This is a genomic window from Thiopseudomonas acetoxidans (assembly GCF_030362935.1).
GTDB classification, from domain to species: Bacteria; Pseudomonadota; Gammaproteobacteria; order Pseudomonadales; family Pseudomonadaceae; genus Thiopseudomonas; species Thiopseudomonas acetoxidans.
Window position 1 is genome coordinate 1 of record NZ_JAUCDY010000017.1, and the last position, 56,109, is coordinate 56,109.

The window sequence follows — 56,109 nt, forward strand, 5'->3', positions numbered from 1 at the left end:
TTTGTAGCATATTTGACGCTATGTTTTTATTTTTATATTTCTGATGGGTTTTGTTTTATTTTACGAACAAGAGATTTTTTTTCATGGGTGTATTCTATCGTTGGCTTTGAGTGGTCGGGAATTGGTTCTTATTATTTTTCTTTAAGTGTTGTTTTTGGTGTTATGTTTAACGGTATTTCTCGCCTTTTTAAAATTTTTAAGCTTGGGTGGCCTATATATAAAGAGCATAACTCTAGCAGTCTAATAGATTCTTTTTTTATGTTTGTTTTTTACAGCTTGATTGTTTTTTTTGCTGTAGGTTTTGCTGGTCAAAAATATTCAATAGAAGATACAAGGCTTACATTGATCTTGGGGGTTTTTATATCGGGATATGTTTTTGGTTTAATTGTAAATGTTTGGGATGAATTTCTTTCAGCTGTATATGTCGTGATTTTAAGGGGTAGGAGATGAATGATTTTTTCCTTGTTATTGGAGTTTTACTTCTGGTTTTTTGCTTTATTTCTGTTTATGTATGGCTTGAAATATTCAGAGACCCTAAGAAGGAGCTGGAGGTTTTTTATATTGAAAATCCTAGCATGAAAAAAATAGTTTTTTTTCTTAGAGAGAAATGGATGATTTTTTTTCTGGCTGGAATATTTTTCGTTTTAGTTAGCTTGCTTTAGAGGGAGAGTTATAATGAGTGTAATACAAAATACAGCAGCAGGAACAGCAGCAGCTAGTTTTGTCGCTGCTCAAGTAGGAAATAGAATAGCCGGGACTTTTGGCATGGGATACGCTAAATTGGTTTTTGGCCAAGCTGCATGGGCTGCATCTGTTGGTGCTCTGGGTGAGAAAATAGCTGACGGAACAGCAACTGGTGGTGATTATGCAACTGTAATCCAAAAAACAGGAGATTTACTTCTGGGATTCGGGTTGACAATCCTTCAAGTAAATCCTTGGGTTCGTACTACTTTTGCTGTGGTTAGTGCAGGACTTTTTGTTTATAACAATAGGGGAGTGATAGCTGATTACTTTGGAAAAGCCAAAAGCTGGCAACCACCCCGCGACCCCATCATCCTCGACCTTGACGGCAACGGCCTGCAAACGGTCGGTTTGTCCTCTCATATCTACTTCGACCACAACGGCGACGGCATTCTTTCTAAAACCGGTTGGGTGGGTGAAGGCGATGCCTTGCTGGTTTGGGACAGGAACAGTAATGGTCTGATTGATGACGGCGCGGAATTGTTTGGCGATTTTACCCCAATGCCCGATGGCAGCTTGGCACCCAATGGCTTTGCCGCCTTGGCTGCTTTGGATGCTAACGGCGACGGCATTCTCGATGCTTCTGATCCCGCTTTTGCCGAGTTGAAGCTCTGGATTGACAGTGACCAAAACGGCGTTACCAGTGAGGGCGAGCTGATATATCTGGCCGATGCCGGTATTGCCTCGCTCAATCTGGGCAGCACTCTGAAAAATCAGAAACAAAGCAACGGCAATACCCTGGCCCGTGAAGGCAGCTTCACCCGCACCGACGGCACAGAAAGCGCCATGGGCGAGTTTCATCTGGCCATTGATACCTTTGACACCCAGTTTGCCGAACAGATTGAAGTGCCCGAATCCCTGCGTGGCCTGCCAATGATAAGTGGCTCCGGAAATGTGCGGGGTTTGCAGCAGGTTGCGTGATGGGGTGTTTATGAAAAGAAAGCAAACAGATCCAAAAGATTCGATTTTTTATCGGGAAGAGCGCCGTCTTGGCAGGCCACTATATTTTTATGAAAAAGTTAAAGTTATTTTATTTTGGCTTTTGGTTATTTGTCTGCTGTGGTGGGGTGGGATGATTTTAGACAGCCTTGTGCTTGCCCGATACCATGATGAGATATTCGAAAAAGAGTATACGAACATATACTCATATAAAGCGCTATCAGCCGGCAGGTCTTTGCCAGCACTTGTGTTTACTGATGGCTCTAAAGATTTATTTTCAGCGAAGTGCAGAAGCATGACGGAGTCGCTTTGTAGAGGGTTGGTTTCGTTTTCCAAAAAAAAAACAAACTGAAATTTTTAGGGTTGTTGTCTCTGGTCTTAAGTCTAAAAAAGAAAATCTTGCATCTGGTCATTTATATAAGGCAGTAATAAAAGAAATAGAGCTGCTTGATTCAAGTGGGAAAAGGGTGGTTTTGTTAAATAGAGAGTTTGGGCATGAGCTTTCTGATGCGGTGAAACCACCTTATGAAAGATATTTTTATTTCGTATGGTCTTATATTGTTTGTCTGTTTGTTTATATTGTTTTAAAAATTGTTCAAGTTTATAAATCAAGAGGGAATCAAAATGAGTAAATCAGCAACAGTTTCTCTGGTATTGGGTCATGCTGGAGGCAAAATTGGAGCCTATGATGGAATGATCAATGCTACCGTTGAAGCACGTCGTCCCGCCAGGCTAATACCTTTCGCAGCAAATACGCCGCGTTTGCACGCAACACAATACGGGAGCCTACATGGATGTACTAGCGGCGTCTTTGCAGCAACCCATCAACCAGCACAAAGCTCAAAAAACCGTCACTAAGCAACCGGAAAAGAAAAATACCACAGCACTATGAGTAAAACTAATATTGAAGCTGAATATATTTAGTTTGTTTCAGGTGATAGCCCAAACCACAATGGTCGCCTCAAAATTTAAGGAGGTGCCCCAATGGCATTAGCACATAACTTAGGTTTCCCCCGCATTGGTGGTGACCGCGAATTAAAAAAAGCAGTAGAAGCCTACTGGAAAGGTGATATTAGCGAAGATTGCTTACGTCAGGTGGGTCGCGAGTTGCGTGCCCAGCACTGGCAGTTGCAGAAAGAGGCGGGGCTAGATTTAGTACCTGTCGGTGATTTTGCTTGGTATGACCAAGTGTTGACCCACTCACTGACCTTTGGTGTAGTGCCGGAGCGTTTTGCTAAAGCCGGTGAGAAGCCCACATTAGAAACTTTATTTGCCATGGCGCGCGGTGTGGTGGAAAGCAGCTGCTGTGGCGGTGCTCATGCGCAGGAGATGACTAAATGGTTCGACACCAACTACCACTACTTGGTCCCCGAGCTCACCGCTGATTTAGAGTTCTCATTGAGCTGGGAGCAGTTATTTGAAGAGGTCGATGAAGCGCTGGCGCTGGGGCATAAGGTAAAACCGGTAGTCATCGGCCCTTTGACCTGGTTGTGGCTGGGTAAGGTTAAAGGTGAAGAGTTCGACAAGCTCGACCTGTTAGAGAGGTTGCTACCTGTTTATGGTCAGATTTTCCAACGTCTCGCCGCGCAGGGTGTGGAGTGGGTGCAGATTGATGAGCCTATTTTGGGTCTGGATTTACCCCAAGACTGGAAAAACGCCTTTGAGCGTGCCTATAACCTGCTGCAACGTGAGCCGTTGAAAAAGCTGGTAGCGACTTATTTTTCAGGCCTAGAAGACAATCTAGGACTGGCCGCGGGTTTACCGGTAGATGGTTTACACCTCGACTTGGTGCGTGCGCCAGAGCAATACCCCACCATTCTCGACCGTCTGCCTGCGTACAAAATCTTATCGCTGGGTGTGGTTAATGGCCGTAATGTCTGGCGTTGTGATTTAGAAAAAGTATTAGCAACTCTCCAGCATGCACAAGAGCGTTTGGGTGACCGTTTATGGGTCGCGCCATCCTGCTCACTGCTGCACAGTCCAGTGGATTTGGAGCGTGAAGATCAACTGGATGAAGAACTCAAAAGCTGGCTTGCCTTTGCCGTCCAAAAAACCGAAGAAGTGGCCATTTTAGCGCAAGCGCTAAACAATCCAGACAGCGCTAAAGTGCAGGCCGCGCTGGAGCAAAGCCGTCAGGTGCAAGAGAGTCGTGCTAACTCGCCACGCATTCACAAACCCGAAGTGCAAGCCCGCTTGGCTGCGGTAACTCCGAAAGACAGTCAGCGCACATCTCCTTTTGCTGAGCGCATTAAGCTGCAGCGTGAGCGCTTGGATTTACCGCTGTTCCCAACCACAACCATTGGTTCGTTCCCGCAGACGCAAGCGATTCGCGCCGCCCGTTTAGCCTTCCGTCAGGGCAAGCTGAACGAAGCTGAATACAAACACGCCATGCAGACCGAGATTCAGCACGCGGTGCGCGTGCAAGAAGCGTTGGACCTGGATGTGTTGGTGCATGGTGAAGCCGAGCGCAACGACATGGTTGAATACTTTGCCGAGCAGCTGGACGGTTACCTGTTCACCCGCTTTGGCTGGGTGCAAAGCTATGGCTCACGCTGTGTGAAACCAGCGGTCATTTACGGTGATATTTCCCGCCCACAGGCTATGACCGTGGAATGGATTGCTTACGCCCAGCAACAAACCGGCAAGATCATGAAGGGCATGCTGACCGGCCCGGTGACCATGCTGATGTGGTCCTTCCCTCGCGAAGACCTGAGCCGCAAGCAGCAGGCGCAACAGCTGGCGCTGGCGATTCGTGATGAAGTGGTGGATCTGGAAACAGCAGGCATCAAGATTATTCAGATTGACGAAGCTGCGTTCCGCGAAGGTTTGCCGCTGCGCCGTGCAGACTGGCAGGTGTATCTGGACTGGGCCACCGAAGCGTTTCGTCTGACCGCCAGTGGTGTACAGGATGCCACCCAGATACATACCCATATGTGCTACAGCGAGTTCAACGACGTGATCGCCTCGATTGCCGCGATGGATGCGGATGTGATCACCATCGAAACCTCGCGTTCGCAAATGGAACTGCTGGATGCGTTCGAGAGCTTTCATTATCCGAACGACATCGGCCCAGGTGTCTATGACATTCACTCGCCGCGAGTGCCGGACAGTGAGGAAATGGCTAATTTGTTGCGCAAAGCTGCTCAACGTCTGCCGGTGGAACAACTTTGGGTCAACCCCGATTGCGGCCTGAAAACCCGCGGCTGGCCAGAAACCAAAGCAGCGCTGGAGCACATGGTCAAAGCAGCCAAACAGCTGCGCAAAGAATACGCATAAAGCTGAGTTAGCTAGACTCAGGATGGCTAAAAATAGAAGACGCGTAGTTCCGCAAGGGCTGCGCGTTTTTTATTGTTCACTAATAAACAAAAAGCAGCGAGGGTCACGTGCCATACAGCAGCGCAAAAATAACTTAGTTGCGAGTATCCATGGCCAGCAAAATGCGTTGCACTTCATTGGCAGAGATAACAGAGGGTAGCCGTCTAGGCTTGCTTGCAGGGATATAATCAATATCGCCCAACGGCTGTTGTAAAAACCTGTTGTACAAAAAAGCCAGGGCATTTAAAGCGATTTTCTGCGTGTTTATGGCTACATGTCTGCTGTTTGCTAAGTTGGATAAAAACAGCCTGACGTTTTTTGTGGAACAGAATAAAACGCTTAATCCAGTGCAGGTAAGTTTTTTCAGTTTTCAGCGCATAACCTTTTTGCCGCATATCCGTGCGTATAGAATTTAAAAATGGACTGTTAGACATAAAACGCTCCTTGTCTTGCAACTGTCTGCCTATACAGCCACAACCGCAATCCGCAGAGCGCAGCGGGGAGTATCCGGCTTGATGCCTAACAATTCATTCAAGCTGAAGCGCTACGCGACACGGCTTAATTCAGGCGTTAGCTGTGATTGTCCTACCTGAATAGTGATACTATAGTGTCACTATTAGTCTGATTTAGGGTGAGCCCATGAAAGTTGAGCTTGTTACGAACCTCAAGCGCCAAGCCACAAAGATTCTGGCAGATCTGCGCTTGTCTAAAGAGCCGATACTGATCACGGAACATGGCCAGCCATCGGCATATCTTGTCGATGTGCAGGATTACGAGTTTATGCAGCGCCGACTTGAGCTGCTTGAGGGGCTCTCACGGGGAGAGCGTGCTGTACTTGAGGGAAGAACGTACAGCCAAAGTGAGGCCAGGGAGAAAATGAGTAAATGGCTGAAGTAATCTGGACGGAGCCTGCCCTTCAAGAACTGGATGCCATAGCTGAGTACATTGCTCTGGATAATCCTGTTGCCGCAAGTCATCTGATCCAAGAAGTTTTCGATAAGACCGAGCGCTTGGAAGATTTTCCCCAATCCGGACGGATTCCTCCAGAGCTCCCTAATTCGGTATACAGGGAGGTAGTGGTTCCACCGTGCCGCATTTTTTATCGTGAGGATAAGAAGCGGGTTCTCGTCCTCTATGTCATGCGAGAGGAGCGGCAGTTTCGTGCGTACATGCTTGGGAACAGTTAACCAGGCGCGTCACTCGGATGCCTTTGTCTCCACTTCGCTGCGTCATGGTCGCCGGTGCGCTCTGCGTTATGAGCTGAAGCACCGCACTGTTCTAGCAATATGGAAGAAGTATTGCGCTCGGCTTCTATCTGCAATAGGAGTTTCTGCAAAAGCTACTGTGGAGCTTCGCTGATGAAGCTTGGCGGTTCAACCGTAAAGTCTCCCATCACTTTTTTGCTCGTGCCAGCGCTCATATTCTGTAAAATAGCTGTGAACCTCTGAACAGGAACATAAAAATGAATGCATTAAATATCAGAAGCGCTTTGGTTTTAGGCTTAACCTTGGCGCTGGGCTTGGCCGTGCTGGGCTATCAGTTAGCGGGTGCGGCGATTGAGGTTAAGCAGTACGATAGAAGCGTTACGGTCAAGGGCTTGGCGGAAAGGGATGTTATCTCTGACATTGTTTTGTGGCCGGTTGAGTTTGCCGCTGCAGGAAATCAGCTTGAAGAGCTGTACGATCTCATGGAGCAACATACTGGGAAAATTAAAGCCTTTCTAATCAAGAGCGGTGTGGCTGCAGAGGATATTACGTTTTTGTCACCCTCGATAACGGACAAGTCTGCTCAGCAATGGGGCGGTAATGAGAGGGCTGAGTTTCGTTACACCGCCACGCAAACGGTGACTGTGTATTCGAAGAATATAGAGGCTGTGCGCGCGGTCATGAGCCAGCTGTCGGAGCTGGGTAAGCAAGGCATAGTGTTTACGGGTGATAATCATCAGTCGCAAACAGAATATATCTACACCAGCTTAAATCAGATCAAGCCAGAGATGATTGAGGAGGCAACCCGTAATGCCCGGGAAGTGGGGGAGAAGTTCGCTAAAGACTCTGCCAGTAAGCTGGGTAAGATTAAAAAAGCCTCGCAGGGACAGTTTAGCGTCAGCTCAAGAGACAGAAGCAATCCGCATATTAAAAAAGTTCGCGTGGTATCGACGGTGGAATACTACCTGTCTGATTAAATCAGCGTGACGCCAGTATTATGGGTGAGCAAGACATTTCACTTGGAGGTGCGCAACTCTTGCGCGATTGTGATTCTTCATGTAGGTCTGCCTTCAGGCTGACATGTCGCCCTAAAGGGGCGGCCCACAGGAGCAAGTCTTGTGGATTGGCACAGCTTTTGGGGTTGACACGGCTGTTGTGGGAGCGCAACTCTTGCGCGAAACAAACCATCCAGCCACACCAAGCCTTAATCGCGCATAAGATGCGCTCCCACAATCCCACAATCCCACAATCCCACAGTTCCACTGTAAAGCGGTTTACACACAGCCGAACGCTTGGCACAGCTCTTGTAGGAACATATGTTTACCAAGTCCCCCGACACCTTTTCCAGCCGGTCAAATTTTTTTCTACACCCTTAAATGCGAAGAGTCGCTTTGGCTGATTTCAAAGTAACCCGCGAGCAAGTGACTGCCTGGCTGAAAAGAGAAGAGGATGATGGTTTTCTAGAGCTTGGCGACAAAGAGTTAGCGGTGTTTCTTAATGGTCTTATCAACCTTAAGCGTGGTAAGCGCGAGGGGGAACAGCCGAAGCCAGAAGAGCATCTGAATAATAATATGGTGTTCCAGAAACTGCGAATCGCTCTAAACCTAAAGGCGGAAGACATTCTAGCTATTTTTCAGCTGGTAGATTTGCGGGTTAGCAGCCATGAGCTCAGTGCTTTTTTCCGTAAACCCGGGCATAAAAATTATCGTGAGTGCCAGGCCCAAATTTTACGTAATTTTTTACTGGGTGTGCAGCGCCAACTGCGACCGCACGCAGAAGATGTGGACTGACGCAAGTGGCCATGCTGGCAGAGCGCGCTAATCATCACCCTGAATGGTTTAATGTATACAACAAAGTGGCTATCAGTTTAACCACCCATGACGCTGGCGGGATTTCTGAAAGAGATTTTAAGCTGGCTCAGGAAATAGCAAAACTAGTTTAGGTTGCAGTTGAAAATAGGTGCCTCGGCAGGGCAGCATACAGGGGTTAATTTTCCAGCGTAGCGTTCAGTGTTATCTCTGTATTGAGCAGCTTGGAGAGGACAACCCACTTTAGGAAGCCTCTGAATAACTACCTGCGTAGCTACCACTGCGTTAAAAACGTACTCAAAATGCTCATTTACTCGGTGTAAACTGCGCTTTTTCGCACGTTTTTGCCTTGTGTTAGCGTCCTCGGTAACGTTATTCAGAGGTTCCTTAGCTTTGCCGGCAATCTCATCAAACTTATCCTGATTAATGCCAAGAATGCGCGCCAGTCCGGTTCGCGCAAAAGTTGCGCTCCCACAAGAGCTTTGCCAAGCGACCGGCTGCGTGCAAACCGCCTTGCTTTACTGTGGGATTGCGGGCTATGGGGCTGTCGAATTGTGGAATTGTGGAATTGTGGGAGCGCATCTTATGCGCGATGAAAACCCCGCCGAGCTGAGCTGCTCCTGCAGGGCGCGCCTTTAGGCCGACAAACCAGGTTCGATATTGAATTGATGTCGCGATAAAAAAAGCGAGGCCATGAAAGCCTCGCTGGAGAACTTACGTGCGCCAATAATTATTAGCAGCCGCCACGGTTTGGAAATTAACCGCAATCACATGCGAAGCCGCCGTCAACGAATCCGCCGAATTAGCGTAATCAGGACGTAACCTATGCAACACCTCCGGATCTGGCTGAGTGTATTTAACCCCACGACGGCTTAGAGTAATTGCCAACTCAAAGCCCTCTTGCGGGGTGGCGGTAATCAAGCTGGTTAACCAAGAATCTGTCATGTTGCGCTCCTTCATTAGTAGTAGGCCAACAAAATAACAAGCTTTATACTCTGCCACCACTTGACCTCAATCAAGAAACAAAATTTCTAACCCCGCAAAACCCGCGGGCAGAGCAAGCCCCGCCACTTACAAGACCACACTAACCCATTGTAAAACAAGCAATTTCTCAAAACCAAAGCAAACGCAACTGTAAAACTGCCCAAACAAAGTTGTTTTTTTTAACTGCTGCGCTTTACAAAAACGCAAACACAACACCTGAAAGATACTTAGCACGCTAACGTTAAGAATTCTAAAGTCGAATAGAAAACAATTTGTTACGGTCTAGTATAAATCACCAAGGAAAACCACTAATAACCAGTGGCTATCAAGGAATCGGCGTTAAATTATTTTAACAATTTCATAAACTAAAACCCATGAAAATGGAGGCTGGAGAGGAATTACACACACAAAAACAACAACCTTAAGCAATCCTAGCTAACAAATACAATGAATACGTGGAGCGCATAATCATGCCAAAAGAAATTTCCGAAAGAGATAAGGCGTATTGGGCAACCAACCTACGCTTAATCATCATCACCATTTGCATATGGGCAACAGTCTCATATGGTTTTGGTATTTTACTACGTCCTCTTTTAATGGGTATCCACATTGGTGGAGCTGACATGGGCTTCTGGTTTGCACAACAGGGCGCAATCTTTACTTTCCTAGCATTAATCTTCTTCTACTCTTGGAGAATGAACGCGCTAGATAAAGAATACGGCCTGGAGGAGTAACCATGAGTCAATTTGTGATCAATATGATCTTTGTACTGGGCTCCTTTGTAATCTATACTTGGATTGCAGTTTGGGCACGTGCAAAGTCAACACGAGAGTTCTACATCGCCGGTGGTGAAGTTCACCCAGTAATGAACGGAATGGCAACAGCGGCTGACTGGCTGTCTGCTGCATCCTTCCTTTCGGTTGCTGGTTTAATTTCCGTTGGTTACGTTAACTCTTCCTTCGTTATGGGTTGGACCGGTGGCTACGTTCTACTTGCTACCCTACTAGCTCCTTACTTACGTCGTTTCGGTACCTATACAGTGCCAGACTTCGTTGGTAAGCGTTACGACAGTAAAGCAGCACGCGTGGTTGCGGTTGTGTGCTTGATCATTGTCTCGCTAACCTACGTAATCGGTCAGATGACTGGTGCTGGTGTTGCCTTCGCCCGCTTCTTGGAAGTGAGCGCTGACTGGGGTCTAATCATCTCAGCCATCGTAGTATTCTTCTACGCAGTATTAGGCGGCATGAAAGGTGTAACTTACACCCAGGTAGCTCAGTACGTTGTATTGATTCTTGCCTTCACCATCCCTGCCATCTATTTGTCGATGATGATGACTGGCCACTTCTTCCCACAAGCTGCTTTCGTGGGTGAGCACACCGCATCTGGTATGCCTTTACTGCACAAGCTAAACCAAGTAGTAAGTGACCTAGGCTTCCAGGACTACACTGCGGACGTGTCCAACAAGTGGAACATGTTCCTGTTTACCCTGACCTTGATGGTGGGTACTGCAGGTCTACCACACGTTATTATTCGCTTCTTCACCGTTCCGAATATTCAGGATGCACGCTGGTCGGCTGGTTGGGCACTAGTATTTATTGCTCTGTTCTACACCACAGTACCTGCACTAGCTGCAATGTCGCGCCTGAACCTACTGGAAACAGTGTTCCCTAACGGCACTGATCAACCTTCACTGGTTTACGAAGAGCGTCCAGAGTGGTTCAAAAACTGGGAAGTCACCGGTCTCCTCACCTTCGAGGACAAGAACAACGACGGCCGTATCCAGTTCTACAACGACGGCACCCTGCCCACCCCGGACAAGACCTTCGACAAGGCCGAAGAGCGTGGCTGGATGGGTAACGAGCTGAAGGTGAACAACGACATCATGGTATTGGCTGTGCCAGAAATTGCCAACATGCCACCATGGTTGATCGGCTTGATGGCAGCGGGTGCAATTGCAGCGTCACTGTCCACAGCTTCTGGTTTGCTGCTGGCCATTTCGTCTGCACTAAGTCATGACCTGTTGAAGAACACCCTAACGCCCAACATCACAGACAAACAAGAAATGTTCTATGCGCGTGTCTCTATGACTGTGGCTATTATCGTGGCTACTTGGCTAGGTCTTAACCCGCCCGGCTTTGCGGCACAAACAGTAGCATTGGCGTTTGGTATTGCAGCATCCTCAATCTTCCCTGTACTAATGATGGGTATCTTCTTTGCCCGCATTAACAGCAGAGGCGCGGTTGCAGGCATGCTAGCTGGTTCAATCTTCACCATTGGCTATATCTTTACCTATCTAGGCATCTTCTTTATCCCAGGAACAAACTTCCTGCAGAACACGCCTAGCGAGTGGATATTCGGTATCTCGCCACTGTCTGTTGGTTGTATCGGTGCTGCAATTAACTTCACCACTGCAATCACTGTTTCTCTACTAACAGAGAAGCCATCAGAAGAAATTCAAGCAATGGTACGTCGCGTACGCTACCCATAGAGCTTGAATCGTGTAAAATAAAGTTTCAAACCTTTAAGTGGGCTTTCTAAGAAAGCCCACTTTTTTATCCGGAGTAACAAATAATGATATGGCACCTTTTCGCTGTATTGATAGTAGGTCTTTGCGGAGGCGCCTTCCTTCACCTGCTAAGAAAACTAAGCGGTGGCAGACTACCCAAATGGATTGTTTCAGCCGGTGCTGGCTTATGTATGTTTGGCTACCACGCTTATTACGACTACAGCTGGTACGAGTTTAAAGTCAGCCAGCTACCAGCAGATAGCGTCGTTATTTACGAGAAACACACCACCAGTTTCTTTAAACCCTGGAGCTACATCTCTCCAGTGGTCAATGCCTTTACCGTCTTTGACGGCAGCTCAAAACAAAGCGAACAGAACCACCAAATTATCGTGGAGTATTACACCTACCATTTCCTGAAAGACCCATCCGAGCGACAAATTATTTTTGAAGTGATCTTAAACTGCACCACACAAGAACGTGCCACCCTAGAAAAGGGCAAGCCCGTCAGCAACACTAAATTTGATAAAGTTGATACCACAGACAAGGTCTATCAACTGGTCTGCAACTAACATCCCACCACCAACACCCCGCACAACCGTCGCGGGGTTTGCGCTACAACCCCACACAAAGCGTCACTACATGACAAAATTTGTCACAACCTAGCAATAACCGCTCTATCTCAAGGGTTATACGCCTACAGCGCAAACACAGCTAAACGATATTTAATTAAAACAGATAAAGTCCGCATTAGCGCACACCCCATACACAGCAAGGCTTACAGCCAATAATCGCCATTCACAAATAAAAAATCTTTGCCTAACCCATCACAGAACGCAATGCTGTAGACTAGCCAATGGCACAGCACTTGCTAAAATACACACAGGTTATCTCAGAAGCTGGCAACGCCAAGCAACTGGACCTACTTTTAATAACAAGGAGATACATATGAAAAACGTACAAAAGGGTTTTACTCTTATTGAATTAATGATCGTAGTTGCGATCATCGGTATTTTGGCTGCAGTAGCATTGCCTGCTTATCAGGATTACACTACACGTGCAAAAGTGACTGAAGCCATCGGCTTTGCAGCAGCAGCAAAAACTGCAGTATCTGAGCATGTATTGACTCGAGATGCGTGGCCTGCAAACAACTCAGCGGCTGGTTTAGCTAATACTATCAGCAGTCCAGTGGTATCAGATGTACAAGTAGGCAATGCTAATGGAGTAATTACAGTAACACTTTCCTCTGGTGGTTTAGGCGAGGCTAACGGTGGAACATTTACTCTGACAGGTAGCACAGCAGGAGCTGGCGTTAGCTGGACCTGTGCGCCAGTTTCAGTTCCTTCCAAGTTTATGCCTTCAAGCTGCCGTCCATAATTAAACGCACGCTTAACCCAAAAAGGCCGCCTATAGGCGGCCTTTTTGTTAATAATGGATGAAGAAATATGAAGCTATGGGTGCATCAACCTAAGGTGCTGTTATTTATTGTGTGCATCATGGTGGTTACTTGCTATTGGGCAGGTACATCAGGTGGGTTTGTGCTTGATGATATGGCCTCTTTGCCACAGCTGGGCTATCACAACACAATTGACAGCCTAGAAAAGTTAAAAGCATTTGTGTTTGGTGGCATTACTGGCCCCGGAGGACGCCCTGTCGCATTGTTAACTTTTGCTGCAAATGCACAAACGTGGCCTGCCCATGCTTATTATTTTATTGTTACCAATATAGCTATTCATGTTGTTAATACTATTTTATTGTTTTGGTTTTTAAATATTTTATTTGCCAAAGCACTACCACAATTAAGACATAAAAAAGTAATCATTATAACTGCCTGTGCTTTATGGGCGCTGCATCCTTTTCATATTTCTACAGTGCTTTATATTGTGCAGCGTATGACGCTGCTAGCAGCAACCTTTTCGCTACTCACTTTTATTGCCTATCTATATGCACGCCGCGACTTATTGGCTGGACGCTATGTTGCGGGCATGATAATGCTAGGCGGTGCTGCATTGTCTGCAGCGTTAGGTTTTTTTAGTAAAGAAATAGTTATATTACTGCCACTACAATTACTTCTAATCGAGTTTTTATGCAGAGTTAACAATAGCGCTAAGCGCAATCGCGCATTAACTTGGCTTTTCTGGGGAAGTTTAGTGCCCGCCGCCATTATTGTAGTAGGCTACCCAGTAAAAATGATAGTTGCAAATACGTGGCATCTAATAACAACTGGATCAGAGTTAGACTCTACTCGTTCTTTTACTATGTTCGAGCGCTTGTTGACAGAGCAGCGTGTTGTAGGCGACTACATTGCTGATTTATTAGTGCCTAAAATGCAGTCATCGGGAGTTTTTTATGATGGCTACAGCATATCAACCAACTTATTAACCCCATTTTCAACACTGGTTTGGATGTTACTACATGTGACATTATTGTTAGGCTCGTTCTTTTTTCGAAAAAAAATACCGATACTTTTCTTTTGTGTCTGGTGGTTTTATGTGGGGCATTTAATCGAATCAACCGCTCCAATGCTCGAAATAAAGTTTGACCACCGTAATTACTTACCCAGCATAGGACTACTGTTGCTAATGGCCTACGCTATAAGTAGTCTAAAAAAAGACATTCTGAAGAAAAGTATATCGATTGGGCTTGTGCTGGTGTATGCAGCATTATTGTTTATGGGTGCCAGCTTATGGGGCAAGCCATTAACTGCTGCTATGGTATGGATAGAAAAGAACCCTAACTCTCCCAGAGCTTTAGAGCATGCAGCATCGCTGTACTTAAATCACCACGGAGCAAGCAAGGAAGCCGAAGCCCTGCTTATGCGAAGCATCAAAATCGCACCGAAAGTTGATGCTGAGCTCAAGTTTATGGGTGTTTTTTGTAAAACATACAATAGTGAGCCCTTAAACTGGGCAGAACTTGCGACACGTGTACAGAAAAGTAGCCGTGATTGGAGTTTATACCCTACGCTAGAGCTTATTATAGACAATTATATTAATAATAAATGCCCTGATTTAGATTTAATGGGATACTTGTCAGTGTTACAGGCTTATCAAAATAACCCTGCATACTCAAAAACAACGTCTTACTATTTAATGGATGACTTAGCTATAAAGGCATCATTAGCTTTCGACAACCCAAAGCTAGCTAAAGAATATGTAAATAAGGCTAATGCAAATTTTGTTCCTCTTGCTTTTCAAATGAATAGAGCTTTGTTTTTTGCAAATAAAGGCGACGTGGTATTTGCAGCTGACTTATTAAAACGAGCCATTACTATTGCAGAGCAGTTGAAAAATGAGTCTGACTTTACAATAACTAATGCAAAAGAAATTCTGCAACTAATGCAGGCTGACCTTAATGAGGCTCAAAGTGAATAGTCTTTTAACAGCGCTTTCTATCATTCTCCCCGCCAAAAACGAATCCGCTGCGATTGGCGCTACAGTCGCTGGCATTATTGCGCTGCTGCCTGACGCTGAAGTGATTGTCGTCAACGACGGCTCTACTGATAACACTTTAGAAGTCGCCACAGCGGCTGGGGCGCGAGTGGTGTCGCATCCCTATTCCAAAGGTAACGGTGCGGCGATTAAAACTGGCGCACGTGCGGCTACCGGCGAAATCATTGTTTTTATGGATGCCGATGGCCAGCATGATCCAGCCGACATTCCGCGCCTACTCGCACGCCTAGAAGAAGGCCACGACATGGTCGTTGGCGCGCGACAAAAAGGCTCACAAGCCAGCGTGGGCCGTGGCATTGCTAATAAGTTTTACAATCGCTTAGCCACCTATATGACCGGCCACACAATCGAAGACTTAACCTCAGGTTTTCGTGCAGTACGCGCTAGTAAATTTCGTGAGTTTTTATATTTACTACCCAATGGCTTTTCCTACCCAACCACCAGCACCATGGCGTTTTTCCGTGCCGGCTACTCGGTCAGTTATGTGCCCATTCACGCGGCCCAGCGCATCGGCAAAAGTCACATCAAACTTGTTAAAGATGGCATGCGTTTTCTATTGATCATCTTTAAAATCGGCACCCTGTATTCACCACTCAAGCTGTTTGCCCCGCTGGCAGGGCTACTATTTGGTATGGCCACCCTCTGGTACGGTTACACCTTTGTTGATGCCGGCCGCTTCACCAACATGAGCGCCTTACTCTACACCGGCAGCGTGATGATATTTTTAATGGGGTTGATCTCGGAGCAGATTACGGCGTTGATGTACAAGGATGAAGGCTAATTTTGTAATTGTTTGCTTGCAGAGTTGTAAATAACGCTTATTTCACTGTTTGTAAAATGCCCGTAAAATATAGCGCCTAGTCGATTTTATTGTAGATAATAAAAATAAAGGATGTAGATAATATGCCTACATTTACACATTACGACCTAGCGTTACTCAATCCTAGTTTTGACTCACCTCTGGTGGATGTCATCACCGAGCTTGAGCATTTACGACGACTTCAACTGTCTGGCACTGCCGCGCCTGCGGTATTTATGCAGATTAAGCAAATTTTCCATCTCTTAGAAAGCCTAGGCTCAGCCCGTATTGAAGGAAACCACACCACGCTGGCTGACTATATTGAGCAGGTGGTTGCAGATGAAGCCAGAGGGCAAGACCATTTGCACGAAATCATGAATATTGAAAAAGCCATGACTTTTATCGAGCAAACACTAAAGCCAGGTGAGGCGCTAACAGAGTATTTTATTCGTGAGCTGCACGCTTTGACAGTGAGCGACTTACAGCGCGAAGGTGATAAAACCCCAGGTGCCTATCGCACATATCCGGTGAAGATTGCCCAAGCAAACCACCTGCCACCTGATGCGTTGCAAGTAGCGGCTTATATGCAGGAGCTCGTTGCTTTTATTAACCAGCCTCATCCAGATAAATACGATTTGATGAAAGTGGCCATTGCTCATCATCGCTTTGGTTGGATTCATCCATTTGGCAATGGAAATGGCCGTGTGGTGCGCTTACTCACCTATGCACAACTAATCCAGTACGGCTTTAACATGACCTCTGTGGGGAGAGTGATCAATCCTACGGCCGTATTCTGCAATGACCGCGACAAGTACTATGAAATGCTCTCTGCAGCAGATGCTGGTACGCCTGAAGGGTTGGAAAGCTGGTGCTTGTATGTACTTGGCGGAATTTTAGAGGAACTAAAAAAGCTAGAAAAGCTAACCCAGCATGAATACCTTGCTAAGCAGATTTTCTTACCTGCATTGAAGCATGCTCGTGAGCGAGCGCTAATTACACCTCTTGAGCATGATTTGTTAGAAATTACAGTTCATCAACAAGTGGTTAAGTCTGCCGACTTTGCTAATGTAATCCCAGCCACTCGCGCACGAACGTACCAAATCAGCAAGCTGGTAGACGCTAAAATGCTCATACCTACAGAGCCAAACGCTAGGCAGTACACAGTGGGTTTTGCTAACAGCTACTTACTTCGCGGCGTTATCGCAGCCTTACGGGCTGAAGGCTTTATTTCTGATGCATTGGCGGGGGCTTGAGCATGACAGTTACGGCACACCTTTTAACAACTACAGGCTCGCCCTTAATACGCTACCCATTAGTAGTGCATAGCGATAAAAACGACTTTATCTTGCCATTTAGTTCTAAGCACTCAGGTTGGAATGCTTTGAGTTTAAGTTGCTCTGAAATCATCAAGGTTAACAGCCGTTACTCATTTTTATTGACTCTTAACATAGTGGTTAATACTATCCATCGCAACACACCCGCCATGCCTCTCCCTGAAGCACACTTTGGCGGGTTTTTTATTTCTGGTGTTTATCAATGAACGGATTCAGCAAACCTTCCTTTACGATAGAGCAACAAATCAGCCTATTGCGTGAGCGCGGACTACATATCCCTGACGAAAACCGAACCAAACGTTACTTATCAAACATCGGCTATTTCCGTTTATCTGACTTACGCAATATGTGTGCTCATCATTCACGCGTATGGAATCGTGAGTTTGGCAGCCGTCCCGAGATAGCAAAAGAAGTGCAAGCTCAGTGGCCGATAATTGCACATACTCTTCCATCACCTTTTCAAAACAGTCCTGAGCAAACAATATCCCCACAGCGCAGGTTGTATATGTTCGTAGTTGTTATGCAATCTTTACTCAATGTTGTCTCACCCAAAAGCCGCTGGGCAGAGCGCTTCATCGACTTACTTGATCGCTATCCACACGACTCACGTTGGCACATGGGCTTTCCAGAGGATTGGCAAAGCGATCCGTTTTGGTCGCGATTCGCGACTAGCCCTAGTAAGCACAAACAATACAGAGAATAGTGATGCTTAAAAAATTTAGAGTAAAAACATCTACTACTAACAGTATTTTATATCTTTGGAAAAGCAATGAAGTCTGATTTAAAAAAAATCTGGGCAGTCTTAGCCGCGCGGGAAAAACGTCAAGCTATAGGTATGATTATTCTAGTTATCCTAATGGCATTTGCAGAAACCATCGGAGTGGTGTCCATCATGCCGTTTTTGTCGGTGCTGGCCCGGCCCGATATCGTGCAAGACAATGCCGTACTGACTTGGCTCTACAACAGGTTTGCTTTTAACAGTAATCAGGAGTTCATCACCGCGTTGGGTATTGCTTCCATTGTGCTGGTGGTGGGTTCATCCGCTTTTAAAACCATTACCCTGCATCTGGTTAACCGTTTTACATTTTTGCTGCGTCACAGCATCAGCGCACGTTTGCTGTCGGGCTACTTGCACCAGCCTTACGAGTTTTTCCTACGCTATAACCCGTCCGAGCTTAGCCGTAATGTGCTGTCGGAGATTGATCAGCTGCACAACGGGCTTATCAAGCCCATCTCCCAATTAATTGCGCAAGGTGCCGTGGCTTTGGCCATGATGTTGCTTTTGCTTTTTTACAATCCATGGATTGCTATTAGTGCAGCATTGATGATTGGCTTGCTGTATGGAGCGATCTATGTCTTAGTGCGCAAGCGCCTTGGTAACACTGGACAAGCAAGACAGAATGCCAATGGTGAACGCTTTCAGGCATGTAATGAAGCACTGGGCGGCATCAAGGATGTAAAAATTACCCATGCCGTCGAAGCCTACCAGCAAAAATTTAACCAATCTTCCCGTGACTTCTCACGCCATCAGGCCAATGCCGAAACCCTGAGCCAGTCACCACTGTATATGGTGGAAACTGCCGGCTATACCGGGCTAATTATCCTCGCGCTAATTTTAATGAAACAAAGTAACGATATCGGCCAAGTGCTACCAGTACTGGGCCTCTATGGCTTTGCCGCCTATCGGCTGCTGCCTTCGGCGCAAATCATGTATCGGGGCTTTGCCCAGCTAAAATTTTCATCCGCTGCACTGGACACCATTCACCAGCATCTGAGCTTGCCACGCCAGGAAAACCACCCTGCTTCCACAGCGCTTATTCCTCAACAAGAAATTCGTCTGCAAGGCATTCGCTTTGCCTACCCGTCTGCTCCAGACAAAGCCGTTTTGCAGGATTTTGAATTGGTTATTCCAGCCAACACCAGCGTCGGCATCATCGGCAAAAGTGGTGCCGGCAAAAGCACCGTCATGGATTTGTTGCTGGGCCTGCTTGAGCCACAGGCGGGCACGCTCTCTGTCGATGGACAGGTGATCGACAGCAGCAACATTCAAAACTGGCAGGCCGCTATTGGCTATGTACCCCAACACATCTATTTGGCCGATACCAGCATCGCCGAGAATATCGCCTTTGGCGTGCCAGCCGGGCAGATCGATATGCAAGCCGTCGAACGCGCTGCCCGCGCTGCACAAATTCATGAATTTATTGTTAACGAGTTACCGGACGGATATCAAAGCAAGGTTGGCGATCGGGGTATACGCATGTCAGGTGGGCAAAGGCAGCGGATTGGTATTGCTCGCGCTCTCTATCGTGATCCGCCGGTGTTGTTGATGGATGAGGCAACCAGTGCATTGGATAACGATACCGAGGCCGCGCTGAATCAAGCCGTGAATGCCTTGGCAGGGCAAAAAACGATCGTTATTATTGCGCATCGAGAAAAAACCTTAAGTCAGTTAGAAAGTATAATAACCATATTTAATAAATGCATTTAAATGAGCCAATATATGTTTAGTCAAATTTGCTTGCTAGATGACTTATTTAGAGATGGCTTTTTGGAGTCGCGAAAATTCATATATAGTATTATTAAGGAACCCATATATCAGGCCACAGGATTGGTCATACCAGATTTGAGTGAGTTTCCTGTTTGTCGCGGATTGAAAAAAGAATTTAGCCTAGGCTTGTTTTATAGCTTATGTGGAAATAAAAGTTGGCATGAGGTTTATAATGGTGTTTCTGAAAAAGCAGCAGAATATCTTTCTGAAAGTATTCCTGAAAATACGCTTATCATTGGATATGAAATGCCGCCATGGTTATTGAAGCTATTATCAGATAATGATCTGCCATATGTCTCTATACGAATAAACCCTATAAAATTTTGCCGTGATCTTTATTTGGTGCTTGATGGGAATATAGAGACATTAAAAAATGCTAAATATTTTAATGTTGACGAAAAAGAAGTAAGACTGGAGGCTGGGTTTTTTTTGCTGCTGTTCAGCAAAGGAAGTTACCTAGAAAAAAATCAGAATATATTAAGAACTCAGTAGTGTTTATTGGCCAAACAGAAAACGATGCTTCCTTGATTGATGAGGCTGGAAGAATTTTGAAAGTTGATTGTTTTTTAGAGGATATTGAGAGAATTGTTGGATCCAGAAACCTGATATACAAACCGCATCCATACGATATGAGGTTTGCAAAAAAAGAGTACAGGGCATTAAAAAGGCATACAAGGCTTTCAACTCAGATTATTAAGGGTGACACTTATAGCTTGTTGGCTAGCGACCTATCATTTGAAACGCTAACAATTTCATCAGGGACTTGTCAGGAGGCCTTGTTTTTTAACAAAAAACCTTTTTATTTATTTAAGCCAATATGCAATCCATGGGATCATCTACATGTTAGACTTTTGGAATTTTGCTCACCGGCTTTTTGGGCAGAATGTTTAGGCTATAAAAGCTCAAAAAATCTTATCACAATGAGCTATCATCCGGATAATGTCATGAGACGTTTTCATGATGTTTGGTGGGGTTACTCTGATTTCATGATAAATAATGATCAATTTTGGCTGCATGCGTATAAGACCAGTAGAAAAAATGAGATATTAAGGTATATTGATAGTTTAAAAAATAATTTAATTAAATTATTGAGGCCTTAAGCATGGTTACACTGGAAAATAAAATAACTAAATGGATATTTTCCTGCAAAATAGTCAAATATATTTTGTATCGAGTAATAATAATTTTTTGTCCGGCAAAAAAAATGAAATTAAAAGATTATATAATTCGCACTATTGAAATATATAACGGAAAACAAGCCAGTGAATCATTGTTTTCAAAAATAATATGGAGTTACTGGGAGGGTGATGAGTCACTATGCGGGTCTGTTTGTCAAAAATCTTGGCGAGAGAATACTAAAGGATTTAATTTAAACTTAGTTACACCGGAGAATATTAAATATTATTTGCCTGACTTTCCTGATACTCCAGAAGACGTACCAGTACAACTTAAAAGTGACTTGGTTAGACTGATGTTGTTAGAAAGATTTGGTGGCGTATGGATGGATTATTCTATATTTTTAACAAGTGATATATCCGATCTGCTGTCAATCATGAAGGAACGCTTGGGTGATGTGATGCTGTTTTATAACGAGTTCCCAGGAGAATATAAAAAAGATCCTCTAAGACCAGTTGTGGAGAATGGATTTATTGCAGCAAAAAAAAATCAAGACTTTATTATAAAGTGGCGAAAACAACATCAGGATGTAATTATGAGTGGTAATTGGAAGGGGTTTTATAGGGATTCACCTGAGTATGGGGATCTCGTGAAAAACTTCATGTCTAAAGATGAGGACTTGATAGACTACCTAGTTTGTTATATATCGGCACAAAAGGTTATGCTAGATGGTCATAGTAGCAATCTTCTTCTATTAAACTCAGAAGATGATTACTACTCGCTAAGGTATCAGATTGAACCGCCACTTCGTTCGTTTAAAATAGCTAATAGTCTTTTGCTAAGAAAAAAGAAATCTATTGATAATCTACCTGTGTTAATCAAACTAACCAAGGGGAATAGACGTCTTGTTGATGAGTACTTAAAATACTCATGTGTTAAAAAACAGTCTTTGTTTGGTCAGTATCTGGAAATCTAAAACTAAAACTTAAACGTAAGAGATATATATCATGCTGCTAGTTGTTGGTGCAGGATTTGCGGGAGCCACACTTTCTCGTAAGCTAGCTGATAGTGGATATAAAATTCACCAAATCGACCGTCGCAACCATATTGGCGGTAATGCTTTTGATGGAGTTGATGATAAAGGTGTCTTGGTGCATCGCTATGGCCCTCATATCTTTCATACAAACAGTGAGCATGTCTGGGATTTTTTGTCCCGTTTTACCGAATGGCGCTCCTATGAGCATCGTGTGCTGGGAGCGGTGGATGGTAAGCATTATCCCTTCCCGATCAACCGCGACACGCTCAATTTGCTATACGGGTTAAACCTTGACGAAGCCGGGGCTGAAAATTTTTTTGAGCAGGTTCGCGAGCCACGCGAACCTGTGCGCACCAGTGAAGATGTAGTCTTAAATTCGGTCGGGCGTGATCTCTATGAGAAGTTTTTTTTAAACTACACGCGTAAACAATGGGGGATGGAACCTTCGGAGCTAAAGGCAGGGGTGGCGGCACGGATCCCCGTCCGCACCAATACAGATGATCGATATTTCACCGACACCTACCAAGCCATGCCTTTGCATGGGTATACAAAAATGTTCGAGCGCATGCTTGATCATCCAAATATAACAGTTGAGCTCGGCGTTGACTTCGCTGATATCAAGGAAAAAGAACAATGGGAGCACGTTGTTTATACCGGACCTATTGATGCCTATTTTAATTACTGTTTTGGTCGCCTGCCTTATCGTTCTCTGAGTTTTGAGCATGAACATATACCCGATACCCAGCAGTATCAAGAAGTAGGTACGGTTAACTTTCCTAATGATCATGCTTATACGCGAATTACCGAATTCAAGCACTTGACAGGGCAGAAACATCCTGGCACTTCGATTGTGCGCGAGTATCCACAGGCACAAGGTGATCCTTATTACCCTATACCCAGTGATGCAAATGAAGCCTTGTACAAACGCTATGCTACTTTAGCTGAAACTGAACAGGGCGTAACCTTTGTCGGTCGGCTGGCACAATATCGTTATTACAATATGGATCAGGTGGTAGCGGCTGCACTAGTCGCTGCTAAAAAAATTATAGGGTAATTAAAATATGCGCATCGCTTTTCTGTGTAAACGGCGCTACATGAGCAAAGATGTAATTCTTGACCGTTATGCGCGGCTTTATGAAATACCTTATCAGCTAGCACGACTGGGCCATGAAGTACGCGGGTACTGTTTGAGCTACCAAGAATCGGAGCAAGGTACTTGGCAGCACAAAACCGAGCCGGGCAGCCTACGCTGGTATTCACGCGGTCTTGGTAAGCTGAAATTTCCTGAATTGCTGGGATATCCGTTAGCGATGCTGCACGCACTGAAGGAGTTTCAGCCGGATATCATTATTGCTGCTTCGGATATTCCGCATGTCGTTTTGGGAGGTTGGTTATCCAATCGACTTGATATTCCGTTTGTAGCCGATCTTTATGACAATTTTGAAGGCTTTGGCCAAGCCCGTATTCCGGGTTTTGTGCCCGCTTTACGTCGTGCTGTGCGGCATGCAGGTCTTGTTTTAACGACCAGCGAGCCATTACGTATGAAGGTAATAACTGACTATCAGGCAACGGGCTCCGTGATTACAATGCCAAGCACAGTTGATACCAATATTTTTCGGACACAAGACAAGCTTGAGTGCCGCTCTATACTGGGGTTACCCGAGGATGCAATTTTAATCGGGACCGCAGGCGGGCTGATGGCAGACCGTGGTGTTGGTGATATTTACCAGGCATGGGATGTGCTTCAGCACACTCATCCACATATACATTTAGTATTGGCTGGCCCTGCTGACACTTCTTTGGCCCCTCCCCAGCATGAGCGCGTACATTATCTAGGTATGTTGAGTCATAGCGATACAGCCAAGTTATTTGCCGCACTAGATGTAGGAATTATTTATTTGCGCGACACACCATTTGGACGTTACTGCTTTCCGCAAAAAGCTTATGAAATGCAGGCGTGTGGTTTACCAGTGATAGCTGCTAATGTTGGTGTGATGCCCCATGTGCTGCATGAGCTTTCATCAGCCATATATGAGGAAAAAAATCCAAACGATTTAATACGAGCACTAGAGTTTCAGCTTGCAAATCGTTTATTGCCAAGTGAGTCAATCAAAGATTGGGCGGAGATCATTGTGCAACTTGAAAGTCAGCTGATTAATCTATAGATCTATTCAGTCAAAACTTTTATAGCGTGTTTAATAACAAGAACCACCAGAGGCATCACGATTGGTGTTAAAGCGTTTATCGATAAAAAGAATATTCATTTTTTTCATGCCTGAATACCCAAGCCCCACCAATACGGCTCAAACCCTTCCACTACGCACCGCCCGACCAGCTCAATAAAATCCTGATGGTCGCCCGTGGTGTGAGCTTTATCCAGCGCACTGTAGTACTCCAGCCGCTGCTCGACTTTGATTACCGCTGCCGGCAGCCCGGCCTGTAGCAGAATCAGGTTCATTAACAAGCGCGAAGTGCGGCCATTACCGTCAGTAAAAGGATGGATTTTGACCAGATCGGCATGGGCGCGGGCGGCAAGTTCGACGGGGTGCAGGCTGTGGGCTTGTTGCTGCAAGCCGGTAATGAATTGCTCCATCAGCTGTGGCACTTGCAGGGCAGTTGGCGGGCGGTGTGTGGCCCCTGCAATCAGCACGTTGGTGCTGCGATAGCGACCAGCGTTGTCTGCATCAATATTTTTCAGCACCCGCTGGTGCAGGGACTTGATCAGCCACTCTGTCACCGGGCTTTGCTGCTGAACCTGCTCTTCCAATAGCAAAATGGCATCGCGGTGGTTGATGGCTTCAAAGTGTTCGCGCAGGGTTTTGCCGCCGACGGTAATGCCTTCCAGGGCGACTCTGGTTTCTTTCAGGGTCAGGGTGTTTCCCTCGATGGCGTTGCTGTGGAACGTCCAGTTGAGGATGAGGTTCTCGCGCAGATTGCTAACCAGGGCAGGCGGCAATGGCCGGTGCTGGTCAAGCCGGGCTTTGAGGTTGTCAATCTGGTTGAGCATGGTGTGATCCTTTATCGTCTGGACAATGAATTGGAGGCAAGATTGTCTTCCTGCATTTGTAGCAAGTCCCGTTCGATTTCTTCGACGGTTGGCAGTGCCCCTTTTAGATTGTCGGGCAAGCTTTCTACCAGGTTATATTCACTCACGCCCATGGGCTTGTTCATGTCACGCAAGGCAAATTCAACTTCGATATTGCTTTTGTCGCGACACAGTAACAGTCCGATGCTGGGTTGATCGTCGTCTTTTTTAAGTAGGCTATCAACAGCGGATAGATAAAAATTTAGTTTACCTGCGTACTCTGGAATAAATTTTTTATTTTTTAGTTCTATAACCACATAGCATTTCAAGGTGATGTGATAGAAGAGCAAGTCCAGATAGTAATCGTTATCTGCAATTTCCAGATGGTATTGACGACCAACAAATGCAAAGCCTTTGCCCAGCTCTAGTAAAAACTGAGTCAAATGCCGGGTAAGCTGCTGCTCGACATCCCGCTCGTTGAAGGAGGTAGTGAGCTGCATAAAATCAAAAATGTAGGGGTCTTTCAGGGTTTGCTGCGCCAGGTCCGATTGAGGCGCAGGCAATGTCCGGGAAAAATTACTGATGGTTTTTCCGGCTCGCTCGTGTAGGCGAGACTTGAGCTGTAAAGCCAGTACATCACGGCTCCAGCCTTGCTCCAGGGTTTGGCTGATATAAAAACTGGCTTCTTCCAGGCTGGTACATTTGGTGAAAATCTGGATGTTGTGGCCCCAGGGGATTTGGTCAACAGGCTGTTGACCAAATGGGCTGGGTTGTAACTCAGCAAAAAACTGATAGAAGCGTAAGCAGTACTTGAGATTGGTCGTTGAGAACCCCTTGATTTCAGGAAACTCTTTTTGTAAGTCGGCCGACAACTGCTGAATAATCTTGTCGCCCCACTGGCTATACTGTTGCTTTTCGTCAATCTGACTACCTAGCTCCCAATAGAAGCGAATCAACTCGCTATTGGCAGCCAGCGCCACACGCATGCGCGCAGCAACAACACGCTGTTTGATATTGTTCAGCCAGTCCAGGTAATCACTTGAATGTTGTAACACAGCGTAATCCTTTTGTTGTGAGTTAGGTACGACCTTGCATTAACTGTGGGCTACCGACAAGTTTCGGCGATTTTGATGCCAAACTTATCCCAGGCAAAATTTTGTGCAAACTCGGTTGCGCCCTCACTAGCCAATGGGCTGTTTAGCGCATGGACAGTTTGTTCCGCCAGCGCGGGGTAATCGTCCTTTTCAACCAGATAGCCAGACTGCCCATGCGCCACGGCATCGACAATGCCACCGGTAGCAAAAGCAACAGTCGGCAGGCCGTGGGCGGCGGCTTCGATGGCGACCATGCCAAAGCCTTCGGGGTCATCGGGGATATGCCGAACGGGAAACACATGTACGTCTGCGGCTTCATACGCTGTAGCCAGTTGGGTTTTATCCGTAATCACACCCAGAAACTTGATGTGCTCGCTAACACCTTGCTGTGCGGCAGCCTGTTCGATTTCTTCCCGGTTTTGAATCCCCGCACCCAGCGAGTTTTTCGGCGCTTCGCCGACGATTACCAAAACCGCTTCCGGCACCTGCTGCACGATGGCTGGCAGTGCCTGTTCGACAAACTCTTTCAATCCTTTGCGAGTGGTCAGTCGCCCGACCGAAAGCATGATTTTTTTGCCCACTAGCCCATGCTGTTGCCTGAATGCTGCAATGGCCGCATCAGGCTGTGCGTGCTCTGGCAAGCTCACTCCCGGATACACAATACTGATTTTCGTTTCTGGCACACCGGCTGCAAATGCCAGTTGTTTGGTGGGCGTGCTGTTGACGATGATGCGGTCGAGCTTTTTAAAGGTGGGTGTCCACAGGCGTTGGTAAATTTTGTCTTGAACCGTGATATCAAAGCCATGTAAGTAAGCTGCAGATTTAGCCCCACAAAGCTTACTTGCTAACCAAGCGATAGGCGCAGTCAAACCACTGCCGGCAAGAATCACATCCGGTTTCCAGCGCAAAGCAAACCACACCGCTTTACAGGCCGCAATAAATAGAAACAGCGGCAACGGCTTGAGAGGCGCTTCACTTAAGCTAACCGACTGGGGTTTCAGCTCAGCTGAACCTTGAGGGCCAATAACCTTAACCTCAGCATACTTACTTAGCTCATCAGCCATGTGCCAATTTAAACGCTCCATACCGCCCACTAATGGCGGCAGGTTGCGGGTGATGATGAGGATTCGTTGCTTATTCATGGTGCGCTGCCAGTGTTTGCTTGCCCTGTTCCGTGAGCCGGTATTTTTGTAAACGGCTGTTGGGTTTGTCGGGAAGTGTCATTTCGATCAGGCCCAGTGCAAGGGCGGGACTCAGATACAACTTAACGAAGTTTCCACGGCCTGAAAGGGTGAGTTTTTCCATAATTTCAGCTCGTTTCATTTCGCCATGAATCACTTGCAACAGCGCCAAGACCTCTGCGCTTACTTGTCCTGCCACTTGTCCTGCCACTTGTCCTGCCACTTGTCCCGCGACTGGGTCGGTGACTTGTCCTGCCGGCTGTGTTTTTTTGTAAAAAGTCGTCCTCACCGCGCCCCAGGTGTAGGCAAACTCAGGCTTGGGCAAGCCTGCTTCCAGGCAATAGTCGATAATGTTTAGCGTGCCGCGCCCCCAGTTTTCAATAAAACCGCACTTGTAAAACACGGCGGCCATGGTTGGGTTAAAGGGCTTGGACTGGTGAGGCTGGTCGAATAGCTCAATGGGTACTTCACGGCTGAGTGTCGCGCCGTTGTACATCACCAGTTTGTCGTCGTATACACGAATTTGCAGGTTGCAGGTGTCGGTGTAATCGCGATGAATCAGTGCGTTGATAATGGCTTCACGCAGCGCATCGTAAGGGTATTCCAGTGTTTCGCGGCGGTGCATGCCTTCGTAGGAGATGTAGGCTCTTAAATACTTTAAGCGCAGCACATCCATAATCAGGTCAACCTGGTTGATCAGGTTGCCTTCTATGATGTCGCTGCTTTGCACATCGGTTTCGGACAAAAACCGGCCTATTTTGGAGTGCGACTGGATATAGAACTGCTGTGGGTTTTTCCCGAACAGTAAAATGGCGGCGCGTTTAAGCTCGTTGCCTTCGTACAGGTTGAGCTTGCGCAGCAGGCTTTCCAGGTTTTGCTCTTCCAGAATGCCTGGCACCCGGTCCTGGGCCAGGCGTTTGAACCGCTCTACGGTGGGCAGGTCGATGTCTTCTATGGAAAAACGCTCTTCGGCAATATCGTCCCAGGTTTTACCGTATTTTTTCAGCAAAAACTGGTTCAGATTGCCGCTGGCAAGTTCGATGGTGTTGCTGCCGCTGCGCTTATAAAACTTTCCGGCGTAGGAAACGGGGGCCAGTGTGCTTTGTACATCTATTTCCAAATAAATTTTTTGGCCTTTTTCGTGCGGGATTACGTCAACCAGCAAACCGAGCTTGCTGTTGATTTTGTTGGGCAGGGTTTCCAGCAGCTGTTTGCTGTTGTCTATGCCAATGATTTCACCTTCGTCATTCACGCCAATTAAAAGCTGACCGCCTTCACCATTGGCAAAAGCGCAAATGGTTTTGAGGTAGTCATCTTTCCAGATACGTTTAAATTCAAGTGTTTGGCTTTCTGTAAACATGGCCTGTTCCCTAGCAATTTCCTATAGCCCCAATGGCTTCCGCTCCCGCCAAAATTTGCCTTAAATAGCTCTCAGGCACTAACCACATTCTCAGCTGGTTGCAGCCTGCCCCGTGTATCGACAATGAGGCGAGCGTGCTGCACGAGCTGGCCGTAATCAAAAGCATCATGGTCAGTGGCAATTAGAATACAGTCATAGCTGGCGATATGGGCGGCGCTGAGTTCAACCGAGTCCAGATCAAAGCTGTAATCCCGTTTACTGGGAAACACCGGCACATGTGGATCAGAATACGCAATTTGCGCGCCTTTTTCTTCAAGCAGCGCCATGATCTCTACCGCAGGCGATTCGCGGGTGTCGTCGATGTTTTTCTTATAACTCAAGCCCAGAATAAGAATCTTGCTGCCTTTGATGGCTTTTTCTTTCTCATTCAATGCATCAGCAACTTTTTGCACAACCCAGCGTGGCATGTAGTGGTTGATCTCGCCGGCCAGTTCGATAAAGCGGGTGTTGATGCCGTACTCACGAGCTTTCCACGTCAGGTAGAAGGGGTCGATGGGGATACAGTGCCCGCCCAGGCCCGGCCCTGGTGTGTAGGGTACAAAACCAAAGGGCTTGGTGGCGGCGGCCTGGATCACTTCGTGGATGTTGATGCCCATTTTATCGGCGACGATTTTCATTTCGTTGACCAGACCGATGTTGACGGCACGGTGGATGTTTTCCAATAGTTTGGTCATTTCCGCAGCGCGCGGCGTGCTGACCGGAACCATTTGCTTAATTGCATGCTGGTAGAGCTGAGTGCCGAGTTCAAGGCAATTGGGTGTCATGCCGCCAATGACTTTGGGAATATCCTTGGTGCTGTATGTTGTGTTGCCTGGGTCTTCTCGCTCAGGTGAAAAGACTAGCGCGCAGTTTTCACCGGGTATAAAACCTTGGCTTTTTAGAGCTGGTGCAAGAATTTCTTCAGTGGTGCCCGGCCAAGTTGTGCTCTCTAGGCTTAATAACTGACCTGCTTTGAAATACGGCAAGATAGATGCAAGGGTATTTTCGACATAACTTAAATCAGGTTCACGATAGACATTTAAAGGAGTCGGTACGCAAATGATCAGGGCATCCACTTCTTGCGTGCGTGAAAAATCACTGGTCGCTTCAAAGCCATTCTGTTGCGCGGCAATAATCTCTTGCGCCTGTAAGCGCTCGATGTAGCTTTTGCCATTATTTAAGCGGGTGACTTTAGACTCATCAATATCAAAACCAACAACCTTGATACCCACTTCGCTAAAGCGCAGCGCCAGTGGCAAGCCGACGTAGCCCAACCCATAGACGCCAACCACCGCTGTTTTGCTGGCTATGCGTTGCTTTAAGCCATCCAAAGCATTCATCGAACACGTGCCTTATCGTTAAAGAAAGTTAATTTGGCAATAATGCCACATTTAACGCCGAGAGTTTGTTACACAGCGCTAAGTTGTGACTCGATTTAAGTGATACTGGGCGAAGCTGGCTATAAGCTAATACAGGCGTTGCCGGATAATCTAATCGCGCAAAAGTTGCGCTCCCACAATTCCACAATTCCACAATTCCACAGGCCCACAATCCCGCAATCCCACAGTAAAGCAAGGCGGTTTGCACGCAGCCGGTCGCTTGGCAAAGCTCTTGTAGAAGCTTACATTTTCCAAGTTCCTCGACAATTTTTCCAGCTGCCCAGATTTTTCTACACCCTTAAATGCGAAGAGCCAGTTTAGTTAAGTATGGAGCTGCTCGACACAATTACGAAATAACCTCACAAAAACACATCGGATGAAGCTGCATTTTATGCTGATACTTGCAGGAACCTTAGTTTTTCTAAAGTTAAGGCTTAAACCGCTCTAAAGTAGGCCTTACAGGCTGAATAGAGTGCATCGTTATACCGCCACCTTTGAGCGGGGTTTTTAACGCTTAATATCAAGGCTAATGCTCTTTATATAATAGAGTTATTCATTGTTGAAAAGCTGATTTAAAAAATATTCTAAGTGGATAAAAACAACCTAAGTCAGCGCTGTTTTGTTCTATCAGTAACAGTCAATTGTACAGCGTTGGGGCGCTCTTATTTATAGGGATTATCTCTGTAAGCGCACAGTTATTTTACAGTTTTTGTTGTGGCCTGACTTCGTGGTATTGGCGCTCTAGAGCCTTTAGATGCTTGTAAAACATTTAAGCTTTAATTTAATTATATTTGCATCAAGTCTGATTTTGTACGGTTTGGATAGCGAACTGTAGGTGCTGAATGGGTTTTCTGTAACTGGGTAAAGGAGTTATTTGCGGGGTGTTATTTAGGCGTGCTTGGGTCTTTGCAAAGCGTAGAAATCATAGATTAACTGGGCGTAAAGGCGCATTTAAAATAGGGCTTTTGGCAGGCTTTATTGGGCTTATTTCCTATCATAAAAAAGTGAGTGATGGCTAATGCTTGCACAAAAAGTTCTTGATTTAAGTCATGTGTTTTAGGTTTGTATGCTGGCTACTATGCAAGCGCATTTTACAGATAAAACGATTAAAACCTCTGTCTAGGGAGCTATCCAAAATGCCAAATAACCATCCTTCTAATACTCTGAAGAAGCCAAGAATGCTTCCAAGGAAAGATCGTATGACTATCGCTGGTAAGATCTCAAAAGCAGGCTTTATCGCTGCTTTCTCACTGCTTGGGTTAGCAGTATCTCAAGCTAATGCTTCCACTGCACCAGCAATGACTGATGCAGAAAAAGAGGCTGCAAAACTGATTTATTTCGAGCGTTGCGCCGGTTGTCACGGTGTTTTGCGTAAAGGTGCTACAGGTAAAAACCTAGAGCCGAACTGGTCAATAACCCAGCCAGATGGCAGTAAACTCGAAGGCGGAACACTGCGTTTGGGTACTAAGCGTCTAGAAAATATCATTGCCTACGGTACTGAAGGCGGGATGGTTAACTATGACGACATCCTGACTCCAGAAGAAATCAACATGATGGCCCGCTATCTTCAACATGAGCCACCGATTCCGCCGGAGTTCTCCCTGCAAGACATGAAAGACAGCTGGAACCTCATTGTTCCGTTGTCTGAGCGTGTTACGAAACAGATGAATAAAATCAACTTGAAAAACGTATTCGCAGTTACTTTACGTGATGCGGGTAAGTTGGCGTTGATTGACGGTGACACACACAAAGTCTGGAAGATCTTGGAAAGTGGTTATGCCGTACACATTTCACGTTTTTCCGCATCAGGTCGCTACGTGTATACCACCGGTCGTGACGGTTTGACTACCATTATTGACCTGTGGCCTGAAGAGCCGATGACTGTTGCGACTGTACGCTTTGGTTCTGACATGCGTTCGGTTGACGTGTCCAAGTACAAGGGGTACGAAGACAAGTATCTGATAGGTGGTACCTACTGGCCACCACAGTACAGTATCGTGGATGGCTTGACCTTGGAGCCGATTAAAGTTGTCTCCACACGTGGCCAGACCGTTGATGGTGAGTATCACCCAGAGCCACGTGTTGCCTCTATCGTTGCTAACCCGCTCAAGCCTGAGTGGGTAGTGAGTGTTAAGGAAACTGGGCAGATTTTGTTGGTTGACTACACCGACTTAGACAACTTGAAGTCTACCGCGATTGCATCGTCCAAGTTCCTGCATGATGGTGGTTGGGATGCATCGCACCGTTACTTCTTAGTGGCAGCTAACGCTTCTAACCAAGTTGCTGCGGTTGATACTAAGACGGGTAAGCTGGCGGCTATTGTTGATACAGCGAAAATTCCTCACCCGGGCCGTGGTGCGAACTTCACTCACCCAGAGTTTGGACCGGTATGGTCTACGGGTCACCTTGGTGATGACGTAGTTTCTTTAATCTCAACCCCATCGGAAGAGAAAAAGAACGCTAAATACAAAAAACATAACTGGAAAGTTGTTCAAGAGTTGAAGATGCCAGGCGCGGGTAACTTGTTTGTTAAAACCCACCCTAAATCTAAAAACTTCTGGGCTGATGCTCCTATGAACCCAGAGCGTGAAATCGCTGAGTCTGTTTATGTGTTTGACTTAAACGACTTGAGCAAAGAGCCACGGGTGCTGAACGTTGGTAAAGATTCTGGTTTACCAGAAGGCAAAGCAATTCGCCGCGCTGTACAGCCAGAATACAACCAAGCGGGTGACGAGGTTTGGATCTCACTATGGGGTGGTAAAGCGGATCAGTCAGCAATCGTTATTTATGACGATAAGACGCTGAAAGTGAAGTCTGTTATCACGAGTCCAGAAATCATTACTCCGACTGGTAAGTTTAACCTTTACAACACCATGTTTGACGTTTACTAACTGGTTCAGTTGAACTGCTAAATATCCCCCCCCCACTTCGCAGATTCATGCGGGGTGGGGGTGGAACAGGAAAGGAAAAAGCAAATGGCAGATCAAGACAGCAGAAACACGCAGGAGTCGCAGCAGCGGACTGGGTTTTTTGCATACCTATGTCGCCCAAACGTGCATTACTCTTTAGCCAGCATACTAGTGGTAGGTATTATTGCCGGGGTACTTTTCTGGGGTGGCTTTAACACCGCATTGGAAATGACCAATACCGAGGAGTTCTGTCTCTCTTGTCATGAAATGCGCGATAACGTTTATCCAGAATACAAAGAAACAATTCACTACACTAACCGTACCGGTGTACGAGCTACTTGCCCCGATTGTCACGTACCTAAGGAATGGGGCTACAAAATGGTGCGCAAGATAGAGGCATCAAGAGAACTCTGGGGTAAGTTAGTAGGCACGATTGATACACCTGAGAAATTCGAAGCCAAGCGTTTAACCCTGGCCCGCAGCGAGTGGAAGCGCATGAAAGCTTCAGATTCTCGTGAATGTAGAAACTGCCATAGTCTTGAAAGTATGAATATCGAAACGCAGAAGCAGCGTGCACGCAAGCAACATGAAATGGCGCTGGCTGAAAATATGACTTGCATCGACTGTCATAAAGGCATTGCTCACCATTTGCCTGAAGGAATGACTGATGAAGATTATGATTAAAAAGCAAGACAGGTAATCAATTGGGGAGTAAGCGATTATGAAAAAAATTATGATGACCAGCCTAGCAGGCGCTATCTTTACACTTACTGCAGGCAGTGCTCTAGCAGCAGCTCCTGCTGATTGGAGTAAGGTTCCTGCAACTAGCATTTCTTTGCTCTATCCGGGCGTCTCACCGATTGAGTGGATTACCAAAGGAACTGAACACGGTGGTGCGCGCGTATTACGTAAGGGTGAAACCTGCGCTGGGTGTCACTCAGAAGAAGTGGGTGATATGGGACAGCTGATTGCCAGCGGTGGCAAAATTGAGCCTAGCCCAATTCCAGGTAAAGCGCCTTTCATCGACGCCAAAGTACAGGCAGCTAACGATGGCGAAAACTTGTATTTGCGCTTTGTGTGGAAGCAGCCAGCAGCATCGGGTGCACCACAAATGGATGAAAACAACCCAGTAAAAATTGCTTATATGCTTGAAGCCGGCGATAAAGTCGAGCTAGCTGGGCAGAGCGGTTGCTGGGGCAGCTGTCACGGTGATGCGCGCACCATGCCGGGTGCCGCGGACACTAAAACAAAGTATGTAAAAGGCGGCTCATTGGCTGATGGTGTGTTCTACGATTTAAACCAGTGGCGCAGTGGTGAAAATAAAGCCTATGACGGCTATGTGGCCACTGAGCGAGTAATGGAAGGTGGACAAGCGCTGGTTAGCGCAGATGGGAAACTTACCGACGGTGTTTGGACTGTAGAGTTCACACGTAAACTAAGAGGTGGCGAGGGCGATGTAGCACTTGAGTCGGGTAAAACCTATAACTTTGGTTTCGCCATCCATGACGACAGCTCTATAGGCCGTTTTCACCATGTATCGCTTGGCTATAAGCTAGGTATCGATACCGAGGCTGATATCACTGCGCTTAAGCAGTAAATGGAGTTTTTGGTTAACGGCGCTGTAACGCTTGCCTAAGTTACAGCGCCTTTTTTTGTCAGCTTTATTTATCCAGAAACGAAAAAACCCGTTAAGCGTTAACTTAACGGGTTTTCGTAATATGGCGCAGTGGACGGGACTCGAACCCGCGACCCCCGGCGTGACAGGCCGGTATTCTAACCAACTGAACTACCACTGCGCTACTTCTCAAGAGTGGTGGGTGATGACGGGATCGAACCGCCGACCCTCTGCTTGTAAGGCAGATGCTCTCCCAGCTGAGCTAATCACCCTTGTCTCTCGAAGTGGTGCGTATATTAGTGATCCAATTTTGGTTTGGCAAGCCCTAAACACGAAAAGATTTTTAAAGGATGTGGGAAAAGGAGGTTTTTTGTTCCGTTTAGCGGTTTAAAAACGTTTTGCGTACATGTAAGTATTTGAATTTGTTGGTTATTGTGTTTTGCTGTTGGTTTTTTTGATTTTCTTGCCGATAAAGCATGCTGAAGGCTTTGTTGTTGCAAAACAGCAACATGCACGTGTCAGTGACAAAACAAAAGCTGTGCTAGGAATATCGAAAGTATGACGCTGTAAAAAATGACAACAGCTAAAAAGAGTGGTTAATTATGTGACCTAGATCACCATAGCTGAGTTTCTTTTATGGATAAGCAGCACGGGCAATCATTTTAATAGACGTAAGGACTTGTTATGAGTAATCAAGTTACTGTTAGCAAAGTTAGTGTTTTTCTCGTAGCAGCAATTAGCGCAGGCTATTTGTTGTTGGTGGGTTACCTTAACTGGCCTTTTGTTTATGGCGTGTTGGTAGCGTTGCCAATTATGGCTTTGTTGTTTTTTAGCACCTCTGCAGCAGATAAGGCTGAGCAGAGTGCGCAAAAAACCAATGATGAAACAGAGCTGACACGTTTAGCGCAGGAGTTGTCTGAATCGACCACCACGAATGCGCTCACCGCCGCAGGTGTGAGTCACTCGGCAGTACAGTTAAGGCAGAAGCTGGAATCCTTGGTGCAGACATCCGCCAGCATTGAAGCCGGTGCGCAGCAGATGATTGTCACTGAACAGCAGACCGCGCAGTTAAGTGAAAGCGGTTTGGAAGCTGCTAGTGAAGTGCGTGAGCATAGTGAGTCGGGGCAGGCGGGATTGCATAAAAGCATTGCCGGCATGCAGCAGTTGAGTCAGCAGGCTATTGAAAACAGCGCGTTGGTTGATAGCCTGAGTCAACGCAGTAAGGAAATTCAACAAGTCACCTCGGTGATTCAAGAAATTGCCAGTCAAACCAACCTGTTAGCACTGAATGCGGCGATTGAAGCCGCGCGTGCGGGAGAGTACGGTCGCGGCTTTGCTGTAGTGGCTGATGAAGTACGCAGTTTAGCCGGTCGCACTGCAGCAGCCACTGAAGAAGTGGACACCATGGTGACCGACATTCAACGCCACACGACTCAGGTAGCAGAGCAATTACAACGATTGATGGCTGAGCTAAATGATAGCGTCGGCTTGGTCGAAACAGCGGGCGAGCAGCTGGATACTATTACGCGATTAGCGACTAACGTTGAGGCGCAGATGTCAGAAATTGCTGGCGGCACACAAAATAACCGTTTGCGTTTGGATGAGTTATTTGGCTCGGTGGCCACTATGCGTCAGGATTTATCAGTCAGCGACGTGCAAACGGAGCAGCTGAGCCAAGCTGCCTTGTCGTTAGAAGAGCAAACTGAACGTATTAGCGAGCGTTTATCAGAAATTAGCCTGTCGCAGTACCACCAAGATGTGTATCAGCTAGCACGTGATGCAGCAGAAGCCATAGGTAAAAGATTTGAGCAAGATATAGACAAGGGTGTGATCACCCAAGGCGCGCTTTTTGACCGTAATTATCAGCCTATTCCTAATACGCACCCACAGAAGTACCGCACAAGCTTCGACAGCTATACCGATTCGGTATTACCGGAAATCCAAGAGCCTGTTTTGCAAAAGCACCCGGGCGCAGTATTTGCTATCTCGGCCACTCAGGAAGGCTATATTGGTACGCACAACACCCAGTACAGCCAGCCATTAACGGGCGATAAAGAGCGCGATTACTTAAATAACCGCACTAAGCGTATTTTCAATGACAAGGTCGGCAGCCGCAGCGGCAATCACCAAAAACCATTACTCTTGCAAACCTACATTCGCGAAACCGGCGAGCACATGCACGACCTCTCCGTGCCTATCTATGTACACGGCAAGCATTGGGGTGGGTTTAGGATTGGCTATCACCCAGAGCGGGGCTAGGGCGGACTAGTCTTATTATGTGCCGCTTCTGCGGCTCGTTTAAACTCTAGCGATATTGTCTGAGTTGGCTGTACAGTTTTCTAGCATTACACTTATTGATAAGCATTTTCCACAGCCCTCAAGGTTGAGCGCCCAGTTTCACTTGAAATAAAGTTGTTTGCCGAGTGTAAAATTAATCAGCGTCGACTAGAATGTATTGTTTGTGGTATACCAATCGCAGGCACAGGCAGTTGGCCATTATCAAGAAGAACAACAAGCAGGCCAAGCTTCATACTAACTGGATGCTTGAGGGCTAACACCTAAAGCTAGTGTTCGGCTTGGTTAGGGCGGCAAATACATGCAACACAAAGCAGAAAAAAGAACTTTGTTTTATCTGTAAAAAAAATATTAAAGTTTTTTTAACCCAGACCGATAAACTAATCAAGCAAGTATGATTTCAAGCTTAAGGCACGGTACTTAAGCTTTTTAATGTAAAACGTCCAGTGGAGGACAACATCATGGCACTATCCGTTAATACTAACGTTTCCGCGTTAAACACTCAGCGTAACCTAAACGCATCTACCAATCAGTTGTCTGTCTCTTTGCAGCGTCTTTCTACGGGTTCGCGTATTAACAGCGCTAAGGACGATGCCGCGGGCTTGCAAATTGCTAACCGCTTGACCAGCCAGATTAATGGCCTAAACGTAGCCGTTAAAAACTCTAACGACGGTATCTCCATGGCGCAAACCGCTGAGGGTGCGCTGGAGCAGTCCACCAGTATTTTGCAGCGTATGCGTGACTTGGCGCTGCAATCAGCTAACGGCTCTAACAGTGCCGATGAGCGTAAAGCGCTTAATGGTGAAGTGAACGAGCTGAAAAAAGAGCTAGATCGTATTGCCAACACCACCAGCTTTGGTGGTAAAAAGCTACTGGATGGTGGTTTTGGTACCACGACGTTCCAAGTGGGTTCGGCGGCTAACGAAAGCATCAGCGTGAAGATTGATGAGATGAGTACTAGTTCGCTAAAATCCACTTACAGTTCAGGAACACTAAGCGGTGCAGCTTCGGGTGCAGCTAGTACTGACAAGTTTCTAAACTTAGCGGTAAAAACATCAGGTACAACCGAAGCTCAGGTGATTTCAGTAGCTATTAATGGTGGTGAGTCAAAAGAAGAGCTAAATCAGTTAATAGCAACAACTATCAACGATGCTAACATCGGTATTGGGGTGCATGAAAACGCAGCTGGTGGCTTTGATGTTCTATCGAAAGATACAATAGGTGCAGCAGCGGGTGATATTGAATCCATAAGCTACATAACTTCTGGAGCTGTAGCAGCCAGTGGTGCTATCAATAAGGCTGTAGTGAGTAGTGGAAATGTAGGTGTTGTAAAAGATGCAGCTATTAAAGATTTGTCACTTGAAACTGTTACAGGTGCGCAGAAGGCCATCCTAACGATTGATCAGGCAATTCAAAGCATCGATGCCCAGCGTGCAGATCTCGGTGCAGTACAAAATCGCTTTGAAAACACCATATCCAACCTGCAAAATATCGCAGAAAACGTCTCGGGTGCTCGTGGTCGCATCAAAGACACTGACTTCGCCTCAGAAACTGCCAACCTAAGTAAGCAGCAGATTCTGCAGCAAGCCGGTACCGCGATTCTGGCTCAGGCCAACCAACTGCCACAAGCAGTCCTCAGTCTGCTGCGCTAAACCGCAAACCCAGACCGCCCCGCAAGGGGCGGGAATCAAAAAAGGCCCGCACAAGTTGTGGGCCTTTTTTATATGAAAGTTAACATGTTGAACTGGCCAATTAGCTAAAACCATCCGCCGCGGCGAACTGGAAACCACCAGCATCAACCAGGCTTATTTGCAACGCGGCAATTTGCATGTAGAGTTACTGGGTCGCGGTTTTGCCTGGCTTGATAGCGGAACCCACGAAAGCCTGCTTGAAGCCAGCCTCTTTGTCGAAACAATTGAGAAGTGCCAAGGCTACAAAATTGCCTGCCTGGAAGAAATCGCCTATAACAACGGCTGGCTAAGCAAAGAACAGCTACGAGAACAAGGGCAAGCCTTAAGCAAAAATAGTTATGGGTAGTATTTGTTGGATTTGGTTGAAAGAAAATGAAGATTCTTCATGTCGGAATTTATGACAAATTGCTGCCACCATTTATTGAACTGATTAAAAAAAGTTTTGATTTTAATCAGCATGTGTTTTTATTACATTTAGGTATGGGTAACATCCCTCACGACCAAAATGTAAAAGTTTATGAGCGTAAAATAATAGAAAGACTGAAATTTTATTTCGTTGCGCTACTCAAAATGCACAGGTCAGATAAATTAATACTGCATGGTTTATTTGATATAAAGCTTATCTTTGTTCTCTTCTTCACCCCTTGGCTTTTGAGAAAATGCTATTGGGCTATATGGGGCGGCGATCTTTATGTGTATAAGTCGTATGAAGTCCCAGCCAAGCAAGGTGAAACCAAAAATATTTTGGTAGGTAACTCTGCTGATCCAAGCAATAACCACCTTAAAGCTCTTGAAAAGCTTTTGCCTTTTAAAGAACAAGATATCGCTATCTATTGCCCGCTTTCATATGGAAATCATGAGCATGCCCAAAAAGTTATTAAGCAGGGTAAAGAATGGTTTGGTGATAAATTTAAGCCGCTGACTAAATTCATGCCGTTTGATGAATATTTAAAGCTGCTGGGTACCATCGATATAGCGATCTTTAACCATAAGCGACAGCAAGCGATGGGTAACACCATAACTTTATTGGGGCTGGGTAAAACAGTTTATATGCGCAGTGATACCACGCAGTGGCAGTTTTTTCAAAATAAGCAAATAACAGTTGGTGATGCGGAAGAAATAAAAGACTTAAGTGTTTTAGATGTGAGCGGTAATAGAGACAAGATTAAACAGCATTTTTCGAAAGAGAACTTTATTAGTCAGTTGGAAAGTATTTTTGAGAGTGGTAATTAAATGAAAGTTGCTTTTTATTTGATGAATTCTAAAGGTTTGTACGTGCTGCAGAATTTTTTAAATAAGTTTGGTGGGTGTGCAGTTGAGTATGTTGTTGGCGCAAGAGATTTAAATGTTCAAAATGATTATTTTTATGAAATAAAAAGCCTAGCTTCACAAGCTCAAATAGGCTTTTATGAAAGAACAGAGTTTCCAGTAGAAAAAGAGCGACGGTTCAATGGCTATAAGTTTTCAGTTGGTTGGCGTTGGTTGATTAAGAATGAAGAAAACCTGATCGTGTTTCATGATTCTTTGTTGCCAAAATATCGAGGATTTGCTCCATTGGTTAACTCGTTAATTAATAATGAGCAGGCTTGCGGGGTAACTGCTTTATTAGCAGATGCCAAGTACGATTGCGGTGATATAATAGAGCAGAAATCAATTTGTTTTGACTATCCGCTAAAGATCCAAGACGCAATAGAGAAAATTGAGCCACTTTATTTTGATTTGATTGATAGGATTTATCAGAAATTATTAAATGGAAAGCATCTTGACAGGCAAGAGCAAGATGATAGCCAAGCTACTTATAGCCCTTGGCTAGATGAGGAAGATTATTTTATAAACTGGCAGTGGTCGGCTGAGAAAATAGTTAATTTTGTAAATGCCGTTGGCTATCCATATAATGGCGCAAAAGCAAGAGTTAATAACAGTGTAGTTATTTTTTCGGATGTTGAGTCAGTTAATGATTTAGTCGTTGAACACAGAGAAAGGCATATAGGGAAAGTGCTTTTGGTGGAGGATGGTTGTCCTGTAATTATATGTAAAACTGGGATGCTTAAGTTGATTGAAATTAAAACCCCAACAAATGAGCAAGTAAAAATAAACTTTAGAAGTAGGTTTTGTTAGTGATTACATTCAATCTTCCCCCTTACACCAGCAACGAAGACCAATATGTTCTTGAAGCCATGCGCAGCCCCAAGATGTCAGGCGATGGTCCTTTTACGCAGAAGTGTCAGACTTGGTTTGAACAAAAACTGCCATGCAAGCGAGCGTTGTTAACGCCTTCCTGCACAGCAGCTTTGGAAATGGCAGCTATTTTGATTGATACCCAAGCTGGGGACGAAATCATTATGCCCAGTTATACATTTGTTAGTACTGCTAATGCTTTTGTATTGCGTGGGGCAAAAATCGTTTTTGTCGATATTCGCCCGGATACGATGAATATTGACGAAACCAAAATCGAAGCAGCTATTACGAATAAAACCAAAGCCATCGTGCCAGTTCACTATGCCGGCGTTGCTTGTGAAATGGACAGCATTATGGATATTGCCCAACGCCATAATCTGTATGTGATCGAAGATGCCGCTCAAGGCATGATGAGCAGCTATAAAGGTAAAGCGCTAGGCACAATAGGCCATTTAGGTGCATTTAGCTTTCATGAAACCAAAAACTACACCAGCGGTGGTGAGGGTGGTTTGCTGATTATTAACGATGAAAAATTCAAAGAACGCGCTGAAATCATCCGTGAAAAAGGCACGAACCGCAGCCAATTTTTCCGTGGCATGGTGGATAAATATAGTTGGGTCGATATTGGTAGCAGCTATTTGTTGAACGACATCAGCGCTGCTTATCTATACGGTAATATTGAAAAAGCTGATGAAATCAACCAAAACCGCCTAAACACCTGGCAAGCCTACTACACAGGTTTGCAACCCCTTGCAAAAGCAGGACACATTGAACTGCCCACAGTGCCATGTCACTGCCAACACAACGCCCACATGTTCTACATCAAACTGGCAGATATTGAAACACGCAGAGATCTGATAGAGTACCTAAAAGCACAAGGCGTCATGGCCGTCTTCCACTACATTCCCTTGCATTCTTCTGTTGCGGGTAAAGAACTAGGCGTGCTGAGTGGCGAGGATGCTTACAGCACGAAAGAAAGTGCAAGGCTGCTGAGGCTGCCGATATTTTATGGAGTGAGCTGTGAGCAAATTGAGCGAGTTGTGGAGGCGGTTTATGGCTTTACAGATAAGGCGGGCTCAAAATTTGAGTGCTGTTAGGAGTAGCTTTGCAATGTTAGTTAAAGATGACACTTAACTTTAAGTGCTAGCTCGAAATAGTGGCTGAAGCTGTGCGCATAGAGATGGTGCCGTGTAATAGTAAGCCTGTATTGATTTACTATTTTATTTCATACTATTTTGGAGTTCCTTGAGCATTTTTAGACGCCAAAGCATAGCTTATCGTAGATGTTTCAAAATGCTATAACAAGACCTGGCACAACACTTTTGGTTTATAAATAATTAAATTTTAATATTAAATGGTATTTAAAGTGCATAATAAAATTCTTCATGTAATGGTTTTAGATAAGTTTCTCGTTCCTTTTATTGACTTTATTGATGAGCACTTTGGGCGAGAAAATCATCACTATGTTTTTATTGATATTGAAGAGTATAGTTACGGTTTAACCGTTGGGCACAAAGTTGAATTCTTGTATACAGATGAAGATGTTTTTATTACCTTGCTTTCATACATGCAAGATGCACAAAAAATAATCTTACATGGATTGTGGCGCAATGAAATTGATTTGTTGCTGTTGCAGAACCCAGAATTATTTAAGAAAAGTTATTGGGCTATGTGGGGTGGGGATTTTTACTTTCCAGAAAGGCAGTCAAAAAACAGACACAAAACAATACAGAAAATAGAGAATTTTATCACTTATATTGATGGTGACGTTGAATATGTAAGCGAAAATTATTTCGCTACTGGTAAGATCCATGAAAGCTTTTTTTATCCAAGTAATTTATATAAAGAATACGATGTGCCTGCTAAAAAAAATAATACACTCAATGTGCAGGTGGGTAATTCAGCAGATCCGACTAATAATCATCTCGAGGTGTTAGAGAAGCTTTTGCCTTTTAAAAGAGAAGATATAGCTATTTATGTACCGCTTTCTTATGGAAACCAAGAGTACGCGCTAAAAATTATAAATATAGGAAAAGAATGGTTTGGTGATAAATTTAAACCGATCACTGAGTTTATGTCTTTTGACGCATACTTGAATCATCTAGGTACTATTGATATAGCTATATTTAATCACAATCGTCAACAGGCCATGGGTACTATAATAACATTGTTAGGGTTGGGTAAAACAGTATATATTCGTAGCGATACAACACCATGGAGTTTTTTTAAAGAAAAAAATATAGTTGTAGGTGATGTGAAAATAATAAAAAAATTAAATTTATTAGATGTGTATGGTAATCAAGAAAAGATAAAACAATATTTTTCGGTAGATAATTACGTTGGTCAATTGAAAAGTATATTCAACGATACACCATCTTCATGTGATTACTTTAATGTTAATATGCTTGAGCTTGAAAATAAAAAATTAAAAAATAAATCTGAGCGTCAAACTGTCTGTAATTCTGCTAGTGTAGATAAGTTGTTGCAGCGCAGTCTTGAGGAAAGCGCATCTATAATAGAAATAAACAGGCCATTTTTTAGTGTTGTGATGCCCGTTTATAATAGAGTTGATTATGTTGCTGACTCAATTAGGTCTTTGTTGAGTCAAGCTTTTACTAATTTTGAGTTGATTGTAGTAGATGATGGTTCTGCTGATGGTTCGGTGGATATAATTAGGTCTTTTAATGATTCGAGAATTGTTCTTGTAGAAAGCTCACATATTGGGGCAGCAGCTTCGCGTAACTTGGGTTTGGCTAAATCAAGCGGTGACTTTGTTATTGCTCTTGATAGTGATGATGTTTTTCTTCCAGGAGCTTTAGAGCGTATTGCTGGGACTATAAAAGAGTTTCCAACCTATGATGTCTATTACGGTGATTTAGAGATATTTTACGAAAATGATGGTTCTTCATCTTTTACTAAATATCCAGATTATGCATCTGTTGATATTTTACCTATTTTAATAAAAGGCAACTGTTTGCCGCACGCAAGTACGGCTATCCGGTGGGAACTTTTTAAGACCTATGGTGGATATAATACAGCGTTCGTTCGTTGCCATGATTACCAGCTATGGACAAGGCTGGCTGCCAGTGCAAAATTTAAAAAAGTTGATTCGGTTAATTATCAATGGCGTATACACGGCAATAATCTTTCCAGTACAAAAAGTAGGTTTTTTGAGGGTAAGGTAGTCCTTGATGCTTTTTTACGTTATCCGGTCAGTAGATTGTTTCCTGATCTTAAAGATGATAGTGCTGGAGAGCTTGAATCAAGCCTGAGAGTTATTTCAATTCTTGAGGGCTTGGGTGAATATACACTTGCAATTAGACAGGCTTATAAACTTTATAGTAACGGATTTGATGTGTCTAGCAGGCTGGAAGGTCTACTTGAAGTTGCAGGTAGCAAGTATTCACCAATGTTTTCGGTTATTTTGACCACGTTTAACAGACCTGAACTCCTTGAGTTTGCACTTGATAGTCTTTCCAAACAAACACTAAAAGATTTTGAGGTTGTTTTGGTCAATGACTTTGGTGTTCCATTGGAGGGGCTTTTGTCGTCTTATGATATCCCCATCACTTATATTCGACAAAAGAAAAATCTTGGGGTTGCCGCAGCTAGAAATATTGGTATAAAGACTAGCAGTGGCGAAAATATCGTGTTTTTGGATGACGATGATTTTTTTAGGCCTGACCATTTACAAACTTTAGCCGATTGTCTTGATGATAATCCAGGAGCTGTTGTTTATTCTGATGCGTGTTTTATAGTCGAAGAGGTTGAGGGAGGTAATCGAAAGGTTCTTTCTGAAGAAGTGCGTTACGCACATGACAATTATTCTAAATATAGGCTTATGGTCGATAACTACATCCCTGTCAATACGTTTAGTTTCCCCAAGAGGCTTTTTGAAAGCATAGGTGAATTTGATGTTAGTTTGAAGGGGCTTGAGGACTGGGACTTTCTAATTAGGTTGGCTAATGTTTCTAACTTTTACCATGTATCTAAACAAACTGTAGAGGTAAGGATGCGGACTGCCTCAGCAGATCCGGAAAGACGAAGTATTCAAGCTCACTCTTTTTACCCGGAAATTTACCAAGAAATATATCGCAGATATCCATCACCTAATCAGTTTGTAAAAAATGAAAGAAATAAGCTGCTTAAAAGAATGGGGATCGATGCTAGTGGCTCTCATACTGCTGATATTAATATTTGGTTAAACTCCAGGCATGTTGAAAATCATCGTGACCACATTAAAGATTTACCTGCCAGCGATATTAACGTTTATGTTTTATGTTGTGGTAATGATATTTCATTCGTTGATACTGAAAAGTTTTCTAGCGAAACTATAGAAGTTTCGTATTTGGTTTCTCCTGAACAATATATAGAAAATCTTGTTCCTGCTGAAAAAGCTGTAGTTAAAGAAACGACTACTATCGCTGAATGCTTGGTTCAGCAGCTCGAACATTCTGCTGCTGAATGGTTTGTGTTATTGAGTCCAGATGATGTGCTAACCTCTAGCGGCCTGCTCATGGCTCAAATAGAACTCTCCAAAAATCCCAACCTTAGCGCCATCAGTTTTGACGAAATCTACCGTATGGAAGGCGGCGGTCTGGGCGCTGCGTTCCGCCCGGCTGGAAACCTTGATTATTTGCTCAGCTTTCCTGCTGGTATGTCACGCCATTGGCTATTTAATCGCAAGGCGCTGCTGGAAATTGGCGGTTTCAACCCTGACTTGCCGGATGCTTTTGAGCTTGACGCCATTTTACGCTTGGTTAACAAGGGCGGGCTGGAGTGCATCGGGCATGTGTCCGAGCCGCTGGTCATTACACCGCCGCCGGCACTGGCCAACGTGGACGATGAGCGCAAGGCAATTGAGCAGCATCTGCGCGAGCGTGGTTACGAACACGCAGAGCTGCATGCGCCGAATCCGGGCCGTTACCAGATTCGCTACAACCATCCGGGCCAACCGATTGTGTCGGTGGTGCTGGCTGCGGGCAATAATTTGTCTGCCTTGCAGCGCTGTGTCGAGGGTTTGCTCGGCAATACCCACTACCAGAATTTCGAAATTCTGTTTATTCAACAGCCGGATTCAGGTACTGAGGTAAAAGAATGGCTGGATGGCCTGGCTGCCATGCAGGAGCCTAAGCTGCGGGTGTTTGCCAGCCGGTATAAAACACTGGCAGAGCAGCGTAACCAGGTGCAGGAACATGCCATTGGTGACTACCTGCTGTTTCTGTCGCCGGATACGGCCATTGTGGCGCAGCACTGGCTGGATGAAATGCTCAACCATGCCCAGCGCGGTGAGGTGGGGGTTGTTGGAGCCAAGCTGTTGACGCCGGGTGGTGAAATTGCCCATGCCGGTTATATTCTGGGGCTGGAAGGGCCGGTAGGTGCTCCTTTTGTTGGCGACCCCATGGATGCGGCCGGATATATGCAACGCCTGCAGGTTGATCAGAATCTCAGCGCCGTTGGTGGCGATTGCATGATGGTGCTTCGCGAGCTGTTTGTGCAGGTAGATGGTTTTGCAGATGGCGAGCTGGTTGACGAATATTTGTCTACGGATCTCTGCCTGCGTGCTCGTGAGGCCGGGTTTTTGGTGGTTTGGACTCCACATGCACAGCTCATGCTGGATAAGGAGCAAACTGCGCTACCAACGGCTGAGCAGCAGGATGTAATGTATGAAAAATGGTTGCCGCAATTAGCGCGTGACCCTGCCTATAACCCGAACTTTTCCCTTTCCATGCCGGGTGGTTTCAAGCTGGCAGACAGCCAAATTTCCTGGCGTCCACTGGATAGTATTCGTCCGGCACCTGTGGCTTTGGTGCATCCTGCAGATTTGATGGGCTGTGGTCATTATCGGGTTATGCAGCCATTTTTGGCGATGAAAGGTGAGGGGTTGCTGGACGGTGCTATTTCGACCGGCTTGATGCATGTGACCGACCTAGAGCGTTACAACCCAGACTGCATTGTGTTGCAGCGCCAGATTGGTGATGCTCGGCTGGAAGCGATGCAGCGTATGCAAAAGTTTTCTCGTGCGGTCAAGGTTTATGAGCTTGACGACTATCTGCCTAATCTGCCGCTGAAAAGCGTACACCGCAAGGATATGCCGAAGGATATTCTCAGGTCATTGCGCAGAGGCTTGAGTTTTGTTGACCGTTTTGTTGTTTCTACGCATGCACTCGCAGAAGCCTTTTCCGGGCTGCATGGCGAGATTGTGGTGCGGGAAAACCGTTTGCCACTGAGCTGGTGGGGCGGTTTGCAAACAGAGCGCCGTCAGGGCAAGAAACCACGTGTTGGCTGGGCGGGCGGCTCAAGCCATACCGGCGACCTTGAGTTGATTGCAGACGTGGTGCGTGATCTGGCGGATGAAGTGGAGTGGGTGTTTTTTGGCATGTGTCCGGAAGCTCTTAAGCCTTACGTGCATGAGTTTCATGGCGGAGTACCTATCGAGCAATATCCAGCCAAACTTGCCTCATTGAACCTGGATCTCGGATTGGCGCCGCTGGAGATAAACCTGTTCAACGAGTGCAAAAGTAATCTGCGGCAGCTTGAATACGGTGTGTGCGGTATCCCAATTATTTGCACCGATATCCGTCCATATCGCGAAGGCCAGCAAGCTGGGCTACCGGTAACGTTGGTGAAAAACCGCTACAAAGACTGGGTAGATGCCATTCGCATGCATATCAATGAGCTGGATGCTACTGCGCGCATGGGGGATGAGTTGCGAGCTAAGGTATTGGCTGAATGGATGCTGGAGGGTGCGCACCTTAAACGCTGGCGCGATGCGTGGGTGGGGAAGTAAGGCTGCTGCGTTGTATTAAAGCATCTGCTTAATACGCTCAATCCCTACTCTCATTTTGTTAATAAAAAATGCAGAAATAAGCTATTATTAATAAAATCCTCGCTTGGTTAATAAAAAATGTCCTACGTGGGTTAAGAATGAATGGCCCCCTTGTCGCCCTTGTGTGTCAACCCAACCCCCTAATTGATAATGTTATCTCAAAATCAGCTGGCTCATGCTTAGGTTGATGCACGGGGCCTTGTTGCCAGAAATTGCGTAGATTATGATAGATAATACTCTTTTTAGGTATTATCTATACAAAGGTTTCTAGATGAAAGTTTTAGAGTGTGTCAATCAGTTACCTACATCGCTTATTTCCCATGGCATGCTGTCAGCTGTACTTTCAAAATCAGTTAGTAATGTCAACAATAAGATCGCCAGTCTAGTTGCATCGGGTGATTTGATCCGCCTTAAAAAAGGGTTTTATAGCTTTGCACAGGCTTACCGTAAACAGCCTATTAACCTCTTAGCGATTGCCAATGGATTGTATGCACCCTCTTATGTGTCTTTTGAATATGCGCTTAGTTGGTATGGTGTTATACCTGAGCAAGTGGTGCAGGTGACTTCAGCGACCAGTAAAAACAATAAGCTGTTTGATACACCGCTAGGCAGGTTTAGTTATAAAAAAGTGCCTATGAAAGCTTACTCGTTAGGCGTTAACTGGCATTTTGATGACGTTGAAGGCGGGCTATTTATTGCCACGCTAGAAAAAGCCCTTTGCGATAAAATACGCTATGAGTGGGGTTTAGGCTCGCTAACTCAGGAGCAAATGCTGGAGTATTTAGAGCATGATTTGCGCGCTGAATTACCTGCTGACATCAACATAAATTTAATAGAAAGCATCGCCACGGCTTACCGTTCAAAAAACTTAGCTACCTTGGCAGCCCTGCTAAGGAAAAAAAGACTATGACACATCCTGCCATTATTAACATGCTTAGGCGCTATGACTTAAGCACGGCTCATTCCAGCTATGATGCCTTGCGCGAAATTCTACAAGAGATTGTTTTAGTTGCACTTTATGACGCTGGTTTTTTCAAGCATGCTGCTTTTTATGGTGGAACGGCATTAAGAATTCTCCACCAATTACCTAGGTTCTCAGAAGACCTAGATTTTTCTTTGCTAAAGCCACAACCAGATTTTGATATAGCCCCCTTTCAACAGGCCATTGTCGAAACATTACAGGCCTATGGTTTTACTGTAACTATTACAATAAAAAACAAAAGCACCAACAGCGCGGTCGCATCGGCCTTTATCAAAGGTCATACACAAGAACACTTAATTAATATCCAGGCACCAACTGCTGTCACCCAAGCAATTCATAAAGAGCAAACAGTAAAAATTAAGCTAGAAGTGGATACAGACCCACCTCTAGATTTTCAAACGGAAGACGTGCTTCGCCTTGTTCCTAGAGCTTATAGCGTTAAAGCGTTTACATTGCCGAGTTTATTTGCAGGTAAAATGCACGCAGTGCTGTGCCGCGCATGGGGCAACCGGCCCAAGGGCAGAGACTGGTATGACTTGGTTTGGTATGTCGGCAATGGTACGGAACTGGATTTAACTCACCTGCAGGCAAGGCTTGCGCAGAGCTGTAAATATTTAGAAAGTAACGGTATTTCCCTGCCAGAACAGATAACGCGCGATGCAGTAATTAAACTATTAGAACAGCGGATTACCAGCCTTGATATTGCAAAGGCTAGGGCGGACGTACTGCCGTTTATTCGAGACTCTCGAGAACTTGATTTATGGTCGACTGAGTTTTTTATGCAGGTTGTTCAGCAATTATGAATACCATCTGTCGCGTAACAGCATCACTTCAACTAGGTATAGGTCATGTCACGCCCCTTAATCCTAAGCGGCTGCTTGCTCTCGCTGCTTACAATAACGCCAGTTTTCTCTTGCGAACTGGGCTGACAGTGAACGCTAGTAGGTTAGGCTGGCTTATGCGGTCCGCGCGGAATAAAAGGTTCATATATCCAGCAAGGCAGCATCCATTCCGAAAGCGATATCCGTACTGGTGGGAGCTGAGAGCCTTGACTCGTGTATTCGATTTTGCAATTATTGAATACGATATGACCGAGAGGAAATTGATATGTCTAAGCAAACAACGATGACAGTACGCATGAGTGGTGTGCTAAGTGATTTTGTTGCGTCTAACGTGGGCGAGCATGGCAGTTTTGAGAATGTGAGCGAGTACCTGCGCGATTTGGTGCGCAAGGATAAAGAACGCAAAGAGCAGTTAGATTTTGAGCGCCTTAAAAACGAGCTACAACTCGCTTTTTCTGCCCCAGACTCAGCTTACAGTCTTTTAACCGCTGACGATATTATTTCGCGTAATCGCTGATGAGCAGGCCACAAGTACGTATTCAGGCTGCGGCATCTTTGCGTATTGATGAAATTTATCGCTATACGCGCAGTAAGTTTGGCGCCACTCAAGCCGAAAAATATATTCGTGATCTTTTTAATAGCTTTGAGCAAATATCTGACAACGCGGTTATCTCGCGTCCTATCCCTGCTGACTTTGCAGTTCATGGCTTCTATTACCGCTATGAGCGTCATTTTGTATATTGGAAATATCTGGGTAACGGCGATATTGGTATTGCCACTGTTTTGCATGAACGAATGCATCAGATTGAACGCTTTAAATATGACTTTAAGAGTTGAAGCTTGGGGAAACACTGAACTGAACAGCCTCAGCCTTTCCAAGCGGTTCAGGCTTTATTAGACCACTACAACAGCGGCTTATTGCCACTACTGCTGGTTTTGCATCCGCTCAACCCAGCAAACGTAAGCGCCCTTAAATCAGCACCCTTGCAGAACGGCTACTTAGCTTAATCCAGTTCTACATTCCAGGGCAGCAGGGCTTCGAGTTTTTCTAATGTGTCAGCGACAGCTATGTGGTCAAGAATGTGTTTGATGTAGGCGTGCGGATCGAGGCTATTTGCTTTGGCGGTTTCTATCAGTGAGTAACAAGCGGCGCTGGCTTCTGCGCCTTTGCGGGTGTCAGCAAACAACCAGTTTTTACGGCCAATGGCGAAGGGACGAATGGCATTTTCTGCCAAGGCGTTACTGATCTTGAGATCACCGCGCTCGCAGTAGCCTTCCAGGTATGGCCATTGGTTTAAGGTGTAGTCGATGGCTTTTCTGAGCATGCCGCCTTTCATGACTTTCACAGCGTTCTTCTCCAGCCACTGCTTAAACTCTTTCAGCACAGGCGCGCTGATTTCTTGCCGTGCTTTTAAACGTTCTTCATCTGTTTTATCAGCGATGCTGCTCTCTACACGATAGAGTTTGCGGATGTAACTGAGCGCTACATCGGCTTTGCTTACGGTGCCCTTCTTGGCTTTAGCCTTGGGATTTGCACTTTTATCCGCCTCAACAAATTTACGTCGTGCATGGTCCCAGCAGCCGATGCGCGTAATCGAATTGGCTTGGCAAACTTTGCTATAGCCTGAGTAGCCATCCGCTTGCAGTACGCCCTGGAAGTCATCTAACAGGCGCGCAGCTACACTGCCTGCACGTGAAGGATCGTATTCAAAAAGAACACTCTGTTTTTCGGGCGGTCCGCCACGGATAACCCACATCCATTTATCCGATTGCGCTGTTTTACCGTCTTCCTTGAGCACTTGCAGACGGGTTTCATCCGCTTGCAAGTAATTACCGCTGTTTTGTACCTCGCGCATTAGCTGCAGCAAGGGCTTTGCTGCATCACCAAAGCGTATACACCACTGCGCCATGTTGTTGCGGTAAATCGGCTGGCCTAAGCCTTTAAATTTACTTTCTTGGCGATATAGCGGCATACCGTACTGGTATTTATCGGCAATAACGTGGGCAATCAAGGCGGTGGTAACTGAGCACTTGCCAAAAGGATGTACGGGGCGCTGTGCGGCTACCATCTGCTCGTCTTGTGTATCGGTTTCAGAGGTGAACACGGCTTTTTCTTGCCAGTGCTCCAGCACTTTGAGTTGGGCTGGAATGTAGTGCAGCTCTTCTTTTACTTTAGTGAAGAAGGTTTTACTAGCACCGGCTTTTTCTAGTTCAGTGAGCTGGTGTTCAATGCGCTCACGTACAAGGCTTGCAGAAAAACCACGCTTACGTGTCTGGCGCTCTTTACGGTGCTGAGCAATGCCTTCGCCTTCATCAGACGTTTCAGGCAAAGTATCAAACAGTTCATCGAGCTGGGCTTCGAGTTCGGATTCATCAAAGAGGTTGAGCTGAAACTTAGACTTTTCGCTGCTGGCACTGAACTTTTGTGTTTTCAGCAGACGGTTCATTTCTTCCAGCAGTTCAATACGGCGATGGGCATCTTGCAAAGCAGTGCTCTGCTCATCAATAACAGCTTGAAACTGTGCCACAACCAAACGTAATTCAGCGGCACTAAGGCCGCTTAAATCAGGGGTTTTCATGGTGGATTTAGGCTGTTTTTTCATGCCGAAATTATAGCAAAATCCGCCACCAAAAGCACCCTTAAAAGCAGCTAAAACCCAGTAAAATCAAGCTATCCAAGGCTATCGTATTGTAGTTTTTTATGACCTTTAAACAGGCTGATATCGTAGCCATCCAACAGCCAATTTATTTGCTCACCGGTTAAAGACAGTAACTCATCAGCTGGCTTGGGCCACTTAAACTTCTCTTCTGCCAGAGCCTTGTAATACATGACAAAACCGTTGTCTTCCCACATCACACATTTGATTTTATTACGCTGGCGATTAGTGAAGGCATACAACGCACCACTGAACGGATTGTGGCCAAGCTCTTGTTCAACCAGCAAAGCCAAGCCATTGGCTTGCTTCCTAAAATCCACCGGCGCACGGTACAGATAAATTTCCGGCATCTGCTTAGCTGGCCGTAAATAACGCACCTTCATTACAACTGCCGCAGTATCGCCACGGCGACATCCAAGTTGCCCGCGGTAATGCCTGACAGGCGCATACCGCTGGGCAAATGCAATGCAATGCAAGCCCATCTTGTACTGAGCTAGTCGCCAGCTGAGTAACTCGTGCAAAACCAACAGGCTTTGACTCTGGCGCAGAAGCAACAAGCTTCTTACGCCAATAATTAAACTGCGCATAATTGAGCTCATGCTGTTTGCAAAAAGACGCACCGGATAAACCGGAGCCTTGCCAAGCCACCATATGCCGCTGCCAAAACTCATAACGCTCGCGCGAGCTCGCAGAACTCATAACCAGTACCTCCAAAAAAGACGAGGACTAGTTTGAAGCGGTATAATGCAAGATAAAAGATGCTGATTTAAGGGCGCTTACGATTGTTAGGGCACGACTTTTACGCGGTTGATTGCCCGGCAAGATAGGTGCTGCTAGCGGTTGGGTGGCTTTGGTTATTCGTAGCCTCGGTGCCTGCGCCCATCGAAGGCGGATTTAGCGTAGCGGGTCAGCAGTTAGAAGTTTGGGCTTTACTTTGTGGGACCCGACTTGTCGGGGAATGTGGAGTGCACTGCGGTCGAACCGTGCAGCAGGCTTTAAGTTACTGCCATGGCTTAATTTTTGGTTCCCTGACAAGTCAGGTCCCACACTAGGCCGTGCACTATAGGCAGCCCTGCACAATTAGCTCAGATTGACTTCAGCTTGGTCACAGCCCCAAAGGGTTTGGTGCTTAATAGTCTCAACGGAGTTGGTTTCTAGTCCGCATCTCCCAGAAGCTGGGCTTCAACAGGTAAAAGTTAGCTTAATGCTTCGCGGACAAAGTCTGGGTTTTTGATAAACAGCTTAATAAGTGACTGAGCTGCACCTGATGGACGGCGTACACCTTGCTCCCAACTCTCAAGTGTTCTGACGGAAACCCCTAGGGTTTTAGCAAAGCTGGCTTGGCTCATTTGTGCTTTTTGTCTGGCTAGGGCGACGTCTGTTTGGGTTATTTCGTGTGCAGCGGCAGGCTCGTTACGCGCGATTTCTTCTATTCCGGCCAGCAGTTCAGCTTGAATATCGCGTTTTGCGTCTCGGCGGTCAATTGCGGATAAGTGATTCATTCAGTGCCTCCACATACTTGCGTAAAGTTTTTTTATCCAGCAGCTCAATGGCTGATTTTCCGTAGATGGTCAGCAGCCAGATCTGTCCATTGGTTAATTTGTTGTAATAAATGACTCTGACACCGCTGCGTTTACCTTTTGTGCTTGAGTGCCAACGGATTTTTCTAATTCCGCCCGTGTCTGGCTCTACATCGCCAGCGTTAGGATTTGTTGCAAGAAAAATTTTGAAGTCGCTGTATTCTTCATCAGTCCAATAATCTGGGTAGTATTTGTTGAAGATACTGGTTTCGCAAATAGTGTACATTTAAGTAGCCCTTCCTTGTACTACAGAGTAGTAATCATCCTGATAACTTTAGTGTGGGTCAAGTGCTTTGTTGTTTACAGCTCTGTTAGAACGCAACTTTTGCGCGATTAAATATCTGCCGACTCAATAGCTTGGGCTTTGCTTTTGTGGGACCCGACTTGTCGGGGAATGTGGAACGCACTGAGGTCGAACCGTGCAGCAGGCTTTAAGTTACTGCCATGGCTTGATGTTGGTTCCCTGACAAGTCAGGTCCCACATTAGGCCGTGCACTACAGGCAGCCCTGCACAATTAATAAGCTCAGATTGACTTCTGCTTGGTCACAGCCCCTAAGGGTTTGGTGCTTAATAGTTTTAACGAAGCTGGTTTTAGCCCGCATCGCCCAGAAGCTCGACTCCAACAGGGTCAGTGCTTTGGAATGCAATCATTGGTAGGAGCGCAACTTTTGCGCGATTAGGTTTTCCGGCAGTGCTGAAGTTGGTTTTTAGCTGTTTATCACCCAGAAGCTGGACTCCACAAAAGCGGGTTCCAATAAAGGCAATAAGGCAGTTTTATTCAACGCTGAAGAAGTGCTGCATTACCTGTATCAGTGCTTCGCTGTTTTGTGCGCGTAGATGTTGGCGGATTTGTTGTACGAGGCTGCCTTGTACGCGAAAAACGCTGGGTGGTAAGTGCTCAAGACCTTGGGAGAAAGGGTGTTGCGTTGAGGAAAGACGTATAAAGCCCTTTCTAGTCAGTTCGATTTGATCGACTGCATCGTAGCCGATGGTACTTTCGTAGCGTACATAGCCCTCATTGGCCAGCCAGAGCAGGGTGCTGAGGCATTGCAGTTGTCGAGGATGGGGTAAACCGACTTCATCACGGGGTAAAATGCCCACTAAATCATCCAGATAAAGCGTGATTTTTCGCGGAAAGGCTTGGTAGAGATTGACCAAGCCTAACGCTGCATCACGATAGAAGTCGTCTATGTGTAAATCCATTACTGATGCTTATTGGCTATAGGTTTTCAGGAAGTTTCCGATTCGGCCAATCGCCAGCTCAAGCTCATCCACACGCGGTAAAGTGACAACGCGGAAGTGATCCGGCCATGGCCAGTTGAAGGCGGTGCCTTGCACAATGAGTAGTTTTTCTTGTAGCAGTAAATCCAGTACGAATTTTTCATCGTTGTGAATAGGGCACACTTTAGGGTCTATTTTCGGGAACGCATAGAGCGCGCCCATAGGTTTCACACAGCTTACTCCTGGGATGTCGTTAAGCAACTCCCAAGTGCGGTTGCGCTGTTCAAGCAGTCGTCCATTGGGCAGAACCAGATCGTTAATGCTTTGGTAGCCGCCTAGTGCAGTTTGGATGGCGTGTTGTGCTGGCACGTTGGAGCACAGACGCATGTTGGCCAGTATATCCAAGCCTTCGATATAGCCTTTGGCTCTGTGTTTGGCACCAGATACTACCAACCAGCCTGAACGGAAACCCGCGACGCGGTAAGATTTTGATAGGCCGTTGAAAGTTAAGAACAAAATATCATTGGCTAGCGAGGCGATGCAGCAGTGTTTGGCATCGTCATAGAGGATCTTGTCGTAAATCTCGTCCGTTAAGACAATTAAGTTGTGTTGGCGGGCGAGTTCGACAATTTCCTGCAGCAGTTCTTTTGAGTACACCGCCCCGGTTGGGTTGTTGGGGTTGATGATTAAAATGGCTTTGGTATTGCTGGTGATTTTGCTACGAATGTCATCCAGATCGGGAAACCAGCCGGCTTGCTCATCACACAGATAATGCACGGGCTTGCCGCCGGATAAAGTGGTGGCAGCGGTCCAGAGCGGGTAGTCGGGTGCAGGAATGAGTACTTCGTCACCGTTGTTGAGCATGGCTTGCATAGCCATAACGATGAGTTCGGAGACACCGTTACCTAGGTAGATATCTTCGATGTTGACGCCTTCAACCTGCATTTTTTGGTAATACTGCATCACTGCTTTGCGTGCGCTAAATAAACCTTTTGAGTCGCTGTAGCCTTGGGCTGTGGGCAGGTTGCGGATGACGTCCTGAAGGATTTCTTCGGGTGCTTCAAAGCCAAAAGGCGCCGGGTTGCCAATGTTTAGTTTTAAGATGCGTTGGCCTTCGTCTTCAAGGCGTTTGGCATGTTTCATAACTGGACCACGGATGTCGTAGCAGACGTTGGCAAGTTTGTTGGATTTGCTGTATTGCATGAGTTGCCCCGAAGAATGAAATTAAGAGCGATAAAATTAGCTGCTTATAATGCCATTTTTTTTGCCGCTTTGCTTGTGCTGGCGTAAGAATGTTTGGTTATTGAGAAAGCATGCAGCGCTGCGCCTGTTGGAGCCCAGCTTCTTGGCGATAGCGGACTAAAGCCCAACTTTGGTGCTGCAGGGCAATCATTCGCGCAAGAGTTGCGCTCCTACCTAAGAGTGCGTTACACAGCACCGCTTTTGTGGCA

The 56,109-nt window shown here is 45.8% G+C and carries 50 protein-coding genes, 2 tRNA genes and 2 pseudogenes; 38 read left to right on the forward strand and 16 right to left on the reverse strand.

Translation table 11 applies throughout. The features are described 5' to 3' along the window. From QEZ41_RS11085 to metE, 5 genes are all read left to right on the forward strand, one after another. A partial coding sequence (locus tag QEZ41_RS11085) for a hypothetical protein (RefSeq protein ID WP_289411659.1) occupies positions 1 to 450 on the forward strand: 450 nt, incomplete at its 5' end. Then, entirely contained in the window at positions 447 to 662 is a 216-nt protein-coding gene (locus QEZ41_RS11090; RefSeq protein ID WP_289411660.1) for a hypothetical protein, read from the forward strand. The genes QEZ41_RS11085 and QEZ41_RS11090, both read left to right, overlap by 4 nt. 13 nt (positions 663 to 675) lie before the next feature. Further along, entirely contained in the window at positions 676 to 1,662 is a 987-nt protein-coding gene (locus QEZ41_RS11095; protein ID WP_289411661.1) for an SPM autocatalytic domain-containing protein, read from the forward strand. A gap of 10 nt (positions 1,663 to 1,672) precedes the next feature. Next, a complete protein-coding gene (locus QEZ41_RS11100) occupies positions 1,673 to 2,032 on the forward strand; it encodes a hypothetical protein (protein WP_289411662.1) in 360 nt (119 codons plus the stop codon). A gap of 632 nt (positions 2,033 to 2,664) precedes the next feature. Continuing rightward, on the forward strand, positions 2,665 to 4,956 hold the full coding sequence (metE, locus tag QEZ41_RS11105) for a 5-methyltetrahydropteroyltriglutamate--homocysteine S-methyltransferase (RefSeq protein WP_289411663.1): 2,292 nt from the start codon (positions 2,665 to 2,667) through the stop codon (positions 4,954 to 4,956). Between the two features lie 136 nt (positions 4,957 to 5,092). Here the strand turns inward: metE and QEZ41_RS11110 are convergent. Further along, positions 5,093 to 5,429 (reverse strand): annotated as a pseudogene (locus QEZ41_RS11110) (site-specific integrase); the annotation flags it as partial. Positions 5,430 to 5,634: 205 nt separating this feature from the next. On the opposite strand from QEZ41_RS11110, the gene QEZ41_RS11115 reads away from it, so the two are divergent. The 5 genes from QEZ41_RS11115 to QEZ41_RS11135 all read left to right on the forward strand — a co-directional run bounded on the left by QEZ41_RS11115 (position 5,635) and on the right by QEZ41_RS11135 (position 8,142). Next, positions 5,635 to 5,892: a type II toxin-antitoxin system Phd/YefM family antitoxin gene (locus tag QEZ41_RS11115; RefSeq protein ID WP_289411664.1), complete on the forward strand. Its 258-nt coding sequence runs from the start codon at positions 5,635 to 5,637 to the stop codon at positions 5,890 to 5,892. Continuing rightward, positions 5,880 to 6,182, forward strand: coding sequence for a type II toxin-antitoxin system RelE/ParE family toxin (locus QEZ41_RS11120; protein WP_289411665.1), 303 nt, complete (start codon positions 5,880 to 5,882; stop codon positions 6,180 to 6,182). The genes QEZ41_RS11115 and QEZ41_RS11120 overlap by 13 nt, the downstream gene beginning before the upstream one ends. A gap of 275 nt (positions 6,183 to 6,457) precedes the next feature. After that, the gene (locus tag QEZ41_RS11125; protein WP_289411666.1) at positions 6,458 to 7,177 is read left to right on the forward strand and encodes an SIMPL domain-containing protein; all 720 of its coding nucleotides are present in this window, start codon (positions 6,458 to 6,460) and stop codon (positions 7,175 to 7,177) included. A 414-nt stretch (positions 7,178 to 7,591) separates the two neighbouring features. Beyond that, a complete protein-coding gene (locus QEZ41_RS11130; protein WP_289411667.1) occupies positions 7,592 to 7,990 on the forward strand; it encodes a YehS family protein in 399 nt (132 codons plus the stop codon). A gap of 11 nt (positions 7,991 to 8,001) precedes the next feature. Further along, a complete protein-coding gene (locus QEZ41_RS11135; protein WP_289411707.1) occupies positions 8,002 to 8,142 on the forward strand; it encodes a 4a-hydroxytetrahydrobiopterin dehydratase in 141 nt (46 codons plus the stop codon). A gap of 580 nt (positions 8,143 to 8,722) precedes the next feature. Here the strand turns inward: QEZ41_RS11135 and QEZ41_RS11140 are convergent. After that, positions 8,723 to 8,953, reverse strand: a complete 231-nt coding sequence (locus QEZ41_RS11140; RefSeq protein ID WP_289411668.1) for a hexameric tyrosine-coordinated heme protein — start codon at positions 8,951 to 8,953, stop codon at positions 8,723 to 8,725. Positions 8,954 to 9,462: 509 nt separating this feature from the next. On the opposite strand from QEZ41_RS11140, the gene QEZ41_RS11145 reads away from it, so the two are divergent. The 14 genes from QEZ41_RS11145 (at position 9,463) to QEZ41_RS11210 (ending at position 23,945) form a co-directional block, all read left to right on the forward strand. Continuing rightward, positions 9,463 to 9,726 carry a DUF4212 domain-containing protein gene (locus tag QEZ41_RS11145; RefSeq protein ID WP_289411669.1) on the forward strand — a complete coding sequence of 88 codons (264 nt, stop codon included), beginning with the start codon at positions 9,463 to 9,465 and terminating at the stop codon, positions 9,724 to 9,726. A 2-nt stretch (positions 9,727 to 9,728) separates the two neighbouring features. Beyond that, on the forward strand, positions 9,729 to 11,480 hold the full coding sequence (locus QEZ41_RS11150; protein ID WP_289411670.1) for a sodium:solute symporter family protein: 1,752 nt from the start codon (positions 9,729 to 9,731) through the stop codon (positions 11,478 to 11,480). A gap of 209 nt (positions 11,481 to 11,689) precedes the next feature. Then, positions 11,690 to 12,067 carry a hypothetical protein gene (locus tag QEZ41_RS11155; RefSeq protein WP_289411671.1) on the forward strand — a complete coding sequence of 126 codons (378 nt, stop codon included), beginning with the start codon at positions 11,690 to 11,692 and terminating at the stop codon, positions 12,065 to 12,067. A 376-nt stretch (positions 12,068 to 12,443) separates the two neighbouring features. Continuing rightward, positions 12,444 to 12,872 carry a pilin gene (locus tag QEZ41_RS11160; RefSeq protein ID WP_289411672.1) on the forward strand — a complete coding sequence of 143 codons (429 nt, stop codon included), beginning with the start codon at positions 12,444 to 12,446 and terminating at the stop codon, positions 12,870 to 12,872. 68 nt (positions 12,873 to 12,940) lie between these two features. Next, a complete protein-coding gene (locus QEZ41_RS11165) occupies positions 12,941 to 14,869 on the forward strand; it encodes a hypothetical protein (protein WP_289411673.1) in 1,929 nt (642 codons plus the stop codon). Next, entirely contained in the window at positions 14,862 to 15,728 is an 867-nt protein-coding gene (locus QEZ41_RS11170) for a glycosyltransferase family 2 protein (RefSeq protein ID WP_289411674.1), read from the forward strand. Before QEZ41_RS11165 ends, QEZ41_RS11170 begins: the two co-directional genes overlap by 8 nt. A gap of 122 nt (positions 15,729 to 15,850) precedes the next feature. Next, positions 15,851 to 16,999 (forward strand): Fic family protein, encoded by a 1,149-nt coding sequence (locus QEZ41_RS11175; protein WP_289411675.1) that lies wholly within the window; start codon positions 15,851 to 15,853, stop codon positions 16,997 to 16,999. A gap of 283 nt (positions 17,000 to 17,282) precedes the next feature. Further along, entirely contained in the window at positions 17,283 to 17,783 is a 501-nt protein-coding gene (locus QEZ41_RS11180; protein ID WP_289411676.1) for an Abi family protein, read from the forward strand. Positions 17,784 to 17,849: 66 nt separating this feature from the next. Beyond that, positions 17,850 to 19,568 carry an ABC transporter ATP-binding protein gene (locus QEZ41_RS11185; protein ID WP_289411677.1) on the forward strand — a complete coding sequence of 573 codons (1,719 nt, stop codon included), beginning with the start codon at positions 17,850 to 17,852 and terminating at the stop codon, positions 19,566 to 19,568. 12 nt (positions 19,569 to 19,580) lie between these two features. Then, on the forward strand, positions 19,581 to 20,120 hold the full coding sequence (locus QEZ41_RS11190; RefSeq protein ID WP_289411678.1) for a hypothetical protein: 540 nt from the start codon (positions 19,581 to 19,583) through the stop codon (positions 20,118 to 20,120). Continuing rightward, on the forward strand, positions 20,120 to 20,728 hold the full coding sequence (locus tag QEZ41_RS11195) for a hypothetical protein (protein WP_289411679.1): 609 nt from the start codon (positions 20,120 to 20,122) through the stop codon (positions 20,726 to 20,728). Before QEZ41_RS11190 ends, QEZ41_RS11195 begins: the two co-directional genes overlap by 1 nt. A 2-nt stretch (positions 20,729 to 20,730) precedes the next feature. Next, on the forward strand, positions 20,731 to 21,720 hold the full coding sequence (locus QEZ41_RS11200; RefSeq protein ID WP_289411680.1) for a capsular polysaccharide synthesis protein: 990 nt from the start codon (positions 20,731 to 20,733) through the stop codon (positions 21,718 to 21,720). A gap of 31 nt (positions 21,721 to 21,751) precedes the next feature. After that, a complete protein-coding gene (gene glf / locus QEZ41_RS11205; RefSeq protein ID WP_289411681.1) occupies positions 21,752 to 22,834 on the forward strand; it encodes a UDP-galactopyranose mutase in 1,083 nt (360 codons plus the stop codon). Between the two features lie 40 nt (positions 22,835 to 22,874). After that, positions 22,875 to 23,945 (forward strand): glycosyltransferase family 4 protein, encoded by a 1,071-nt coding sequence (locus QEZ41_RS11210; protein ID WP_289411682.1) that lies wholly within the window; start codon positions 22,875 to 22,877, stop codon positions 23,943 to 23,945. Between the two features lie 104 nt (positions 23,946 to 24,049). Here the strand turns inward: QEZ41_RS11210 and QEZ41_RS11215 are convergent, their stop codons facing one another. From QEZ41_RS11215 to QEZ41_RS11235, 5 genes are all read right to left on the reverse strand, one after another. Next, positions 24,050 to 24,787, reverse strand: coding sequence for a Fic family protein (locus QEZ41_RS11215; protein WP_289411683.1), 738 nt, complete (start codon positions 24,785 to 24,787; stop codon positions 24,050 to 24,052). 11 nt (positions 24,788 to 24,798) lie between these two features. Further along, on the reverse strand, positions 24,799 to 25,860 hold the full coding sequence (locus QEZ41_RS11220; protein ID WP_289411684.1) for a PDDEXK nuclease domain-containing protein: 1,062 nt from the start codon (positions 25,858 to 25,860) through the stop codon (positions 24,799 to 24,801). 50 nt (positions 25,861 to 25,910) lie between these two features. Then, a complete protein-coding gene (locus QEZ41_RS11225; protein ID WP_289411685.1) occupies positions 25,911 to 27,041 on the reverse strand; it encodes a glycosyltransferase family 4 protein in 1,131 nt (376 codons plus the stop codon). Next, positions 27,034 to 28,440, reverse strand: a complete 1,407-nt coding sequence (locus QEZ41_RS11230) for a Fic family protein (RefSeq protein ID WP_289411686.1) — start codon at positions 28,438 to 28,440, stop codon at positions 27,034 to 27,036. The genes QEZ41_RS11225 and QEZ41_RS11230 overlap by 8 nt, the downstream gene beginning before the upstream one ends. A 71-nt stretch (positions 28,441 to 28,511) precedes the next feature. Continuing rightward, entirely contained in the window at positions 28,512 to 29,819 is a 1,308-nt protein-coding gene (locus tag QEZ41_RS11235) for a nucleotide sugar dehydrogenase (RefSeq protein WP_289411687.1), read from the reverse strand. Positions 29,820 to 31,057: 1,238 nt separating this feature from the next. Between QEZ41_RS11235 and QEZ41_RS11240 the strand changes: the two genes are divergently transcribed. From QEZ41_RS11240 to QEZ41_RS11250, 3 genes are all read left to right on the forward strand, one after another. Further along, complete coding sequence (locus QEZ41_RS11240; RefSeq protein ID WP_289411688.1) at positions 31,058 to 32,749, forward strand: cytochrome D1 domain-containing protein; 1,692 nt, start codon at positions 31,058 to 31,060, stop codon at positions 32,747 to 32,749. Positions 32,750 to 32,833: 84 nt separating this feature from the next. Then, the gene (locus QEZ41_RS11245) at positions 32,834 to 33,451 is read left to right on the forward strand and encodes a NapC/NirT family cytochrome c (RefSeq protein WP_289411689.1); all 618 of its coding nucleotides are present in this window, start codon (positions 32,834 to 32,836) and stop codon (positions 33,449 to 33,451) included. Between the two features lie 37 nt (positions 33,452 to 33,488). Next, a complete protein-coding gene (locus QEZ41_RS11250; protein ID WP_289411690.1) occupies positions 33,489 to 34,364 on the forward strand; it encodes an ethylbenzene dehydrogenase-related protein in 876 nt (291 codons plus the stop codon). 122 nt (positions 34,365 to 34,486) lie between these two features. On the opposite strand, the gene QEZ41_RS11255 is transcribed toward QEZ41_RS11250, so the two are convergent. Continuing rightward, positions 34,487 to 34,563 (reverse strand) — tRNA-Asp (locus QEZ41_RS11255). A gap of 15 nt (positions 34,564 to 34,578) precedes the next feature. Beyond that, a tRNA-Val gene (locus QEZ41_RS11260) sits at positions 34,579 to 34,654 on the reverse strand. 412 nt (positions 34,655 to 35,066) lie between these two features. On the opposite strand from QEZ41_RS11260, the gene QEZ41_RS11265 reads away from it, so the two are divergent. From QEZ41_RS11265 to QEZ41_RS11315, 11 genes and pseudogenes are all read left to right on the forward strand, one after another. Continuing rightward, positions 35,067 to 36,641, forward strand: coding sequence for a methyl-accepting chemotaxis protein (locus QEZ41_RS11265; RefSeq protein ID WP_289411691.1), 1,575 nt, complete (start codon positions 35,067 to 35,069; stop codon positions 36,639 to 36,641). A gap of 497 nt (positions 36,642 to 37,138) precedes the next feature. Further along, positions 37,139 to 38,329 carry a flagellin gene (locus QEZ41_RS11270; protein WP_289411692.1) on the forward strand — a complete coding sequence of 397 codons (1,191 nt, stop codon included), beginning with the start codon at positions 37,139 to 37,141 and terminating at the stop codon, positions 38,327 to 38,329. A gap of 118 nt (positions 38,330 to 38,447) precedes the next feature. Beyond that, a pseudogene (locus tag QEZ41_RS11275) lies at positions 38,448 to 38,714 on the forward strand (sugar phosphate nucleotidyltransferase); the annotation flags it as partial. A 26-nt stretch (positions 38,715 to 38,740) separates the two neighbouring features. Further along, positions 38,741 to 39,601 carry a TDP-N-acetylfucosamine:lipid II N-acetylfucosaminyltransferase family protein gene (locus QEZ41_RS11280; RefSeq protein ID WP_289411693.1) on the forward strand — a complete coding sequence of 287 codons (861 nt, stop codon included), beginning with the start codon at positions 38,741 to 38,743 and terminating at the stop codon, positions 39,599 to 39,601. Further along, positions 39,602 to 40,486, forward strand: coding sequence for a formyltransferase family protein (locus QEZ41_RS11285; RefSeq protein ID WP_289411694.1), 885 nt, complete (start codon positions 39,602 to 39,604; stop codon positions 40,484 to 40,486). After that, on the forward strand, positions 40,486 to 41,643 hold the full coding sequence (rffA, locus tag QEZ41_RS11290; RefSeq protein WP_289411695.1) for a dTDP-4-amino-4,6-dideoxygalactose transaminase: 1,158 nt from the start codon (positions 40,486 to 40,488) through the stop codon (positions 41,641 to 41,643). Before QEZ41_RS11285 ends, rffA begins: the two co-directional genes overlap by 1 nt. 269 nt (positions 41,644 to 41,912) lie before the next feature. Next, positions 41,913 to 47,336, forward strand: a complete 5,424-nt coding sequence (locus QEZ41_RS11295) for a TDP-N-acetylfucosamine:lipid II N-acetylfucosaminyltransferase family protein (RefSeq protein WP_289411696.1) — start codon at positions 41,913 to 41,915, stop codon at positions 47,334 to 47,336. A 310-nt stretch (positions 47,337 to 47,646) separates the two neighbouring features. After that, entirely contained in the window at positions 47,647 to 48,285 is a 639-nt protein-coding gene (locus tag QEZ41_RS11300) for a type IV toxin-antitoxin system AbiEi family antitoxin domain-containing protein (RefSeq protein WP_289411697.1), read from the forward strand. After that, entirely contained in the window at positions 48,282 to 49,160 is an 879-nt protein-coding gene (locus QEZ41_RS11305) for a nucleotidyl transferase AbiEii/AbiGii toxin family protein (RefSeq protein ID WP_289411698.1), read from the forward strand. Before QEZ41_RS11300 ends, QEZ41_RS11305 begins: the two co-directional genes overlap by 4 nt. Positions 49,161 to 49,464: 304 nt before the next feature. Beyond that, positions 49,465 to 49,716, forward strand: coding sequence for a ribbon-helix-helix domain-containing protein (locus QEZ41_RS11310; RefSeq protein ID WP_289411699.1), 252 nt, complete (start codon positions 49,465 to 49,467; stop codon positions 49,714 to 49,716). After that, complete coding sequence (locus QEZ41_RS11315) at positions 49,716 to 50,036, forward strand: type II toxin-antitoxin system RelE/ParE family toxin (protein ID WP_289411700.1); 321 nt, start codon at positions 49,716 to 49,718, stop codon at positions 50,034 to 50,036. Before QEZ41_RS11310 ends, QEZ41_RS11315 begins: the two co-directional genes overlap by 1 nt. 167 nt (positions 50,037 to 50,203) lie before the next feature. Here QEZ41_RS11315 and tnpC read toward each other — a convergent pair whose 3' ends face one another. From tnpC to QEZ41_RS11345, 7 genes are all read right to left on the reverse strand, one after another. Then, positions 50,204 to 51,802: an IS66 family transposase gene (gene tnpC, locus QEZ41_RS11320; RefSeq protein ID WP_289411701.1), complete on the reverse strand. Its 1,599-nt coding sequence runs from the start codon at positions 51,800 to 51,802 to the stop codon at positions 50,204 to 50,206. A 68-nt stretch (positions 51,803 to 51,870) separates the two neighbouring features. Next, a complete protein-coding gene (gene tnpB / locus QEZ41_RS12055; protein WP_434556814.1) occupies positions 51,871 to 52,239 on the reverse strand; it encodes an IS66 family insertion sequence element accessory protein TnpB in 369 nt (122 codons plus the stop codon). Continuing rightward, positions 52,211 to 52,555 carry an IS66 family insertion sequence element accessory protein TnpA gene (gene tnpA, locus QEZ41_RS12060; protein WP_434556815.1) on the reverse strand — a complete coding sequence of 115 codons (345 nt, stop codon included), beginning with the start codon at positions 52,553 to 52,555 and terminating at the stop codon, positions 52,211 to 52,213. Before tnpA ends, tnpB begins: the two co-directional genes overlap by 29 nt. 497 nt (positions 52,556 to 53,052) lie before the next feature. Continuing rightward, positions 53,053 to 53,358 (reverse strand): helix-turn-helix domain-containing protein, encoded by a 306-nt coding sequence (locus QEZ41_RS11330; protein WP_289411703.1) that lies wholly within the window; start codon positions 53,356 to 53,358, stop codon positions 53,053 to 53,055. Continuing rightward, a complete protein-coding gene (locus QEZ41_RS11335) occupies positions 53,336 to 53,662 on the reverse strand; it encodes a transcriptional regulator (protein WP_289411704.1) in 327 nt (108 codons plus the stop codon). The genes QEZ41_RS11330 and QEZ41_RS11335 overlap by 23 nt, the downstream gene beginning before the upstream one ends. Positions 53,663 to 54,211: 549 nt before the next feature. Then, positions 54,212 to 54,640, reverse strand: coding sequence for a hypothetical protein (locus QEZ41_RS11340; protein WP_289411705.1), 429 nt, complete (start codon positions 54,638 to 54,640; stop codon positions 54,212 to 54,214). A gap of 9 nt (positions 54,641 to 54,649) precedes the next feature. Next, positions 54,650 to 55,861, reverse strand: a complete 1,212-nt coding sequence (locus QEZ41_RS11345) for a pyridoxal phosphate-dependent aminotransferase (protein WP_289411706.1) — start codon at positions 55,859 to 55,861, stop codon at positions 54,650 to 54,652. Positions 55,862 to 56,109 lie beyond the last annotated feature (248 nt).

What these genes read in the sequence shown, in the direction of transcription:
- QEZ41_RS11090 (WP_289411660.1), top strand. Translation starts at nt 447, where the DNA reads ATGAATGATTTTTTCCTTGTTATTGGAGTTTTACTTCTGGTTTTTTGC.
- QEZ41_RS11095 (WP_289411661.1), top strand. Translation starts at nt 676, where the DNA reads ATGAGTGTAATACAAAATACAGCAGCAGGAACAGCAGCAGCTAGTTTT.
- QEZ41_RS11100 (WP_289411662.1), top strand. Translation starts at nt 1,673, where the DNA reads ATGAAAAGAAAGCAAACAGATCCAAAAGATTCGATTTTTTATCGGGAA.
- metE (WP_289411663.1), top strand. Translation starts at nt 2,665, where the DNA reads ATGGCATTAGCACATAACTTAGGTTTCCCCCGCATTGGTGGTGACCGC.
- QEZ41_RS11115 (WP_289411664.1), top strand. Translation starts at nt 5,635, where the DNA reads ATGAAAGTTGAGCTTGTTACGAACCTCAAGCGCCAAGCCACAAAGATT.
- QEZ41_RS11120 (WP_289411665.1), top strand. Translation starts at nt 5,880, where the DNA reads ATGGCTGAAGTAATCTGGACGGAGCCTGCCCTTCAAGAACTGGATGCC.
- QEZ41_RS11125 (WP_289411666.1), top strand. Translation starts at nt 6,458, where the DNA reads ATGAATGCATTAAATATCAGAAGCGCTTTGGTTTTAGGCTTAACCTTG.
- QEZ41_RS11135 (WP_289411707.1), top strand. Translation starts at nt 8,002, where the DNA reads ATGCTGGCAGAGCGCGCTAATCATCACCCTGAATGGTTTAATGTATAC.
- QEZ41_RS11140 (WP_289411668.1), bottom strand. Translation starts at nt 8,953, where the DNA reads ATGACAGATTCTTGGTTAACCAGCTTGATTACCGCCACCCCGCAAGAG.
- QEZ41_RS11145 (WP_289411669.1), top strand. Translation starts at nt 9,463, where the DNA reads ATGCCAAAAGAAATTTCCGAAAGAGATAAGGCGTATTGGGCAACCAAC.
- QEZ41_RS11150 (WP_289411670.1), top strand. Translation starts at nt 9,729, where the DNA reads ATGAGTCAATTTGTGATCAATATGATCTTTGTACTGGGCTCCTTTGTA.
- QEZ41_RS11155 (WP_289411671.1), top strand. Translation starts at nt 11,690, where the DNA reads ATGTTTGGCTACCACGCTTATTACGACTACAGCTGGTACGAGTTTAAA.
- QEZ41_RS11160 (WP_289411672.1), top strand. Translation starts at nt 12,444, where the DNA reads ATGAAAAACGTACAAAAGGGTTTTACTCTTATTGAATTAATGATCGTA.
- QEZ41_RS11165 (WP_289411673.1), top strand. Translation starts at nt 12,941, where the DNA reads ATGAAGCTATGGGTGCATCAACCTAAGGTGCTGTTATTTATTGTGTGC.
- QEZ41_RS11175 (WP_289411675.1), top strand. Translation starts at nt 15,851, where the DNA reads ATGCCTACATTTACACATTACGACCTAGCGTTACTCAATCCTAGTTTT.
- QEZ41_RS11180 (WP_289411676.1), top strand. Translation starts at nt 17,283, where the DNA reads ATGAACGGATTCAGCAAACCTTCCTTTACGATAGAGCAACAAATCAGC.
- QEZ41_RS11185 (WP_289411677.1), top strand. Translation starts at nt 17,850, where the DNA reads ATGAAGTCTGATTTAAAAAAAATCTGGGCAGTCTTAGCCGCGCGGGAA.
- QEZ41_RS11190 (WP_289411678.1), top strand. Translation starts at nt 19,581, where the DNA reads ATGTTTAGTCAAATTTGCTTGCTAGATGACTTATTTAGAGATGGCTTT.
- QEZ41_RS11200 (WP_289411680.1), top strand. Translation starts at nt 20,731, where the DNA reads ATGGTTACACTGGAAAATAAAATAACTAAATGGATATTTTCCTGCAAA.
- glf (WP_289411681.1), top strand. Translation starts at nt 21,752, where the DNA reads ATGCTGCTAGTTGTTGGTGCAGGATTTGCGGGAGCCACACTTTCTCGT.
- QEZ41_RS11210 (WP_289411682.1), top strand. Translation starts at nt 22,875, where the DNA reads ATGAGCAAAGATGTAATTCTTGACCGTTATGCGCGGCTTTATGAAATA.
- QEZ41_RS11215 (WP_289411683.1), bottom strand. Translation starts at nt 24,787, where the DNA reads ATGCTCAACCAGATTGACAACCTCAAAGCCCGGCTTGACCAGCACCGG.
- QEZ41_RS11225 (WP_289411685.1), bottom strand. Translation starts at nt 27,041, where the DNA reads ATGAATAAGCAACGAATCCTCATCATCACCCGCAACCTGCCGCCATTA.
- QEZ41_RS11230 (WP_289411686.1), bottom strand. Translation starts at nt 28,440, where the DNA reads ATGTTTACAGAAAGCCAAACACTTGAATTTAAACGTATCTGGAAAGAT.
- QEZ41_RS11235 (WP_289411687.1), bottom strand. Translation starts at nt 29,819, where the DNA reads ATGAATGCTTTGGATGGCTTAAAGCAACGCATAGCCAGCAAAACAGCG.
- QEZ41_RS11240 (WP_289411688.1), top strand. Translation starts at nt 31,058, where the DNA reads ATGACTATCGCTGGTAAGATCTCAAAAGCAGGCTTTATCGCTGCTTTC.
- QEZ41_RS11245 (WP_289411689.1), top strand. Translation starts at nt 32,834, where the DNA reads ATGGCAGATCAAGACAGCAGAAACACGCAGGAGTCGCAGCAGCGGACT.
- QEZ41_RS11250 (WP_289411690.1), top strand. Translation starts at nt 33,489, where the DNA reads ATGAAAAAAATTATGATGACCAGCCTAGCAGGCGCTATCTTTACACTT.
- QEZ41_RS11265 (WP_289411691.1), top strand. Translation starts at nt 35,067, where the DNA reads ATGAGTAATCAAGTTACTGTTAGCAAAGTTAGTGTTTTTCTCGTAGCA.
- QEZ41_RS11270 (WP_289411692.1), top strand. Translation starts at nt 37,139, where the DNA reads ATGGCACTATCCGTTAATACTAACGTTTCCGCGTTAAACACTCAGCGT.
- QEZ41_RS11280 (WP_289411693.1), top strand. Translation starts at nt 38,741, where the DNA reads ATGAAGATTCTTCATGTCGGAATTTATGACAAATTGCTGCCACCATTT.
- QEZ41_RS11285 (WP_289411694.1), top strand. Translation starts at nt 39,602, where the DNA reads ATGAAAGTTGCTTTTTATTTGATGAATTCTAAAGGTTTGTACGTGCTG.
- QEZ41_RS11300 (WP_289411697.1), top strand. Translation starts at nt 47,647, where the DNA reads ATGAAAGTTTTAGAGTGTGTCAATCAGTTACCTACATCGCTTATTTCC.
- QEZ41_RS11305 (WP_289411698.1), top strand. Translation starts at nt 48,282, where the DNA reads ATGACACATCCTGCCATTATTAACATGCTTAGGCGCTATGACTTAAGC.
- QEZ41_RS11310 (WP_289411699.1), top strand. Translation starts at nt 49,465, where the DNA reads ATGTCTAAGCAAACAACGATGACAGTACGCATGAGTGGTGTGCTAAGT.
- QEZ41_RS11315 (WP_289411700.1), top strand. Translation starts at nt 49,716, where the DNA reads ATGAGCAGGCCACAAGTACGTATTCAGGCTGCGGCATCTTTGCGTATT.
- tnpC (WP_289411701.1), bottom strand. Translation starts at nt 51,802, where the DNA reads ATGAAAAAACAGCCTAAATCCACCATGAAAACCCCTGATTTAAGCGGC.
- tnpB (WP_434556814.1), bottom strand. Translation starts at nt 52,239, where the DNA reads ATGAAGGTGCGTTATTTACGGCCAGCTAAGCAGATGCCGGAAATTTAT.
- tnpA (WP_434556815.1), bottom strand. Translation starts at nt 52,555, where the DNA reads ATGAGTTCTGCGAGCTCGCGCGAGCGTTATGAGTTTTGGCAGCGGCAT.
- QEZ41_RS11330 (WP_289411703.1), bottom strand. Translation starts at nt 53,358, where the DNA reads ATGAATCACTTATCCGCAATTGACCGCCGAGACGCAAAACGCGATATT.
- QEZ41_RS11335 (WP_289411704.1), bottom strand. Translation starts at nt 53,662, where the DNA reads ATGTACACTATTTGCGAAACCAGTATCTTCAACAAATACTACCCAGAT.
- QEZ41_RS11340 (WP_289411705.1), bottom strand. Translation starts at nt 54,640, where the DNA reads ATGGATTTACACATAGACGACTTCTATCGTGATGCAGCGTTAGGCTTG.
- QEZ41_RS11345 (WP_289411706.1), bottom strand. Translation starts at nt 55,861, where the DNA reads ATGCAATACAGCAAATCCAACAAACTTGCCAACGTCTGCTACGACATC.